The following is a 56,017-nucleotide window of genomic DNA, read 5'->3' on the forward strand; positions in this document are numbered from 1 at the left end:
CGACATCGTCGCTGGTCAGGAGGCCATCGACCATTGAGGCCCAAATGATTCCCAAGCTCAGAGCGCGGGTTCGATTCCCGTCACCCGCTCCGAATAATGAAGGCCCAGGGAGGCCTTGCTCGTTGTCCAGTCCGGTTCGAGCGAGCGTTCTTCGCTTCCAGTTGGTCGTCACGCTCTACCTGCAGGAACTGCACGGCCCGTCCTCCCTGCAGGCCGCGTTCGCCACTCGCCTGCGTGGCGCACCCGGCGGCGGGCGGCGCACGATGGAGGTGTGACTCAGTAAGGAGGCATCGCCATGTTGGAGGTCAAAACCCCCAGTCATCCGGACCAGCAGCGGGAATTCCCGCACGGCCACCTCGAAGCCGTTCACCTGTCGGGGCTGGACTTCGCGGTGGCAACTTTCGAGCCCGGCTGGCGGTGGTCGCAGGACGTCGCACCGATCGCCGGGACCGGGAGCTGTCAGTTCCACCACAACGGGATGGTGGTGCAGGGGCGGCTGCACATCCGCATGGACGACGGATCCGAGACCGAGGTCGGTCCCGGGGAGGTCTTCGTGTGTTCCCCCGGACACGATGCCTGGACCGTCGGCGACGAACCATGCGTGACGTACGACTTCGCCGGTGAGACAGCGAAGGACTACGCGAAGCCGCAGTGAAAACGTGGATGCGGACGCCCTGGCGACGCTGATCCGGGTCGCGAACTGTGTTCCACGGCTGCACCTGTCCGAACGACGGCCTGCGGTGAGTGGCCGTCGACGTGACGGAGTCGGGCCGCTTTCGGATCACTCTGCTCCGAGCCGCTGTTCCCCGACGTCAGGCACTTTCAGCAGCGTGCTGACCGGAAGCAGGATCGGCGCTGCCCCGGTGACAGCCCCGGACGCGCCGGACCCGAAGGAAACTTCGACGTGAGGAGTGGCCCGGCATCGGTCGGTGCCGGGCCACTCCTCACGGCATCAGCGACCGCCGAGGCCCAACTGCCGTGCGACGCCGAGGTAGTCGTTGTTCCACCAGCTCTCCGCGATCCGGCCGCCCTGACAGCGGAATGTGGCCTGCCCGGTTGCCGAGAACTCCCGCCCCGTGGGCTCCATGCCCCACAGCGCCCCCACATGGCGGCCCTTGAAGGAGTACCTCGCGCTCACCAGCTCGCCCTCCTCGATCAGGCTCTCGATCGTGACCACCGGTTCGAGTGCCGCATGGAGTTCCCGGTTCGCCGCCTTGGACTCCTCGAGCCCGATCTCGCCCGACGGCAGGGACGGATCGTGCTCCCGGTAGTCGGGGAGGCACAGTGCGTCCGCCGCGTCGAAGTTCCTGTTGTTGGCCACCTCCTCGAAGAAGGCGCGAACAACGATCTTGTTCAGCTGCTCGTCCCGAAGGACGTCGAGGTCCGTGATCGTGGGGGCCTCGTCGCAGGCAGCCACCAGCTCCCGGAAGATCCGGTCCGTCTCCGGCAGCCGCGCGTTCTTCACCGCCTCCTCGTGCGAGGGGAACTCAACGATCTCCACGACGTGGGCGGAGTCGGTGCGGTCCTGTCCCACGATCGAATGGGTGGCCGTGCGCTTGCCCTCGGTCGCCCGGACCCACTCGTCCATCAACCTGTTCAACTCACCGACGCTGCCGGTCCTGCAGTCGATGACCTGGACGAATGTCATGACGCCTCCTGCCGAGTCGGAACCTGGAAGACTCCTTCAGGCTAGGCCGACTTGACTGCATTGTCCCGATGGGCCGGTCCCGCGCCCCTGCCTTCCGGCCGGCCTCGTTCCGCTGTGCCGGGGCAGTGCCTCCGGGAGTCGCGGCCCCTCGCCCACCTCCGGATGCCGGCGGATCGCGGCACTCGCCGGGGACGAACGGCCTCACGTCAGACACTCGAGGGAGCGCCGGCCAGAGCTCTGCCGCCGACGAGACCGGGTTCGCCGGGGCCCACCGCCGGCAGCGAGGGAGCGATCCGGTGAGGGCCTCGGAAAGCCCGACCGGGGAAACGGTCCGATTCCGGGACCGGCACACCACATGGGGCGTGCGAGCCCGGCGGCGCCCTGCAACCGGCAGGATCCGGTTGCAGGGCGCCGCCACAAGAGGGATTGGTTCCTCAGGACCGGCCGGATGCCGGGTCGTCCGGTCCCGGCCAGTACGCCGGGAAGGCGGCGGCAGGCTGTCGACCGGACTCCCGGGAGGAACCGGCCAGGTCCGAGGCGGCACCGTTCGGCGCATGGATGACGGCCTCGGTGATGTCCGAGGAAGGCGGGAAATCGGCCGCCGGTTCGCCGTATCCGTCGCCGATGTGCCGCTCCTGCGGCGGCGTGACGGTGAACAGGTCGCGGAAGGCCACTGCTGCGCCGTTCTCGCGGATCATGCGCTGCGAGTTCTTCCGGGCGAACTGCACGCCCGCGCTCCGCATCGATGTGCCCGTCTCCTCGGCCCGGGTCATGAGGCCCCGGACGAGCGGACGGATCTCGGAGGACAGCCGGCTGCACGCACCGGCCGGGCTGACCACCTCGCCGAGGATGACCCACCAGGCACCGGCAGCGGCACCGGTGTTGGCGATGAAGTCGGGGACCACCGTGACTCCCCGGTCCAGCAGAAGCTGCTCGGCTTCGGGGGTGGTGGGCACATTCGCGGCTTCCACCACGAGCGTGCCCCGGATCCGATCGCAGTTCTCCGCGGTGATCGCATAGGAGACGGCAGCCGGCACCAGCAGGTCGACGTCCTGGCTCAGCCAGGAGTCGCCGGGGGCCTCCACGTCGTCGTCGCGCAGAACGGAGCGGTCGATGATGCCGCCCGTGCTGCGCGCGGCCAGCAGGAGGTCCACGTCGAGGCCTCGCGACGTGTTGAGGATCAGGCCCCGGGCGTCCGTGATCCCGACGATCTTCACGCCGGCACGCGCCAGGTAGAGCGCCGTGGATCCACCCATCGCACCGAACCCCTGTACGACCGCATTGGCCGTGGCGGCGGGAATGGACTGGTGGTCCAGAGCCGCCAGGGCAGCCTCCGCCACGCCGAATCCACCGACCAGTTCGGACAGCTTCAGACCCTCCGTCCGGGTGGCGAAGGCCTGCCGGATGCGTGCGCGGACATCGTCCGCGACGGGTGAACGGACCACGGCCGCATGGAAGGACGTCTCGTCGATGCCGACCCGGGCGAATGCCTGATCGAGCTGCTCCTGCTGGGTACCGAGGTCGCCCGCCGTCACCCAGAAGCGTTCCAGCAGCGGCCGGACCGCCTGGAGGAAACGCTCCCGCACCTCTTCGGCTCGCGGGTCCGTGGAGTCGAAGTCGATTCCGCCCTTGGCCCCGCCGACATGAATCCCGAAGGCGCCCATTTTCAGGGTCATCTCCCGGGCGAGTTCGGCCACTTCATCCACCGTGCAACCGGGTCGCATGCGGAGTCCTCCCGTGGCGATGCCCGTCACCAGTTGGTCGATGACGACGAATCCACGAGCGGGAGTCAGGGTGTCGCGCCATGTGACCTGCAGATAAGGTTCATGCTCAAGCACCTGCGATGGCATCTCGACAGCAATGTGCGTCATTCGGCACTCACCCTTTCCCGTTACTGATAGGCACGTTTTCCCGCGCACGGACCCGCACCGACCCGACCTCATGGCCAGGAGCCGACGCCGATTCCATGAATGGCAGGGAGTTCTTCCGCTGACTCGGTCGGATGTGCGCGTCGTCGCGCGCGACCGGGGCGGCCTTTTCAGGGCAGAGGAATCACGTCCCTACGGCACACTTGTGGTGAGCCCTGACGAGGGACGCAATGAAAAGTTCTTCGGAAATACGCAGAGAACGCGGCCCGTTGCGTTGTGCGTACGGCCTACTGTGAGGTCGGGCTTCACCCCTTGTCAAGGATTCTTGTGACGTGGACCTCACAGCCGATTTCCCGCTTCCGGACGGCTATGACGAACGGCGAGAAAGCGCAGGTCAGCGAGGTCGGCTGAGTGCTACGCGCGTCGCCTCGCCGAGGCGCGGACCGGCAGCCGGCACTTCTCCGAACTCCTGCTGCAGGATCGAGCGCCTTCCAACGCCTCGGGGTGGCAGGCCGTCGGACGGAACGGGTGCCGGAGCGTGCTGAATTGAGTCAGGCTTGCGGCGTGGATGAGATGGTGCTGACCGAGGACGGGGTCCGGCTGTGGGCGACCCGGCTGGGCGCGGGCGATCCGGTGGTGTTCTGCCACGGTGGCCCAGGGTCGTGGGACACCTTGGAGGACGCTGCCGAACTGCTGGGGGATCAGACGGCGGTGTACCGCTGGGACCAACGCGGGTGTGGCCGCTCGGAGCGACACGGGCCGTACTCCGTCGCTCGTTCCATGGCCGATCTGGACGCCGTGCGGCGGCATTTCGGGTTGAGCCGGACAGCACTCCTCGGCCACTCGTGGGGCGCCCAGCTGGCGCTGCTGTACACGCTGAACCACCCGGAGTGCGTGAGCAGGCTGGTGTACGTCTCCGGCACGGGAATCGATCACGGAGCCACCTGGCGCAAGGCGTATCAGCACAACCTGCGGGCTGCGCTCGGGGCCCGCGTGAAGCGCTGGGGCATGCTGAAGGATCGCGAGCGCACGGAAACAGAGGACCGGGAGTTCTGCGTACTGCAGTGGTCGGCGGATTTCGCCGAGCGGGAGCGGGCGCTGAAGCATGCCGAACGGATGGCCACGCCGTGGCTCGGGTTGAACTTCGACTGCAACGCGGCCATCAACGCCGAGAACAGCCGGACCGAGGGAACTCCCGCACTGAGGGCGGCATGCGAGGCCATGGACGTCCCAGTGCTGATCGTGGACGGGGCCGAGGACATCAGGCCGCGTCGGGCTGTCGATTCGCTCGAAAAGGCCTTGCCGAGAGCGTCGCGAGCGGTTCTGAGTGGCGCAGGACACATGCCATGGGTGGAAGACCCGGACGGGTTCGCCACGGCGGTGGCCGGCTTCCTCCATAGGTGACCGCCCGGCCGGCGGTTCAGCCGGCCCCCCTCACCTGGCCACCCGCCGGGCGACGGGCCGGAGCCCGCGCGGACGCCGACCCGCCGTGTTGTACTGGCCGGGTGGAGCGCAAGCACGCATGGGTGTCGTTCCCGCACGCCAAACGTTCCGGCCGGACGGGAAGCGGTGCCGAGCGCACCCGGGCGGCCGAGGAGGAGCGCCGCAGAGTGCGCCTCATGATCGAAATCACGGCTCGGGCAGGGGCTTACCGCAAGGGACTGGAGGCGGCTGTGCGCCGCCTCGGCCCGGAGGAAGCGGCGATTCTCGCCGACCTGGAGCGCAACGGGCTGCAGGTGCCGCAGTTGCACGACGTCCTGTGCGGCGGCCACGTCCTCGTGGACGACCCGGAGCTGTACGAGGCCTGGCGGTTCGACAAGGTCAGCCGTCGGCGCCTGTCCAGCCACCATCGCGACATGGACAAGGACCGCTACCCCGACATCGGGATGCAGGGGCACGTCGTGCGGGAGAAGCTGCACGGCCGTACGGCTCAGGGCACGTGGGTGCAACTGGAGAAGACCCCGGCCGCGTTCGGAAAGCGCAAGCTGCCCGGTCCGAACGACCTCCGGCACCTCGTCGACTACGTGGTGTACCTGATCACCCGCAGCAACGTCGGCCCGTGGGGGCTGTCCCGGATGACCGAACGGCGCCCGATGTACCTGTCACCCGTGCTGGCAGTGCCGACGTCCCTCACACCACCCGTCGCCCGGTCGCTGACCCAGGCCCTGCACCGCATCGAGGCGGACGACGACGTCACCGCCGTCTCCCAGGACCTGGCGGCCCGGTTCCCGCCCCCGGACCGGGCCGAACCGGCCGGTGAACTGGGCCGGGCGCTGTCCGGCAGGGGCGGCCGGGGGCTGTTCGGCAACTCCGACGTGTGGGTCACCGAGACACCGGCGCACAGCGCTGTCGCAGTGCTCGACGAGACCTCCGAGCCGCCCGCGGGCGCCCTCCTGCCGGAACGAGGGACACCGTGAACGACGACCACCGCACCCCCTCCTCGCCGCCGCACGACACCGGCGACGTGTCCGTTCCCGAGGGGCTGGTCCCGGCCGTGCTGAACCTCGTGGACACCGGACCGGTCCTGCTCGGCGCGTACACCGTCGCCGAACTCACCGTGGTCGACGCGATCGTGGACTTCCTCGAGGCCCGCCCGTCGGACGAGGTGCTCGCCGAGGCCGTCCGGTCGCTCGCGGCACGGCACCTGCTCCTGTCGGGCTCATCGAAGGAGCAGGTCCAGGTACGGGGAGACCTGGGCATCGCCGTCGTGTTCCAGCGCAGAGCCCGGAAGGTGCTCGATGCCCGCACGACCGGCACGGAGCCCGGGGAGCCCTGGCGGATCCTGCTGCTCCCCCAGCCCGAGGGGATCTGCCTGATGGTCCGCATCGACGCGCTCGGGGTCCACGAGATGGGCCTGTACAGGCTCGAGGAAGCCCTCCGCGTCCTGACCGACTGGCTGCCCCGGGGCCGCTCGGCGGACTCCGCCCCGGCGACGGACGTCGACGCCCTGCTGGCCTCCTCGGAGCGTTCCGCGCTGCTCACCGTCACCCGCTACAGCGCGCAGGGGTCGGCCGAGATCGCGGGCGCCAGCACGGATCTGGTCCTCGCCCGCAGCGGCGGGCGGCTGCACGTCCTCGCCCGGCATGCGCATGACGGAAAGAATCTGGTGCCGGTCCCGCAGGAGGACGAGGACGACGTCCGCGACCGCCTCGCCGGGCTGCTGGCGTAGCGCGCCCCGGAGGAACAGCGGGCCGTGCCCGGTTGCCCGGCCGCACCCGCACCCGCATCCCGATCGGCTCCGGCAGCGGCACACATCCCGCGTTGCCGGCGGTCGTTCCCCGGCGGAGAGTCACCGAATTCCCTGCCGGGGGCGGGGCCGGGGCCGTACCCGTTCCGCTCCCCACCGGGGCGGCAGGGCCCTCCCCCGGATCAGTGCCTCCGCGTGCTCGCGGAGGGCGGTTCCGCCGTTCGGGCATCGCGGAAGAGGAGGGTGCGTTCGCTCAGAATGTCCCGGTCGGCCTCGCTCCGGTAGATCTCGTCCACGCTGCCGAACCGGGCCTCGGCGTAGTCGAGACCGAGCAGTTCGGCCGCCCGGCGGACGGCTGCCTCGTCGTGTCCTTCGATCTCGAGGAAGGTGGGCAGGCCGGGCCAGGTGTCGAAATCGAAGGCGATCCCGCCGAGTCGCCACTCCTCGCGGTAGTTCTCCTGGTACCGGGTCTCGCGCAGGCCGAGGCGGCTCAGGATTCCGGCCATGGCGTGGAGATCGCCGATCTCGGTCTCGATCTCGGTGGTGCCGTCGATCGTCGTACTGTCGGTGACCTGTTTGAGGGTGAGGGTCGAGCGGGTGCCTTCGTCGCGCAGACGGACCCACTGACCGTTGTCCAGCGCGTCGTTCTCGAAGATCTTTCGGGTGAAGAGGGTCCGCGGGAATGCCTGGGTGGCGCCCAGGGCGGTCAGTGCGGCCCGCAGGGCGGCCACGTCGACGGACAGGAACGTGGCCTCGTACTCGTGCTTCATGCTTCTCATCTCCGCTTGCGGACTGCCGGCTGCGCGAACTCCGGGTGAGGGGCACGGACAGCCGGAAAACGGTCCGGCCCGGCGCCCGGCCCGTGCGTCAACTCGCCTGTGTGCAACGCGGACAGAGCGCCCCGGTCACTCCCTGTCCGGGCAACAGCCTTGCCACGCCGGCCAGGACGGAACTCGGTACGGCCGGGCTCCACGGCTATCACGCGGCGTTCCTGATCGCGCTGAATTCACGCTGATCGCGCTTCTCGCCGGCGCCGTTCCTTTGCGGAACCCGTTGTCCTCCCCAACCGGGTGACGGACCCGGAGAGGGGAGCACGCACGGGCGCACAGGGGCGCATTTCGCGGCCGTGGGGGGCGAACTCCGAACTCCGCAACTCCCCGAAGCCAACTGCATTACAGTCGGATCAGCGGCTGTGGTGGGACGCGTGACCGGGGGGCCGAGTGGACAGCAGGGGAACCGAGCGGGTCCGGGTGAATGTGTTCGCTCCCGGCGATCCGGAGTCGCATGCGGCCGCACGAGCGGCGTTCGCAGCGGCCGAAAGCGCCGGGAAGGACGTCGACGCCCGCGGATCCGTTCCCCTGGGCGACATCCTGATGATCGGCTCCGTGGCCACCCATGCCCTCGCCTATCTGATCAACACGCTGCGCAAGTCCTGGAACAAGGGCGTGGTGGTCGACGCGATCGGACGGCAGCTGAGCATCCGCCAGGACCCGGCGCTTCCCCGCGGTGTGGTGATCGTCCGCTCGAAGTCGGGGGAAGTGACCGTACGCGACGGGGCGGGGCTGGCGGACATCATCGGGGGTGTGCTCCCCCCACGCGGCAACGAGAACGCAGGGACCGGAGGTCCGGGGAATGCCTGACGCCGGACGCAGCATCCTCTTCCAGCGGCACCAGAATCCCGCGCTCGCGCGGGAGGCGCGCGAGATGAGCATGGCGTTCGCCGACTTCTCCTACCTGGGGTGGATCACCGGCGAGGACGATCCGGACCGGGCGTGGGAGATGTACTTCGCCCGCACCCAACCGCAGGTGCGGGCGGTCCTGGACGGGTTGCTCGCCACGTTCCCCCCGGAGGAGCGTGATCAGGCCGTCGAACTGGCAGGGTCCGTCGAGGCGTTCTGCCTGCCGTCGAACGCGGTGGAGTCACGCGTCTTCGAGAACCCCGGCGACGCCACCGGGTATCTCATCGGCGTCTCACCGCTCGTGATCCAGTTGAGCGCCGAGATCGCCTGGGGGGTGCACATGGCGCATCCCTACCTCCCGGAGGCGCTTCCCCCGGGATGGGAAGCCGCAACCCTGCACGCGCAGGAGTCGCTCGCCCTCAACATCAGCGGCTACATCCGTGCGCTGGAGGGGATCGGGGAAGCGCCCGTGCCCACCGGCATGATCAGCACCGCGATGGAGGCGACCGCGAGGGCCCGGAGTGAGTCCCGGGGCCGGGGACCACACGACTTCTACGATGCGGCGCTGACCTTCGCCCTCACCCACGAGTTGGCTCACATCCGGCACGGGGACCTGCTGCCGGCCGGGCAGGGGAGAACGGTTGCGCCGTACTCCGAAGGCATGGCCCGTCTGCTGCGGATCTCCGACGAGGAGAACGAGGAGATCGCCGCGGATGCCTCGACCTTCACCGCGTGCTTCAACTACTTCATCGGTACCTGGTTCTGGGGGAACGAGCGTCCCACCGGAATCCTCAACGTCCTCAAGCGACTGGAGTGGGAGCGCCGCTTCCGGCTCGCCGCCTGGCACGGCGCGCAGCGCGCGAGCGAGGCGTGCGAGGCCTACTACTCCGCCATCGCGATCCTGGCGGATCTCACGTTCCGGCGCGGCGACGACGGGACGGCAAGCCGCTTGATCACCACGGCGGCGCGGCTTCCCCATGTCCAGTTCCACGTCCAGCGGACGCGCGAGGAGGTGCTGGCCCCGGCGTACGGGCCGTTCATGTGGAGCGACCGGGACGTCTCGTACCGCAAAGCCCACCACAGCTGGCGCATCCACTTCGTGGAAGCCCTTCTGCCCGCGATGAGCCGGCATCAGCGCTCGGACTCCCCGGACTGGCTCACCACCTGGAAGAGCCCCGCCGAGCTGGCGGAGGATTCGGAATTCCGCTCCGATGCCGTGGCCGAATGGGAGGAACAGGCCGCCGACAGGGCACGCGAGCTGGGGCCCGACCACCCCGACACCCTTGCCACCCGGGCCAATCTCGCCCACCTGCGGGGAGAGGCGGGGGATGTCGTCGGAGCGGTGGCCGCCCTGGAGCAGGTGGTCACCGACATGGAACGCGTGCTGGGGCCCGACGACCCCCACACCTTCGCCGTCCGGCACAACCTCGCCTGGCTGCGGGGAAAGGACGGGGACGCCGCCGGGTCCGCCGCCGCGTATGCCGGACTGCTCGCCGACCAGGAGCGCGTGTTCGGACCCGATCACCCCGAAGTCCTGGACACGCGGTACGAACTCGCATGGGCGCGGGGGAATTCGGGGGACGCGGAGGGGGCAGCCGCCGCATTCGCCGACCTGTGCAAGGACCATGAGCGCGTGCTGGGCTCCGGCCACGCCACCACACACGCTGCCCGGCAGAGCCTCGCTCACTGGCGGGAGATGGCGGGCGACACGGCCGGCGCCGCCGAGGCGGCCACCGCAGCACGTGCCGGCAAGGAACCCGTGCTCAGCCCCGGCCACCCCGGCACCCTCGGCGCCTACGAGGCGCGGCTCGCCGAACAGGAACGCGAGCTGGGCCCGGGCCACCCCGGCACCCTGACCACCCGGTGGTTCCTCGCCCTGCTTCGGGGCACGTCGGGCGACGCGGAAGGGGCGGCCGCCGCGTACGCAGAACTGCTGAACCACGATCTGGGACCGCTGGGTTTCGACGCCGACCGCATCCGGGAGAACCTCGGCTTCTGGCAGGGCAGGGCGGCCGGCGTGGACGTCACCGCCGGGTGACGTTCGCAAGGGCCGCCCGGTCGGCGACGAGCCCGGGGCCGCCGGACCGTCAGCGGCCGTGCCGGGCCGCGTGCTGGGCGGCCAGCCGGACGGGGGCGTTCGGGGCACCGTAGCCGCGGTAGCCGCCGTCTCGCTGGACGAGTTCGAAGAACACCCGCCCGATCGTCTCCGTCCAGCAGTGGCGGAACTCCCCGTCGGTGTCCCGGTCGTACAGGATGCCGAGCTCCCGGTAGGTGTCGATGTCGCCCGGCGGGAGGTCGAACCGGGCCGCGAGGTCGTCGTAGTAGTTGTCCGGTACAGGAAGCAGCCGGCCGCCCGCGGCAAGGAATCGGCGGGCGGCGGTGACGATGTCGTCGGTGGCGAGCGCGAGGTGCTGGGAGCGCACGCTGTCGTCGGCGGAGGCCGGCCCCACCGCCAGGGCGATGCGCACGCTGCCGTCTGCGGTGCGGAAGGCACGGCTTCGCCACAGCCCGTACGGGTCGGCGACGTCGATGCTCTCCTGTGGATCGAGCCCGAGCACGCTGCGGTGGAACAGCGCGGCCTCGTCGAACTGGTGCCAGGGCTGGGTCAGGGCGACGTGGTCGATGCCGCGCACGCCACCGGCGGCCGGGTGCGGATCCTGCAACGACGGCGGCGACTGCGGTTGCGGCTCGGGGCGCGGCTGCGGGGTGAAGTCGTCCGTCCAACTCGGCTGCTCCGGCCGGTCGGTGGCGCAGAAGAACACCTCGGTTCCGTCGGGAGCGGCCACGGCGTCCAGGGGCGCGTCCTCCGGGGCGCGGCGGCGGGGAAGCACGGGCGCGAGCAGGGCCTCCGCGCGCTGGGCCGCCTCGGCCGGGGAGGGTGACTCCAGTCCGACGGCCGTCAGCGACAGGGCCTGTTCCCGCCGGGCGGAGCCGGCCGTGTTGACCAGCAGGCGGGCATCGGCCTGCTGCCACAGGGAGACGGGCTTCGTGCGGTGCGCGGCCCGGCGGTCGAACCCCAGCGCGCGCAGGACGGCGGCGACCGGTTCGGCGTCCGGGGTGGCGAGTTCGGCGAAGGCCACCCCGGTCGGTGCCACGGGAGCGGGGAGCGAGGCGGCTCCGGCGCTCTCCTGGAGCATGCGCAGCGAGCGCTGCGCGTCGATCGCGGTCTCGGCTGCCTCCGCCTCCCGGAACACGTCGTTGAAGACCTCGAGCGAGAGCGGACCCGGGTAACCGGCGCGGAGGACATGCCCGAGGAACGTGGTGAGGTCGAAGCCGCCCTGGCCGGGGAAGCAGCGGTGGTGGCGGCTCCACTGGAGGACGTCCATCGCCATCAGGGGGGCGTCGGCCAGTTGCAGGAAGAAGATCTTGTCGCCGGGGATGGCCTCGATGCCCCGGGGGTCGGAGCCGCGGGCGAGGATGTGGAAGCTGTCCAGGCAGGTGCCCAGCGCCGGGTGGCCGGCCGCCTCCACGATGCGCCAGGCGTGGTGGTAGGTGTGGACATGACGGCCCCAGGCGAGCGCTTCGTAGGCGATGCGGATGCCGTACTGCTCGGCGACGGCGGCGAGTCGGTGGAGCTGCTCGGCAGCGAGCGCGTCGTCGTCCACGGCGAGCGGGGAGACGCTGGAGCACACCAGCACGGTGTCGGCGCCGAGTTGTCGCATCAGCCGGAACTTGTGCTCGGCACGGCGCAGGTTCCGCCCGAACTGCTCGGCGGGCACCGCCTCGATGTCGCGCAGGGGCTGGTAGAGGTCGATGCCGAGGCCCAGGTCCTCGGCGCGGGACCGGATGTCCTCCGGGGCGAGCGGGCTGGCGAGCAGGTCGTTCTCGAAGATCTCCACCCCGTCGAAACCGGCTCCGGCGGCGGCGGTCAGCTTCTCCGTCAGGGTTCCACTGAGCGAGACGGTGGCGATGGACGTCCGCATGACGGCGCTCCTTCACGGTCGGTGCGGTTCCGGGCGGATGGTGTCCGGCGGGCGTGTGGTGTCCGGCGGGCGTTCGGGGTCGCGACGGCGGGGACGGAATTCGCGGCAGGCGCGTCAGCGGGGGGCACCGGCCTGCGCTGCCAGCTCCCGGACGTCCGCGAGCATGCGGGGCAGGTCCGGCTCGCGGCCGGTGAAGATGCGGAAGGCGTCGGCGGCCTGCAGGGCGGCCATGCCGCCGCCGTCCAGCGTGGTGCAGCCCAATTCCTGTGCGGACCGGAGGAGTTCGGTCCGCAGGGGCCGGTAGACCACTTCCGCGACCCACAGCTCCGGGCGGAGAAGTTCCGCGGGCAGCGGCAGGCCGGGGTGGGCGGCCATGCCGGTGGGGGTGGCGTGCACCAGACCGTCCGCGCGGCCGAGGAACGCCGGCAGGTGCTCAGGGGTTCCGGCCGTCACCCGGTCGGGGCCGAACCGCGCGCCGAGGGACGCGGCGAGCCGCGCCGCCCGGTCCCCGATCGCGTCGACGACGGCGAGCCGTCCGGCGCCGAGGGTGAGCAGCGCTTGCGCCACGGCGGCTCCCGCGCCGCCGGCCCCGAGCTGCACGACGCACTCCAGTGAGGCGTCCGGGAGTCCTCGCGCGAAGGATGCGGTGAATCCGGTGACGTCGGTGTTGTGCCCGACCGCGCGGCCGTCCTCGAAGACGACCGTGTTCACCGCGCCGAGTTCCCCGGCCTGCGGGGAGAGGTGGTCGAGGTGGGGGATGACCAGCTGCTTGCAGGGGTGGGTGATGTTCAGGCCGTCGAAGCCCAGGTCACGGGCGGCTCGTACGAGGTCGCCCACGTCCTCGGGCGCCCGGCCCAGGGCGTCCAGGTCGATGAACCGGTACTGGTAGCGCAGTCCTTGGCGGTCCGCCTCGCGCTCGTGGAGTCCGGCGCTCAGGGAGGGGCCGATGCCGGAGCCGATCAGGCCGACGAGGTAGGGGCGTGAGGTCACGCTCGCTCCTTCAGCAGCTGTGCGGGACGGGGCGGGGCCGGCGTCTTGCCGTGCAGGCCTGCACCGCAGTTGACGGTGCCGGGGGGGCCGGGAGCCGTGGACCTCCGGTCCGGGCAGGTTGCTGCCGAGCCGGGAGGAGGGGGACGGGGACGGCCGGCGCGTGTTCCGCTCCAGGGGTCGCGGGAGGCGGGCCCGGCTCGTCCTGCGGATCACGCCTGCCGTGGGCCGGCGTGCTCACCGTGCCGATCACCTCCCGCCAATGTACGTACTGGTTCGTTAGTTGTACGCCCACCGGGGCCTCCGGGGGAAGACCCGAACGGAAATCGGCTCCCCCCGGAGGTGCTTGGGGGCCCCGACCTAGACTGACCGCACCGTCGCGATCTTCCGAGGAGTCCGATGACCCCCTCCGTCCCGCCGTCCACGTCCGGCAGCCCGCTCGAGGGCCGCACCCGTGACGCGGCACGCACGAAGGCGGAGATCATCGACGCGGCCACGGAGGAATTCGCGCGGCTCGGTTACACGGGAGCCCGGGTGGACGAGATCGCCGCCCGCACCCGGACGACCAAGCGGATGATCTACTACTACTTCGGCGGCAAGGAGCGGCTGTTCACGGCCGTGCTGGAGCGCGCCTACACCGTGATCCGGCAGGCGGAGAAGGACCTCGACGTCGCCGGCCTCGACCCCGTCGCGGCCATCCGGCGCCTCACCGAACTGACCTTCGACCACCACGAGGCGCACCCGGACTTCATCCGCCTGGTCAGCATCGAGAACATCCACGAGGCCGAGCACATCGCCGGATCGGAGGAGCTGAGCCGGATCGGCTCCCCGGCGATCGAGGTGCTGCGCGAGATCCTGGACGCCGGCCGGTCCTCGGGTGCGTTCACGGCGGACGTGGACGCGGTGGACCTGCATGCGATGATCAGTTCGTTCTGCTTCTTCCGTGTGTCCAACCGGCACACGTTCAGCGCGCTCTTCGGGCGCGATCTCGTGGCGGCCGGCCGGCGAGAGCACTACCGGACCATGCTCGGCGACATGGTCGTCGCCTATCTGACCACCGGACGCGCGCCGGCCTGAGAAGCGCCGCCGCCCACCCCTCTTCCGCCGCCTCGGCAGCAGCGGCTTTCCCGTGATTGTCCGCCGCGACCCTTGACACTCGATGGTCGCGAGCGCAGCATCACAGACCATTGCGCTATGAACTACCCAGTTGGTTAATTAGCCGCTTCCTGCGGCGCCGGCCGGCCCCGAGCCCCTGGGCTCACACCCCCCGTTCCCGCACGTCCCTCCGCTCGGTCGACGAAGGAGCACGCCGTGACCGTCCCCACCCCCGCCGGTCCTGTACCGCTCGAGGGCCAGCCCCGAAAAGCCGCTCTCGCCGCCTGGATCGGCAGCGCTCTGGAGTACTACGACTTCTTCATCTACGGCAGCGCTGCGGCTCTGATCTTTCCGGAGATCTTCTTCGACCGGTCCGATCCCGCCGACGCGACCATGCTGTCCCTGGCCACCTTCGGCGTCGCCTACGCCGCCCGTCCGGTCGGCGCGGTCTTCCTCGGTCACTTCGGCGACCGGCTCGGCCGAAAGAAGATCATGGTCTTCACCCTGGTCCTGATGGGCCTGTCGACCTTCCTCATCGGCTGTCTGCCGACCCGCGGCCAGGTCGGCACGCTCGCCCCGCTCCTGCTCGTCCTCTGCCGCATCCTGCAGGGCATATCCGCGGCGGGCGAACAGGCCGGCGCCAACTCCATGACGCTGGAACACGCACCCGCCCACCGCCGCGGCTGGTTCACCAGCTTCACCCTCAACGGCACCCAGGCCGGGCAGTTGCTCGCCACCCTGGTGTTCATCCCGGTCGCCGCACTGCCCGAGGACCAACTGCTGTCCTGGGGCTGGCGCATCCCCTTCTGGCTGAGCATCACCGTCGCCGTCGCCGGCTACGTCATCCGCCGTACCCTCCACGAGACGCCGGCCTTCGCCCGGCAGGCGGCCACCGACGGAGTCCCGAAACTCCCGCTGGTGACCCTGCTGCGCGAGCACGGGGCGGGTGTGCTGAGGGTGATCGCGGGCGCGCTCGTCGCCTCCGTCAGCACCGTCTTCACCGTCTGGGCACTGGCGTACGCGACCGGAGAGTCCGTGGGCTTCGACCGGTCCGGAATGCTCTGGGTGGCTGCGCTCGCCAACCTCGTCGCCCTCGGGGCGATCCCGCTGTGGGCACTGCTGTCCGACCGCATCGGCCGCCGTCCCGTCTTCCTCACCGGGGCCGCGGGCAGCGCGGTGTGCATGTTCCTGTACCTCTGGGCCGTGTCCACCGGCTCGTATCCGCTCACCCTGGCCGTCGGCATCCTCACCTTCGGCATCGTCTACAGCGCCGCCAACGCGGTCTGGCCCGCCTTCTACGGCGAGATGTTCTCCACCCGTGTCCGGCTCTCCGGCGTGGCCGTCGGCACCCAGCTCGGCTTCGCCGTCGCCGGCTTCGCCGTGACCTTCGCGGCTCGGATCGCCGGGCCGCAGGGCGACGACTGGTTCGCGGTGGCCCTGTTCACCGCCGCACTCTGCCTGCCGCCGGTGATCGCCGCGGTGACGGCGCGGGAAACCCACCGGGTCCCCACCGAGTTGCTGGGCACGAACCGGAACGGGGCGTCGCACTCGTCCGTGCCGACCGGGGCCTGACCGGACGCCGCGGAGTTCCGGCCCCTGGGCTCCGGCTCGGGGCCGGTTCAGGAGCCGATTTCAGGAGCCGGTTCAGGAGCCGGCGACCCGGCCCAGCGGCAGGGAGGTTGCCGCAGCGGACCTGCCGTTCCCGCTCACCGGCCCCCGGTCAGCCGGGGCGGTCCGCACGACGTGCCGGAGCCCGCGGGGCGTCGCCCTCGCCGACGGGTGGAGCTCGTCGAGGCCCACCCCTTCGGGGAGGTCGTCGACCCGCGAGCGGGGAGGAGAAGTGCACGAAGCCGCCGCGCCCGTGGACGCCGACGCCGACGCCGGGAACGGTGCCGGTTCCGCAGGGGACGCCGACGGCTCGCATCCCGGTGCCACCGGGTGAGGCACGGCGTCCCCCCGGCACGGCGGCCCACGACTCGGCCTGCGGGCCCATAGGCTCCGGGAACGGTCGGGGACGGGGCCTCCGCCCGGCATCGTCGCCGGACCGAGGACCATCCCGACGACGCGCACCCGGAGTCCCGATGACCGAGTCCCCTCCGGCAGACACCGCCCCGCCGCAGCGCTGGGTCTCACTGGCAGCGACCTGCACGGCGGCCGGGATGGTCTGGCTCGCCTTCGCCGACCTGGGTGTGGCGCTCCCGTCGATCGCCGACGAGTTCGACAGCAGCCTTTCCGCACTCCAGTGGGCCAACAATGCCTTCAGCCTGGTCACCGGTGCGCTCGTCATCGCCGCCGGGAGGTTCGGGGATCTCTTCGGGCGTCGCCTGATGCTGCAACTGGGCAGCCTGCTGCTGGTGCTGTTCTCCGTGATGGCCGCGCTGGCGCCCGACGTCGGCTGGCTGGTCGTCAGCCGTGGGCTGATGGGCATCGGAGCGGCCCTGATCCTTCCGGCCTCATTGGCGCTCATCCCCCCCGAGTTCTCGGGGCGCGAAGAGGTCACGGCGTTCGGCATCTGGCAGGCGGTGGCCTGGGGAGGGCTGTCGGTCGGGCCGGCGATCAGCGGCCTCGTCACGGAAGGGCTCGGCTGGCGGTGGCTGTTCTGGATCAATCTGCCACTGGCGGCCGTCACCCTGACGGTGGTCCGCCTCACGACTCCGGAGTCACGCGAACAGGGAGCTTCGCGCAGGATCGACTGGCCCGGCATGGCCTGCATCGGTTTCGCCGTCTTCGCCCTGCTGTACGCGCTCACCGAAGGACCGAGCACGGGCTGGGGCAGCCCGCTGATCGCCGGACTGCTGGTCGCGACGGTCGTGCTCGCCTTCGTCTGGTACCGGATCGAGCGCCGGGTGGACGAACCGCTGGTCGACCTGCGGCTGTTCCGGATCCGCACGTACAACGGGGCTCTCGCGGCCAACCTGACGATGAACCTCACCTTCGCCGGCCTCAGCTTCCTTCTCGTCCTCTGGCTGGAGAACGCACGCGGCTACAACCCGGTCGAGGCCGGGCTGCTCATGCTTCCCGCGACCGTCGGCGTCTTCCTGTTCATCCCCCTCGGCGGGAAACTCGGGACCCGGTGGGGCGGTCGGCTGCCCGCGGTGACCGGGCTCGTCCTGGCGAGCGCCGGCCTGTTGGCCCTCGGGTTCCTCGGCACCGACACCTCGCTGTGGCTCCTCGTCGGGGCTCTGGTCGTCATCGGGCTCGGCCTGGGGCTCGTCAGCACCCCGGTCGCCGACACGGCCGTCGGCGGTGTCCCCATCGAGCTGGCCGGGACCGCCGCAGGTGTCTTCAAGATGTCCAGCATGCTCGGCGGGGCCCTGGGGGTCGCCGTCCTCACCGCCTTCGCCCGCGGGCTGACGTCCAATGAGGCAGCCGGTGTCGTGAAGGCGTCGGGACTCTCCTCGTCCGAGATCTCCCGCGCACGGAAGGCGCTGGTGAACTCGTCGTCGTTCCGGGACGCCGTCGACTCACTGCCTGCGGACATCCGCGACACCGTGGTCCGCACCGTCGTCCAGGCCTTCACGTCCGGCATCGCCGACACCATGGTCGCCGCTGCGATTCTCACCCTCGTCGCCTCCCTCGCCGTCTTCCTGCTGTGGCCACGGAAGCTGCGGGACGACGGTTCGGGCGAGGACCGGAGTCCCGGCCCGGCCGGCGGGGGAGCCGACCGTCCATGACACGCCGAGGTGACCGCGCCCACGGCGCCCGTTGCCGCAGCGGCCGTTGCGCGGGGGCGGCACGAGGCCCATGCCGGGGGCGCAGGGCCGTTCTCCGGCGGCGCGGCGGGCTGCGGCCGTTACGGGCCCGTTGCGGTCGCGGGGCTGGCGGCCCGGGCCCCGGGGCTGATCGGATCGTCGCGTGACGTTGCTGACCCCGCGGGTGCTGCGCACCCTCCACGCCCTCAACTCCGCCTATCCGTGGGACCACAACGCCCGTTACCACCGCTGGATCCTGCGCCGGCTGCCGCAGCGTCCCGACCGCGCGCTCGACGTCGGATCGGGGAGGGGAGAGCTGGCCAGACTCCTGGCCCGGCGCTCGAGGACCGTCATCGGCCTGGACGCCGATCCGGCGATCGTCGCCGCGGCACGGGCGCTCACCCCCGGGAGCGCCCCCGTCTCCTTCGTCACCGGCCGGGCTCCGGACGAGGTGCCACCCGGCCCGTACGACGTCATCACCTGCGTCGCGACCCTGCACCACCTGCCGTTCGAGGCCTCCCTGACCTGCTTCCGGGAACACCTCGCGCCGGGCGGAACCTTGGTGGTCGTCGGTGTCCACCGGCCTTCCTCTCCCGGCGACCGTCTGCTCGACGCCGTGGCGATCCCGCTCAACCCCGTCATCGGCTTGATCAGGAGCCGGGGACGCAAGGCCCCGGCCCCCGTCGTACCGGCGCCCCGCACCAGTCCGGCCACCATGACCTGCCCCGAGATCCTCTGCGCGGCCCGTCGGGTGCTGCCCGGGGCCCGCCTGCGCCGTCGGCTGTTCTGGCGACACACGCTCGTGTGGCGGCGTCCTGCGGAGAGCTGAACCCGCTTCACGTCCCGCCGCGTTGCAGGTCGCTGCCCGGCCAGTCGAGCAGCCGGGCCCCGATGACCGCGGTCTGCAGGGTGTACCGGTGGATCGGATCCGTCGGGTCGGATCCGGTGAGACGGTGGATGCGAGCGAGCCGGTACGTCAGCGCCCGGACGCTCAGACCGAGCTGCCGGGCCGCCTCCGCGGCCACGCAACCGGCGTCGAAGTAGGCACTGAGGGTGTCCAGCAGGGGGCCGGGACCGCTGCGTGCCGCCTGGAGCGGGCTGAGGACGGTGTGCACGAGGTCCGTCATCGCGGCCCGGTCCCGGGTCAGGACGGGAAAGACGAGCAGATCGCGGGCGCGGAGCACCGGGGTGTGCAGGTGTATGCGCTCCGCCAGGTCGAGGGCGTTGAGGGCTTCCTCGTACGAGTGGACGACACCTCCCGGACCGGCGTGCGAGCGTCCCACGGCGACCTGGCTCCCCTTCGTGGCGGCGTGGGCGCGCGCCGCGAAGAAGGAAAGGATCTCGTCCTGGTTGCCGGGGGCGATGCAGACCAGCCGGCCGTCCTTGGTGGTGATCAGGATGTGACGGTCGCCGAATCGGGCGAACACATCCTGCTCGACCCGGCGCAGGACGAACCCCGTCTCGTCGTACGCCGCCGGGTCGCCGGCCACGGCCACGGCGTGCGATCCGGACAGCCGCAGCCCGAAGCGCTCGGACCGCGCGGCGAGCCGCCCAAGGTCGCTGCGGCCGGAGAGCAGGTCGTCGATGAACTCGCGCCGCGCCGCCTCCTCCTGACGCACAGCGAGCCGCTGGGCCCGCTCGTACCCCTCGGCGAACGCGTCGATCGCCTGCTCGACCGCGTGCAGAAGGCTGCCGTCGGCCGTAGGGGGCCACGCCTCCCGGGTGGCCGCCAGATGCCGGACGACGAGAGCCCGCAGACTGTGGCCGGCTTCCGCCGCCTGCTCCCCGAGCTCCCGCCGCGACCGCAACTCGTCCCGGGTGAGACGCCGTCCGGACGCCGCTGCTCCGGCCAGAATCCGGGTGTACCCGTCCATGTACGCGTCAAGACCTTGTCGTTCCTCCACGCGTCCCCCGTCCTCGGTGCTCCGTGCCCGTTCCCGTCACTCCCCCGGCCGCAGAGGCGGCGGATGACGGCATGTATGCCGCAGGAAGATTGCCGGATTCCGGCAGTGAACGGCAGGGCCCGAGCGTGAGAACATCCCGATGTCGCAGACATTCATGTACGGGGGGTGCGCCGGGGATGGGATGGTTTCTCGGTCTGGGTGCGGCCGGTCTGCTGCTGCTCGTGCTCTCGCTGGTCTTCGACGGGGTGCTGGAAGGGATCTTCGACGGCCTGGGCGCCGGTCCGGACGGGCTGCTGTCTCTGCCGGTGATCGCCGGCTTCATGTCGATGCTCGGCTTCGCCGGAGCGATCACACTCGGAACCACCGGCCTCGGGGCGGTGGCCGCCGCGGCCACGGGCGTCCTGGCGGGCACGGGTGCGGGGTGGCTGACCTGGAGGCTCAGCCGGGCACTCATGCGCGACGACGACGCGTCGGCCGCGCCGCGCCGTGACGACCTGCTGGGCACTTCGGGGCCTGTGGTCACGGGGATCCCGGCGGACGGCTACGGCGAGGTCCTGCTGTATCCGGGCGGGCAGCCGCGGAAGTTCGCAGCGAAGAGTTCGTCGCCGGTGACGCGCGGTACGGAGGTCTGGGTGGAGTCGGTGCTCTCGGCGACGTCCGTCACGGTCCGTCCCGTCGAGCGCTGACGACCGCGGTCCGCGCGCCGGCTGCTGTTCTCCGCTCCTCCTCTGCTCCTGTCCGTTCTGTTGCTCTGCTCGGTTCTTCCGTTCTGCCGATCTCTTGGGGGGATCCTTGTGAATCCGGTACTCGTCGCGGTGACGGGCGCGGTCGTTCTCGTCGTCCTGCTCGCCCTCGCCGTCATCACCCGCTACAAGGTCGCGGGGCCCAGTGAGGCCTTCATCATCACCGGCCGGCGCGGCAAGAAGACCACCGATCCGGCGACCGGCCGGGTCTTCACGGACAACAGCGGCCAGAAGGTCGTGGTCGGCGGGGGCGTCTTCGTCGTTCCGTTCGTCCAGCAGCGGTTCACGCTCGACCTGTCCAGCCGGCACATCCCGGTCGCCGTGCGCGGCGCGGTCACCCTGCGCGGGGTGAAGTCCAATCTGGAAGGCGTCGCCATCGTCAAGGTCGGCGGCTCCGAGGATTCCATCCGTGCCGCGGCCCAGCGCTTCCTGATGCAGCAGGACGGCATCGTCGGCTTCACCCAGGAAGTGCTGTCCGGAGCGCTGCGCTCGATCGTCGGCCGGATGTCGGTGGAGGACATCATCCGCGACCGTGCGGCGTTCGCGGGCCAGGTCGCGGAGGAGGCCGAGGCCAGCCTGTCCGGGCAGGGCCTGGTCCTGGATGCCTTCCAGATCCAGGACATCGCCACCGAGGGCTCCTACCTGCAGGACCTCGGGCGTCCCGAGGCTGCCCGGGCCCGGCAGGAGGCGGACATCGCGGAGGCCGTGGCGCGGCGGGCGTCCGAGCAGGCCCGGCTGAAGGCCGAGGAGGAGATCGCCGTGGCCCAGCGGACCCTCTACCTGAAGCAGGCCGAGATCAAGGCGCAGACCGACGAGGCCGCCGCCCGGGCGAACGCCGCGGGTCCGCTCGCCGAGGCCGCCCGCCAGCAGGAGGTCCTCACCGAGCAGGAGAAGGTCGCCACCCGGCAGGCCGCACTGACGGACCGTCAGCTCGACACTCAGGTCCGCAAGCCGGCCGACGCCGCCCGCTACCAGGCCGAGCAGGAGGCGGAGGCCCGGCGCATCGGCCTGGTCAAGCAGGCCGAGGCGGACGCGCAGCGTGCGCGTCTGACCGGTGAGGGCGAGAAGGCCCACCGGGCCGCCGTCGCCGACGCCACCCGCATCGAGGGCGAGGCGCAGGCCGCGGCCATCGCCGCCAAGGGCACGGCGGAAGCCGCGGCCATGCAGAAGAAGGCCGACGCCTTCGCGCAGTACGGGGAGGCCGCCGTGCTGCAGATGCTGGTCGAGGTGCTGCCCCAGGTCGTCGCCAAGGCCGCCGAACCGCTGTCGGCGATCGACAAGCTGACCGTCATCTCGACCGACGGCGCGGGGAAGCTTCCGCGGACCGTCACGGACAACGTCGCCCAGGGCATGGAGCTGCTCAGCTCCACCACGGGAATCGATCTGGCGCAGCTGCTCCAGGGCATCGCGCAGAAGACGGGAACGAACCCGTCCGCCGGCGACGGGGTGGTCAAGGCCGCCGTGTAGAGGCGTCGGGGGACGCGGATGAACGGGCCCGTACGACACCGGTGTCGTGCGGGCCCGTTCGGCGTCCGTGGGCTCGGAGCTGCGCGGGACGCCCCGGCCATGACGCGACCGCCCCGCTACGGGGGCAGCATCGGGTCAAGCACCGCTGCGGCGGTGCGCCGCGCCCAGTCCCGGTCGGTGGAGCGCCCTGCGAGACGGTCGGCCCAGAAGGTTCCGAGCAGGGCCGACGCCAGGAGGTCCGGGTCGGCCCCGCCGACGAGGGCGCCCCGGGCGCGGGCCCGCTCCAGCAGCCGCCGCATCGCCTCGCGACGTGGTCGCACCGCGTGTTCGCGGAAGAGTTCCAGCAGCTCGGGGGTGTGTGCCTGCTCGGCCAGGCAGGCGCCGATCAGGGTCGTCCCCCGCGCCTGGGTGAGGGTCGCGGCGAAGTCGGCGAGCCGCGCGACGACATCGGCACTCACGTCCCCCGTATCCGGAGGCGCGGCATCGTGCCGCAGGGTCCTCAGGGCTGCGGCGGCCAGTGCGGACTTGCTCCTGAACCGCAGGTGGAGGGTGGCCTTGCTGACGCCTGCGGCCCGGGCCACACCCTCCAGGGTCATGCGGGCGAAGCCCTGCTCGGCCAGGAGGGTCAGGGTCGCGGCCAGGATCGCGGCCCCCTTGTCCGGGCAGCGCCGGCGCCCCCTGCCGCGACAGCCGTCCGCGTCCGTCGTCTCCATGCCCTCAGCATAACGGCTTGCAATACCGAACCACTCGGTTTAGTTTTACGGAGCAGGCGCCGGACGAACCCGCCCGACGTCCACCGCACCGGAAGGGCACCCGTATGCGTTACGCAGTCCTCGGCACCGGCATCGTCGGCCGGACCATCGCCGCCAAGCTGGCCTCCCTCGGCCACGACGTCGCCATCGGCACCCGCGACCCCGAGGCCACCCTCGCCCGCGCCGAGCCCGACGCGTACGGCAATCCGCCGTTCTCCCACTGGCAGGCTGCGCACGAGCAGATCCGCCTGGAGACCTTCGCCGACGCCGCGGCCCGGGGCGGGACGATCGTCAACACCACCGCCGGCGCGGGCAGCCTCGCGGCTCTGGAAGCCGCCGGCGCGGCGAACCTGGCGGGAAAGGTGCTCATCGACATCGCCAACCCGCTCGACTTCTCCCAGGGCATGCCGCCGTCCCTGAACCCGGTCAACACCGACAGCCTCGGTGAGCAGATCCAGCGCGCCTTCCCCGACACCAAGGTCGTCAAGAGCCTCAACACCATGAACTGCCGGGTCATGGTCGACCCGTCCCGGGTGGCGGGCGAGCACACCGTCTTCGTCTGCGGTGACGACACGGGCGCCAAGAAGGCCGTCACCGAGCTGCTGACCTCGTTCGGCTGGCCCGAGGACTCGGTCATCGACCTGGGCGGTATCAGCACCGCACGCGGCACCGAGATGCTCCTGCCGATCTGGCTCCGCCTGTGGGGCGCGCTCGGCCACGCCGACTTCAACTTCCACATCGCCGGCGCGCGTTCCGGCGCCTGACCCGGCGTCGCCTGCCATGACCCACCCCGCGCGACCCCCTCCCAGGAGAGCCGAAGGCATGTCCGCAACCCGCACTCTGGTCGTCGTCGCCCACCCCGACCTGGCGACCTCCCGCATCACCGCCCGCCTGGCCGACGCCGTGGGCGACCTCGAGCACGTCACCGTCCACGACATCGCCGCCGCCGGCCCCGGCGGCCGCGTGGACGTGGCCCGCGAACAGCAACTGCTGCGCGACCACGACCGGATCGTCTGGCTGTTCCCCTGGCACTGGTACTCCGTGCCAGGAGTGCTCAAGTCCTGGATCGACCAGGTGCTGACGTACGGCTTCGCGTACGGGGCCGACGGCACCGCGCTGCACGGCAAGACTCTGCAGCTGGTCACCTCCACCGGCGGCCCCGCCGACTCGTACGCCGCCGACGGCTTCAACCGCTTCACCCTCGCCCAGCTGCTCACGCCCCTCGACGCCACCGCCCACCTCACCGGGATGCGCCTGGCCGAGCCATTCGCACTGTTCGGTGCCCGCACCGTCTCCGACGAGGACCTGTCCGTCCACGCCAAGACCTTCCGCGCGCTCCTCGAAGACTGACGGCGCCGGCGGTATCACGAGGCCTGCTTCCGTAGGGGAAATCCGCACCGAACCACTCGGTGCGGATTCCCCTATCCTGGGGGAATGGGTGACACCGAGACCAGGAGCGCCGGCCGGCCCCGATCGACCGAGAAGGACGCCGCGATCCTGCGGGCAGCGCTGGAACTGCTCGCCTCCCACGGCTACACCCGGATGAGCCTGAGCCAGGTCGCAGCCGCCGCCCAGGTCAGCAAGTCCACGATCCACCTGCGCTGGAAGACCAAGGCCGACCTCCTCACGGCCGCGCTGGCGGCCGTTCGCATGGCCGACGCCCCACCGCCGAGCGGGGACACCCGGGCCGACCTGACCGCCATCCTCGAGGACTTCGCCGCGACCGTGGAGCGCGTCAACGGCATGGCGCTCATCGGCACCTGCCTGGCGGAGGAGGCCCACACCCCCGAACTCCTCGCGCTGCTGCGCGAACGGACCGTGCTGCCACGTCGCGCCCTGCTCCGCCAGGTCCTCGAACAGGCCCGCGACCGCGGTGAGATCCGCCCCGACGCCGATCCGGAAGCCGCGGTCTCCGCGCTCCTCGGCCCGTTCTACGCCGACTACATGGCCGGCCGCTCGGGCCGTACGGGCTGGGCCGGGGACGCCGTCGACCTCGTGCTCGCCGGGCTGGACGCGGCCGGCCGCTGACGCCCGGGACGCGGACCGGGATCCCGCAGCAGGACGCCCGGTCACGGACGCGGGAAGGCGCGTCAGGGCCTCGGTCCGACCCGGCAGGGGCCGGACGGCGGACTCCGCGCCGGGCTCGGGGCCGGGCTTCACCCCGTCGGCGCCAGCAGCACCCACACCTGCCCACGGGCGAAACGCAGCCGCCGGCCGTCCGCGTCCGTGAACGTGGTCCCGCCGGCTGCGTCCGGGCGGCTCCAGCGCGCGTCGTACTCCCGGCCGCCGCGCAGCACCAGCGCCCGGCCGGACCCGACGGTCTCGGTGAACGGGGTGTTGTTGCCCGACCGGTCGCCGAACGCGGACGACCGGATCCGGACGGACTGCACCACGACCGTGGGTGCGCCGAGCCGGTCGCCGCCGGACGTCGTCGCGGGCTCACCGTCCATGGAGACCAGCCAGCGCTCCTCGTCCGCCGACCAGGTGAAGCCGTAACGCGCCGACGGGTAGCGCACCGTGTGCTCCGCCGTCCTCCGTCCGCCGCTCGGCGCGGAGCCGAAGCGGAAGCCGATGTCGCGCGGCGCCGAGGCGTCGGACGCGGCCCGCAGCGCGACCTCCGGCCGCAGGTGGAGATTGTGCGGGGCGGGACGGCCCGACCGGCGCACGTAGCCGTCGGGGAGCCGGCCGGGCGGCAGCGCGACCAGGTGCGCGGACTCCACGCGGTCGCGCAGCCGGGACTGCACCCCCGAGTAGCAGAACGCGGGACGGTCGAACTGGCGCAGCAGCTCGAGGTCCGACTCCCGGGCGCTGCGCACCGGCCCGGTCTCGCCGGGGATACGGGACGCGAAGACGGCCAGGATGCGCGTCAGCCCGGCCTCGACCTGTTCGGCATAGACGATGTCGGCCCGGTCGAGCCCCGTCTGCGGACGGGCGGGCCGCACGTTGTCGATCTTGACCGTCAGAACCCGGTCACCGATGCGCTGCTCGCCCGTGAAGGGGGAGCGCGGCTCCTCGGCGGTGCGGTCGCCCTTCACCTGGCAGCTCGCCGACAGCAGCCCCAGTCCCGCCGCTGTCAGCACCGTCCTCCGCGTGCCCGTCCACACCATGCCGACCGCCTCTCTCCGCTTCCGGGAAGCCTTCCCCGTGAGCGGGCGGAAGTCGGCACCCGGGCCCGGAATCCATCCGTATCCGGACACGCCGCACCGACCCGCAGACGCTGCGCCGGCAACGGCGAACGGCCCGGGGCGATGGGCAGCAGGCAGCAGAAAACCCCGGAACCGGGAAACCGGTGCGGCGGCCCGTCGGAGAGCACGCCCCCGCAACTCCCCCGCAGCTGTGGCGGCAAGGTCCCCGACGGGCCGACCGTCCCCCCTGCACGGAAAGGTAGACAATATGCACGGGCTGTGCGAGCTCCTGTTCGCACAGTGCACAGCCACTGTGGTTTCTTTCGGCACACCGTTGCGCGGCGAGGGCCCTCCTGGGGATCGTTCACAGCATGCCCAGGGCCTGCGCCGCCAACCACAACTCGTACTTGGCACTCGGCGCGTGCAGCAGCGAACGCTCCAGCTTCTCTTCGGCCCTGGTCAGGCGCTTGCGGGTGCCGGGCAGGGAGATGCCGAGTGCGGCGGCCGTCGCCGGGAGCCGGGCGTCGGCCCGCAGCCAGGCGCAGACGGTGTCGGTGGCGGCTTCGAGCGGAGCGATCTGCGCCTGCGCCCAGGTCCGGACGGCGGGGGCGTCGAGCAGGACGTCCAGGTTCTCGGCGGACCCCGTGACCGCCGGATGCCGGGCGTGCAGCCGCAGCGCCAGCCAGACCGCGGACTGGTCGGCGAGGCTGCGGGTGATCTCCAGGCCCAGCAGGCCCTCGATCAGCCGGAGTCGCGCGCCGAGCGTGTTGCGATGGATCTTCAGGTGCACGCACGACAGGGTCCCGAACGCCAGCCAGGACCCGAGAGTGGCGAGCAGTTCCTCCGGCCCCGGGCCGGTTCGCCGCGCCGGCTCGTACGTCAGAGCGGGCGCCAGCAACCGGGCGGCCCACCCGGCGCCTTCGGCCCCCAGCAGAGGGGAGAGCCCGATGTGCCGGCCGAAGCGTGCCCGGCGGGTGGGCGCGCTGCGGGCGACCGCCAGGGCGTGGAACGCCTGCTCGTATCCGTGTGCCGCCTCCTGCAGCACGACTTCGTCGCCCACTCCGACACAGCACTCGGGAACCTCGTCGACGATCTCGTGTTCCCACAGCTCTCCTCCGGCGGGCACGAGCGCGACGAGGTGGTTGTCCCGGACCGGGCAGGGAACGATCCACGCCCGGTCGTCCGCCAGCCGCGCCAGCCGCTCGGCGATCACGGGCCGGCGGGTTTCCGGCACCTCGATGAGGTAGATGCGCACCGGGTTGGGCAGCCCCGAGCCGAGGGCTCCGGCGACGCGGTGCGCCGCGGCCACGCTGCCGATCATCACCAGGTGCAGCACGGCCTCACGGCTGTGGGCGTCGACCGATGCCATGCGACGCCGTTCCCGTTCCGACTCCTCTAGCCGCCAGCAGAGGCGGAGTACGTGCGCGGTGTCGGCGACCAGCGTGCCGTACCGGTGGCTGCCGGTGTGGTCGAGTGCGAGGTACGGCCCCCCGTCGCCGAGGGCCACGGTGTGCACCGTGTGCCCGCCGGACCCGCCGGTCACACCGGAGGGCATCCGGCGGCGGTGCAACTCGGCCACGGCGTCGCGTACTTCGGCACCGGGGGCGTGCGGTGAGGCGGCGAGGACGGTGGCGTCGCCGACGACGACGGCCGCAACACCGCCGGTGCGGCTCGCGAGCCAGTCCAGGATGCACGCGACGCCTCTGTTCCGGCCCGCCAGGCGCACGAGGGACAGTGCGTCTTCGGCGCGGTTCGCGCCGTCGGCCGGGTGCCGACGGCGCGCCGGGGGTGACGTCCGCAGGTCGCTGCTCATGCGCGAAACCGTAACGCGCGGCTCCGACAGCTGGAACGGGTGTGCAGGCCGGAACGCAAGGATCGTTTCGGGGTCCGGCGAGGGCCCCCGGGACACACCGCAGGCCCAGGTCGACGACCTGGGCCTGCAGGTGATGTCCCGTCACGCTCGCGCGTGGCGGCGGGTGTCGGCTACCGGGTTGCGCATCCGGCCGTCCGGTCACCCGTCCGTTCGTGCGCGGGCGGCTCAGTACGCGGAGTCGACGTTGTCGATCGAGCCGTATCGGTCGGCGGCGTAGTTGGCCGCGGCGGTGATGTTCGCGACCGGGTCACGCTGGTCGTACTTGGTGCCCTTGACCTGGTACTGGTCGAAGGTCGGCTTGATCACCTGGAGCAGACCGATGGACGGCACGCCGTTCTGGGCGTTGACGTCCCAGTTGTTGATGGCGTTCGGGTCGCCGGCCGACTCACGCATGATGTTGCGGTGCAGGCCCTCGTACGTGCCGGGGATGCCCTCGGCCTTCATGATGTCGAGGGACTCCTTGATCCAGCCGTCGAGGTTGTCGGCGTAGCCCTTCTTGGCCGCCTTCTCAGCCGCCGTGAGGTCGGTCGCCGCCGCCTTGCCGGCCGAGGCGCTCGCCGAGGCGGGCTCGGCGGCGTTGGCGGGCGAGGGGGCCAGCGTCAGGGCCGTTGCCGCGACACCCGCGGTGACAATGCCGGTCACGGAGAACTTGCGCAGGCGGGCAGTACGGCTCGTGCCGGTGGTGGCGGTCATGCTGGTTGCACCTCTCCATTCGGAGTTGTCGTGGGGAGGCCGACCGGGGGGTCGGGTCGGCGAGCGGAGACGTCTCCGCGTTGCGGGCCGCAGCGGTCGGTTCGGGCGGGTTCCGCCCGGTCCGGCACTCGGCTCCCCGGAACGTCAAACATGTTGGGAGGCGGCCCGGACGGGACGCAAAGTTGTGACGTACTACCCGACTACGCAGAAAGGTCCGGAATGACCGCGTCCGGGCGACAGCGGCACCTCAACGGGCCTCCGGAGCATCTACTACGGCGCTTAGGACGTGACGTGGCTCCTATGGGTGGGGTCACATGCGAGGCGCATTCCGACCCCTTCCGAGAGGCCGGATGTGACCCGGGGTCCATGCCTCGTCACGGCTGACGGCCCGCTCGCGGCCCGTGCCCGCCACGGCAGTCTCAGCCGGCGCGACCCCGGCTGTGAGCTGCGAGGACACCGGTTCACGGGCGGCGGCGGCCGGTTGTGCGGCTCCGGCTCCGCACAACCATCCGGTCCCGGGCCGTGTCTCCCGTTGCGAACGGCCGCGTCGCGACGGGCGCGGCCCCTACGGAGGACCCCATGCGCATCCGCCCGCTCCACACCGCGGCCGTCGGCCTGGCCGCCGCTCTCGTCTCCGGCGCCGCGTCCACTGCCGCAGCATCGCCCGGTGCGGCCCCCGGCTCCGCACAGGGCGCCGCGGCGTCCGTCCACGACGACGTCGACGGAGACGGCTACCAGGACCTCGTCACGGCGGCCCCGGGCGGCACGGTCGACGGACAGACCCGGGCGGGTTACGTGGTGATCACGTACGGCTCCGTGTCGGGCCTCGCCCCGGCGTCGCGCACCACCGTCATCAGCCAGAACACGCCGGGAGTCCCCGGGACCGCGGAGGAGGACGACCGCTTCGGCGACAAGCTCGCCGCCCGCGACCTGGACGGGGACGGCATCACCGACCTCGTGGTGAGCGGCCTGGACCAGAGCGGCCCGGACACCTACCAGCACGGCACGGTGACGGTGCTCTGGGGGCGCCCCGGCGGCCTGACCGGCGAGGGGGCGGCCGGCTTCCGGTCGCCCGAGGGCTCCGTGGGCTGGACGGTTGGCCGGGATCTCACCGCCGGCGACTTCAACGGCGACGGCCACGCCGACCTGGTGATGCAGTACGGCGACGACTGGGAGACGCGTTCCGTGCTGTTCGGGCCGTTCAACCGCTCCGGCACCCCCGCGAGCGAGCAGCGGATCGACATGTTCAGCACGGACAACGACATCTGGACGCTCGCCGCCGGCGACATGACCGGCGACGGCATCGACGACCTCGCGACGTTCTACGCGTACGAGAACCACGCGGAGGGCGGCAAGTTCTGGCGCGGCACCGCTTCGGGACTGTCCACCACGTCGACCGCGCTCCCCTCCGCGGCGGCCACCGCCATCGGCGACTTCGATCGGGACGGCAGGGGCGATCTGGCGATCCGCACGGTCCCGAACGGGATCGTCGAGGACCTGCCGGGCGACCACGGCACCGTCAAGGTCCTCTACGGGACGGCCGACGGGCCCGGCAGCACCAGGACCACGACGATCACCCAGAACACCTCAGGCGTCCCCGGCGCGAACGAGCGGGGCGACCAGTTCGGCGCGCGGCTCGACGCCGGTGACGCCAACGGCGACGGCTTCGCCGACCTCGCCGTCGGGGTGCCGTTCGAGGCGATCGGCAGCAAGGCCGCAGCAGGGGCGGTGGTCCTGCTCAAGGGCGGCCTGGGCGGCATCGGCGGAACCGGCGCGCAGGCGTTCCACCAGGACACGGCGGGCGTCGCCGGGGTCGCTGAGGCCGGCGACCGGTTCGGCGGCGCCGTGCGGCTGCTCGACACCGACCGGAACGGCCGGGCGGATCTCGCCGCGGGCGCGCCGGTGGAGAACGGCACCGGCGCGGTGTGGTCGCTGCCCGGCACCTCGTCCGGGGCCACCGCCACCGGATCGATCGCCTTCAACCCGGTCGACCTGGGAACGCCCGCGCAGGGGGCCCGCTTCGGCGCGAACTTCGCCGGTGAAAACAGTGTGTTCCTGTACGAGCCGTGGTCCTGACCGTTCCGGATCGCGCACGGCGGAGTTCACGAGTGCGGGGGGGGTTTCGGCCGCACACGGACGGCCGGAACGCCGGGATCAAGCCCCGGCGGCGCGCCCCCGGCGGCGCGGCGGCCGGGTCGGTCCTCCAGGTCGAAGAGGCCGCGCCGGCAGGCCCGGGTCAGGTGCCCGGGCACGAGATGCGACACCCCGTCCACGGTGATCGGCACCAGGCCGGGGGCTTGCGCCTTCCACTGCGCGCGACGGTGACGGGTGCTGCTGCGGGACGTCTTCCGCTTGGGCACGGCCACGGCGCTCCTTCAGGGTCCAGGCGGCGGGGGCGGGACACTCGCCCGTTATATAAAAATGGATTCCATTTCGAAAAACCCTCGAGCCGCCCGGAGACGCCGCCGGAGGCTTTGCGATGATCGGGCGGTGACCCCTGCACCCGACGATCACGTGCACGTCCACGCACACAGCCACGGGCCCGTACCGCCCGTCTCAAGGCATCTGCGACGGGTGATCGCCGCGGTGCTGATCCCGTTCGCCGCCGCGGTGGCGGTGGGCATGGTGGTGCTGTGGCCGGGCGGCGTCCCGGAACACGAGCGCAGCGGAGTCGGCTTCGACCGGCAGACGCAGAGCGCGCGGGTCGTCGCCCTCGAGGAGATCCCCTGCACGGGCGCCAACGCCCGCCGGGAGGAACAGCCCGGCGGCAACGGCATGCCCGGACCGGCCTCCGGCGCCGGGGAGCAGAAGCGCGCCGCGTGCAAGGAGGCGACCGTGAAGGTGACGTCGGGCCCGGACACCGGCCGGACGTTCAAGGAGGTCGTCCAGCCCGACGCGCCACGGCAACTGCGGGACGGCCAGGGCGTCGTGGTCTCCTACGAGCCCCGCGCCCCGCGGGACCTCCAGTACTCGGTCACCGACATCGAGCGCACCGTCCCGATGGCGCTGCTCGCCGGCATCTTCGCCGTGATGGTGGTCGCCGTCGGGCGGATGCGCGGCGTGGCAGCGCTTGTCGCGCTGGCAGTGAGTTTCGCCGTGCTGTCGTTCTTCATCCTCCCGGCGATCCTGCACGGCTCCGATCCGCTGCTGGTGGCGGTGATCGGCGGCAGCGCCATCATGCTCGCCGCCCTGTACATGTGCCACGGCATCAACGCCCGCACCTCGGTTGCCGTCCTGGGAACGCTGATCTCGCTGGCCCTGATCGGCATGCTGGGATCGGTGTTCATCGGATGGGCCGAGCTGACCGGCAACACCTCGGACGAGACCGGCCTGATCCACGCGCTCTACCCGGGCATCGACATGAGCGGCCTGCTGCTGGCCGGTGTCGTGATCGGATCCCTCGGCGTCCTGGACGACGTGACGGTCACCCAGACCTCGGCGGTCTGGGAACTCAAGCAGGCCGACGCCACCATGACCACCCGGCAGCTCTACCGTTCCGCCATACGGATCGGCCGGGACCACATCGCCTCGGTGGTCAACACCCTCGTGCTCGCCTATGCGGGCGCCGCACTGCCGCTCCTGCTGCTCTTCTCGATCGCGCAGAGCAGCGTCGGCTCGGTCGCGACCAGCGAGATCGTCGCCGAGGAGATCGTGCGCACCCTGGTCGGGAGCATCGGTCTGGTCGCGTCGGTCCCGGTGACGACGGCCCTGGCTGCACTGGTGGTCTCCGCGGACCGGCCGGCCGCGGACGCCGGTGCCGCGCCCTCCCGTCGTTCCGGGGGACGCGGCCGGCGCCGCAAGGCCTGACGTGTCCCCGACGCGACGCGTGGGGACGGCCGGCCGTCTCCGACCGGGAAAAGGTCCGCCGTCGCCGGGTCACCGGAGTGACCGCGCGGCAGCAGCGCCGGGTCGCCCGCGCGATCGCGAACGTCCGGGAGATGGCTCTGTTGCCGTACCCCTCGCGATGACCTGCGACGACGGCCGGTTCCGGCAGCGCGGGCCCGGGGTCACCGGTCGCGCAGCCGTGCGGCCTCGTCCCTGATGGCGGGCAGCTGCGCGTACAGGGCGTCGCCCGGGCAGCGGGTCTCCTGGCTGTCGCGGTGCCCCGACACCGCATGGAACCGGGCCGCCCGGCCCTTGGGGTACCGGCTGTCGTCGTTCGTCGAGACGAGCCGAACCGTTCCGTGCGGGTCGATGTCCGCCCGCAGTTTCCAGGCGGCGACCTTCGCGATCCCGCGGAGCATCGCCGGGGGCACGGTGGTGCCCGGACCGAAGTCCCCCAGCGCGGCGACGCCGACGCTGTCGTCGTTGAACCCCTCGGTGTGCGCCCCGTGCACCGGGCGCCCGCTGCCGCCGCCCCGGCCCTCGTAGATCGTGCCGCAGCGGTCGACGACGAAGTTGTAGCCGATGTCGTCCCAGCCCTGGCCGCGGACGTGGTCGACCTCCATCGCCCGCAGCATCGCGGGGACGTCCTTGCAGTCGTAGCCGTTGGGGTGCCCGGTGTGGTGGACGAACACCACACGTGCCGCACCGGTGTACGTCGCGTGTTCGCGGACCAGGCCCTCGTCCGCACCCCAGTCCCGCCGGCTCACGATCTGCGGCCGTGGGGCGGTCTTCCCGGGGTCGGGACGGGCCGCGACCGGCCCGGGCGGCTCCGGCCACACCGGCTCGCCCCACGCGACCAGCACGGCGAACGGCAGGGCCAGGGCGCCGAGGGCAAGTCGACGGGACCGCATGGGACCACTGTGCGCCCGAATGCCTCACTCGCACAGGTGAGCGGTCCATTCGGGTGATGTCGTGATGATTACCTGTTCAGCAGTAAGCTGACTCATAAGGCCCTAGCACTCTCACGTGCGACGGCCCGGAAGGGCGGTCCCCGTGCGCAAGCACCGGGGCCGCTTGTGTCGCCAGGACTCAGGCCTGTTCTCGGTGTTCCCGGCCGGCTTTCCGCTCCGCTGCGGAACCCGTACCCGTGGAGCGGATGCTGGTGTCGACGAGGATCTGCTCGGCCTGTGCGACGTTCCCGACGTCAACAGCCCTGGACATCGCCTCGCGTGCCGCCGGCGGGCTTGCGTCCGGGGGGACCACGAGCAGCACGAACAGGTCACGGTCACCGCAGGTGATGAGCAGCGTGTCGTCGCCGACCGGATGCGAGTCGACATGCACGACCCGGTCGTCGACCACGAGGCGCACCGGGACCTCGTCCCAGGCGCGCGCGTCCAGCCCGACACGGTCGATGGAGCCCAGGTACTCGGTCAGTGCGCTGATCAGGCCCGGCAGTTGAGCGCCGGCGTCACGGGAGCGCGGCCACCACGCGCCGTCGAGGATTCCTTCGCGGTTCCGGGTCGTCGCCAGCCGGAGCAGCAGCGCACCGGCCCGGACTTGCTCGTGCACCGAGTCCGGCAGTCCGGGCCGACGGAGGTTCCTGGAGTCGGTCATGCTGAGCCACCTGTCCCTGGGCCCTGTCCGGGACACCGCCGGCCCGGGCTGCCGGCACGCAGCGTCCTCGGCACTCCTCCACGGTACGCCGGGCGGGACCGTTCGGCCGTGAACCGCATGCCCGAACCCACGGGCCGCTCAGGGCGGACCCGGCCGGAGTAGGGTTGAGGTACCGCGAACGCCGTTCCGCCGGCTGCACGTCGGCGCCGTTCGCGGCGGACGATTTTCACCGGGCAGCAGGCCCGGAGGCGGGTTCTCGCCATGTCCGTGACCACCGGCCGAGCACCGATGCCAGTTGTGCTGACGTCCGACCCGCAGCTTCGGCTGTGCCCGACCCCGGCGGATACCGGGCCGGGTCTTCCGGACGGCGCCCGGTGGCCTCGCTCCCGTGACCTCGCACGTGAACTTCCCTCCCTGGTCGAGGCGCCGGCCCGCCGGTGGGGATGCATCACACGGGTCACGGTGAACCCCCGGTTCCGGCGGGCGATCCCACGGAAAGTGGCCGTCCGCGGGCATGTCGTGCACGTGGGCTGGTTCGGCGAGCAGGACCCGCGCCGGCTGCTGCTGCTCTCCTGCACGGTGGGCCGCTGGGACCTGCTGGTGATCCCACCGCGGAGCAGCGAGGTCGCCGCCGCCCACCTGATGACTGCCGCGACGGGCTCGGAGGGCCACCGCCGCACAGCCGCCGCCCTGGTGGCGGAGGAGGCACCCGGAACCGTGGAGACCGACCGCGACCGGGAAACCGCAGGGGAGTCGGAGGCGGCGCCGTCGTCCGGCCCCGGGGATGCGTCCGGGCCCGCGCGTCCGGCCCATAGGACGGAGAAGAACCGATGACCACAGCCATCACCCTGGTCGCCATCCTGACGCTGATCGGTGCGGCAGTATTCCTGATTCGCGCGCTCAACAGCAGGGACGATCAGCGGGTCGCGGCCTCCGGGGAGGGTGATGGCCTGGTGTTCCGCCGACGCACAACCGAGCGCGTCGCGGAGAGGGGCGGCGCCCCGCCCACGGGAAGCGGCGGTGGGGATCAAAGGAGCGGAACCCGTCGGCGGGCGAGGTCGGCGGGCTCGACGGCGGTATCCGGAGTGCGCTCACGCGGATTGCTCGCCTCCCCGGACCGGGTCACGTCGTCGGACAGCGGTCCCTCCGCCCCGCGCTCCGGCACACCGGCATCGTCCCCACCGGGACTGGCCGAGGTGCGCGTCGTCGCCGCGTCGCCCGAGGCCGCCCGCAGGGTCGCCGAGGCACTCCGCCACATGTTCGCGGGCGCCGAACAGCGCAGTTATCCGGCCGGCCCCGACGGCAGCACGCGTCTCCACCTCACCGTGGACACGACGCAGGGCCCTCAGCCGTTGCAGTCGTTCCAGGCCGGGGCGGCCGGTCGGCACACGTCCGGCACCGAACGGCGGCACGCCGACGAGCCCTGAGGCGGTTCGGGCACCGCGGTCACGGAAGGCCCCTCCGCCCGGAACGCGCCAGCCGGGCGGAGGCTTGCGTGCCCGCCACCAGCCGCGGAAGGCGTCAGCCCTGCCGGGCCGGCCGGATGTTCTGGTTGGCGTGGAACAGGTTGTCGGGGTCGTACCTGCCCTTGACCTGGGCGAGCCGGTCGTAGTGGTCGCGGTAGGTGGCCCGGACCCGCTCCTGGCCCTCGTCCATCATGAAGTTCACGTAGGCGCCGCCCATGGAGTACGGGTGCAGGGCCTCCCAGTAGTCGGCGGCCCAGTCACGGATGATCCCGGCGTTGGCCGGGTCCGGGTCGATGCCACCGAAAATGCCCGACCACACCGCGTCCCGGTAGCCCCAGGCCGTGTCGTCCTTGCCCATGTTGTGGGCCGCTCCGTCCACGGGGTAGAGGTGCATGGTCGACAGCTGAGTGGGCATCCCCGCGCCGTACTCGGCGTGCGCCTCGACCGCCTCGTCCGGGATGCGGTCGAAGAAGTCCCCGCGCCAGTACCACTGGAGCCCCTTGGGGATCAGGTCGTCGAACATCCCCTGCAACTGCGGGTACGGCACGGGTGCGGTGAAGTGGAAGGCAGGCGGGGCCGGTTCGCGGACCGAGGCGACGGCCTCCGCCGTGCGTTCGGGATCACCGGTGTGGCACCACACGACCGCGCACATCTTCCGCCCGTGGATCTCGTCCGGGAACGGTGGCGCGGGCGGCACCGACAGCAGGGCGAAGAAGCCGTACACGTCCTCGGGCGCGTTCGGCAGGAACTCCCGGTACCAGCGCAGCACTTCGGGTGTTCGTTCGACCGGCCACAGGGTGACCCCCATGCCCACGGTGTCGACGGGGTGCAGCCGGAAGGTGAAGGAGGTGACGATCCCGAAGTTGCCGCCTCCGCCCCGCAGGGCCCAGAAGAGGTCCGCGTTCCGGTTCTCGTGGGCCGTCACGAAGCTGCCGTCGGCGAGCACCACGTCGGCCGCCAGCAGGCTGTCGACGGTCAGGCCGTACTTGCGGGTCAGATACCCGTGTCCGCCGCCGAGCGTGAGTCCGCCGACGCCGGTGGTCGACATGATCCCGGCGGGGACCCCCAGACCGAAGGCGTGCGTGGCGTGGTCGAGGCCGGCGAGCAGCGCGCCGCCTTCCACCTGCGCGATCCTGGCCTCCGGATCGACCCGCACCCCGTGCATCGGCGCGAGGTCGATGGTCATCCCGCCGTCGACGAGGCAGAGCCCCGCGCCGCTGTGTCCGCCTCCCCGTACGCCGATCTCCAGCCCCTGCTCCCGGCCGGAGTTTACCGCCGCCATGACGTCGGCGGTGTCCCTGCACTCGACGATGGCCGCCGGATGCTTGTCGATCATGGCGTTGTAGATCTGCCGGGCCTCGTCGTAACCGGGGTCGCCCGGTCCCTCGACGTGGCCGAGCAGTTCCGTCTCCAGCGCGTCGTACGTTGCCGTGCCCATCACGATCTCCTTGCCGCGGGCCTTCCGGCGTCGTGCGGACCGCGCCCTGCGAAGGATCGGTGGCCGGCGGTTCCGTCCGGCGGTCGCACACGCCGGAGGTCGCGTCGGGAGTCAGGGCATCCCACGAGCCGCCCCGCTTCTCCAGGATGCGCCCGTGCCGCGGGATGTGCGACGGGAGAGGACGGCGGCGGGGAGAGGCGGTGCCGCGCTCGGGAGGACAGCCGGACCCCCCGGCGTTCCGCCCGGCGGCGGGGAGAGGGACCGACGACGCAGCGTGGGACAACGCGGCATGGGACGGAACGCGTCGCGGCCTGTCCCGGCCGCACGGCTCACAGCCGCCGGTTGTCCAGCACGGCCACGGCCCTGCGCACCCGCTCGACCTCCTCCACGTCGACGTCGGCAACCAGCAGTTCGGGGTCCACCCCGGCCTCCTGCCGGACCCCCCCGTCTGGGCCCACCAGCACGCTGTGCCCGACACCGTTCGGTGCCTTCGCGGGCTGCTCGACGTCCGCATCCGGGCCGGGCGGCGCCTGGTCGACGGCGGCCAGCCACAGCGTGGCGTCCAGGGCTCGCGCCCGGGTCAGCAGCCTCCAGTGGTCCAGCTTGCCGGGCCCGGAGGCCCAGGACGCCGGCAGCACGGACATCACGGCGCCGGCGTCGGCATGCGCGCGGAACAGTTCGGGGAACCGCAGGTCGTAGCAGGTCGCCAGACCGACCCGCACGCCCTCGACATCGACCGTGACGACCTCGGAACCGGGGGCCACGGTGTCGGACTCCAGGAAACCGAAGGCGTCGTACAGGTGGATCTTGTCGTAGGAGGCGTCCCCGTCCGGACCGGTGACCAGCAGCGTGTTCGCCACCCGGCCGCCCGGCGCCGGGGTGAACATCCCGGCGATCACGGTCAGTCCGTGCCGCCGCGCGATCTCCCGCACGCCGTCGGCCCAGGGTCCGTCCACGGGTTCGGCCGCGGACGCGAGCGGAACGCCGAAGCGGACCATGGCCGCTTCGGGGAAGACCGCCAGCCGGGCTCCCTGCTCGGCGGCGCGGCCGGCCAGGTCGTCGATGGCCTGCAAGTTCTTCCCGGGGTCGGCGTCCGCGGTGAACTGGCACAGCGCCGTACGCAAGATCGTCACTGCGTCTCCTCCGTCTGGTCCGTCTCGTCCGTCTCGGTTCGGGTGCCGGGTGATGCGGGCGAGCGCCGGTCCGCGCGGCGCGCTCCGCGTGATCGGCGTCCCGTACCAGCATCACACCTGACGCCGCCGGACGTCAGCGGCGCCCGCGAGGCCGGACAGCGGGACGCCCGGTCGACCGGCCGTCTCCCGGCGGGGCGGCCCGGTGAACGAGGAACGAGGCCAGGGTCCGGAACAGCCCCGCAGGGACGCCGTCCTCCCCGACCGCGGACCGCAGCGGACCGCTGCGCAGCGATCGGCGGACCCGTGGGCTCCGAACCGCCCGGTCGGGGCCGTGCGATAGTCACGCACATGGCTTCCCTGGTACGGCACGTGACGATCGACTGCGCCGACGCCTACGCTCTCGGCAGCTTCTGGGCCCGGGTCCTCGACACCTCGCTGGGCGAGGACGACGAGCCCGGCGATCCGGAGGCACTGGTGAAGGCACCGGGCATCGTCCTCCTGTTCGTCACGGTCGCCGAGGCCAAGACGGTCAAGAACCGCGTCCACCTCGACCTGCAGCCCCAGGACCGCTCCCGGGACGCGGAGGTCGAGCGACTGCGGGCTCTGGGCGCCGGCCTGGTCTCCGATCACCGGCGGCCGGACGGCACCGGCTGGGTGACGTTGGCCGACATCGAGGGCAACGAGTTCTGCGTGGAGCGCAGCGCCGCCGAACGAACCGCCTGATCCGGCCTGTTGAGCGCAGCCGGATACACCGCCGGAACACGCACCGGAACCCGGCCGACCGAACACACCGGAAACCGAACGGACTTGACCGGACACGACCGCACGGAACCGGACCCGACCGGAGCAGGGGGCCAGGTGACCCAGCAGACGATGACCGAAGCCCTCCGCCGGGCGGCGGACGTCGGACCGTTCTTCTCCGTCCGCACCGGCGGCGGGAACCCGCGCGAGGACGGCTTCCGGCCGCTGGCCGAGGTGTACGGGACGCCGGCGGCCCTGGCCGAACGGGTGGAACCGGTCGCCGCGCGGCTCGGGACGACCGAGCGCCGGGTGGCCGCCTCCCTCGTCCACCAGGGGCTCGCCGGACGGATCTGGTCCCTGGCCCTCGCCCCCGCCGTCCTGACCGGGCAGGTCCCCGACCTCGCCCCCGCCGGTCTGTGGTGGCACCCCGGCCGGAGCGCGCCCGACGAACTCCGGTTCCCCGCACCGGCGCCGCTGCCCGGCAGGTGCGACGGGCCGCTCCCCGAGCGGCTGCGCACCGCGGTCCTGCACGGGCATCTCGAACCCCTGCTGCACACCACCCGCGCGGTGGCGCGGGTGGCCCCCGGGCTGCTGTGGGGCAATGCGGCCTCGGCCCTCGTCGGCGCCCTGCGCGTCCTGCACGCGTGGTGCCTGGGCGCCGGCCTTCCGGACGCGGCCCGGCGGTCCGTGGCCCTCGCCGCCTCCCTGCTCGACGACCCGCTGCTGCGCGGCGCGGGAACACTGGATCCTCGCGGACCGTCCTTCATCCGCCGGAGCTGCTGCCTGTACTACCGCGTCCCCGGCGGTGGGCTGTGCGGCGACTGCTGCCTGCGCTCCGCCGCGCCTGTGCCCGGGCGATGAGCCCGGCACGGCGTCCGGCCGTTCCGCACGAGCCACGAGCAGGCTGCGGTGTGCTGCCTCCCCTGCCCGCAGAAAGCCCCGGTACCGGCCCGGTTCGAGCCCGGCCGGGCGAGCCCGCCTCTGCGGTCGGGGGTGCGGCACCGCCCGGCAGGAGCGGCGCCCGCGGGCCCGAAGTGCCCATCGCCGCACGTCCGTCCGGTTCCCGACGGGGCCGAACTCCGTGCACAGGTCTTGTCTTCGGGGCCCGGCGGGATCAGGATGCAAACGAACTGACCCATCGGTAACCTCCGCCCGCCCGGGCCGGAACGGGAAGAAGGTCCCCCATGCCCACGTTTCGCCGCTCCGTCGCCACGGGCCTGGCCACGCTGATGCTGACGGCCCTCGGCACCGCGTCCGCCGCTGCCTCCGAACCGGGCGCCGGCGAGTACACCGACCCGGAGTTCGGGGCGGACTGCACCTTCCACCGCTTCGGCGAGGGCGAGACCCCGCCACTCGACCTCATCGGGACCGAACCGCTGTGCGTGGAGTACGCCAAGCGGGACATCACCGTCAGCAACGGCGGTGCGGCCCGGTTCGTCCTGGCCGAACCCGCCCGCTTCGCCGTCGCCCTGCCGGCCTGCCAGTACTGGCAGAAGGACCACTGGAGCGTGCAGACCCGGCCCGGCGACCCCGCCGTCGTGGGCTGGGACGGCAGCTACTGGTTCGACAAGTCGTCCGGAACCGCCGCGCTGCGGGCCACCCGCATCACGATCGCGGGGCAGCCGGCGGACGCATCCGATGCCGCCGAGGTCCTGCGCCCCCACGACCCGCAGCTCGCGGACGCCCTGGAACGCGCGGCCGGCGGCGTCACGGCCCAACTGCCCGTTTCCCTCCCCTGCTTCGGGATATGAGCAGCGGCATCGGCCGCCGGCGCCTGGTGGCCGCGCTGACGGCCGCGGTCGCGGCCGTGGCCACCGGCGCGCTGTCCGCACCGGCAACCGCCGGCCCCCTTCCGGACCCGGCACAGGGCCTCCTGGACGGCCTGCTCGACGACCTCGGCGGCGCCGACGTGTCCCTCGGCCCCGTCGACACCACCGCCACCCTCGAAGCGTTCGCGGACACCGTCGTGCCCGGCGAGAAGCGCCACGCCCGCGATCACGCGATCGCGGGCGCGACCGGTGGACCCGGCGCAGTCCAGGCCGGCGCCATCGACATGCTCCGGCTGCCCGAACTCGGCCTCGGCCCGCTGATGCCCGCCCTGGCCGGCCTGCTCTGCACCGAGGCGACCCGCTACGCCCTGGGCCGCGGCAAGGTCCTCCTGCCGTCCCGACCGGCCTTCGTGGCCCTGGATTTCGGCGACCGCACCCGGCTCACCGCACAACTGACCGGCCCCGACGCCGTGGACCGTCAGGTGTGGGTGCTGCTGGCCCTGTTCGCCTCCATCGCGTTCGACAACGCCGCTCATCTGCACACCGTGAAGGCACTGGAGCAGCGCCACCCCGGCCTGGCCTGGCTGCGGTTCCCCGCCCCGGACGCCGACGGGCTCTGGCGGTTCCCCACCTACTCGTACGGCAAGCGGCTCGCCCGCGAGCACCCGCACACCACCGCCGGAGGCCACCCCGCATGACCGTCACCGAACGCACCGACGTCCTGGTCATCGGCAGCGGCTTCGGCGGCTCCATACCCGCCTACCACCTCGCCGCCGGCGGCGCGGAGGTCGTCGTCCTCGAACGCGGTCCGGAGCTGGGCGCCCAGGACTTCGCCCACGACCTGCGGATCGGCAGCTACACCCGGATCGTCGACCTCGTGCAGGGCGACGGCATCACCGTCGTCGCCGGAAACTGCGTCGGCGGCTCCAGCGTCGTCTACTTCGCCGCCTCCCTGCGCGCGCCCGGCTTCGTCTTCGACCGCGAGGGCGGCCTGGGCCGGCGGCTGTGGCCCCAGTCGGTGACCCGCTCCGCGCTCGACCCCTGGTACGACCGGGTCGAGGAGACCATTCCGGTGGCTCGGCAGGAGTGGGGCCAGGTCCCGTACCCCGGGGGGCTGTTCGCCGCCGCCTGCACCCGAGCCGGCCGCACCTGCAACCCGGTGCCCGTCGCCGTCGACCTGGACCGCTGCACCAACTGCAACTGGATGCTCGGCGGCTGCCGCTTCGACGCCAAGCGTTCGATGCTGCTCAACTACCTCCCGGCGGCCACCGCGGCCGGGGCCGAGGTCCGGGCCCTGCACGAGGTGCAGACGATCGCCCCGGCCACCACCCCCGGCTACCGCTACCGGGTCGCCTACAGCGTCCTCGACGGCGACGACTACCGGGTCCCCGTGAGCGCGGGCGCCATCGAGGCCAAGATCGTGGTCGTGGCCGCAGGAGCCGTCGGCACCCCGGTGCTGCTCCAGCGCTCCGCCCCGCTGCTGGGCGGCATGCCGCGGGCCGTCGGCCGCTACTTCTCCGGAAACGGCGACCGCGTCTCCATCGCCGACGTCGACGAGGACAAGGTCAGCGATCTGCTGGGGCTCGAACGGGGGCCCGGCAGCCCGTACGACGCGTTCCCCGTCGGCAAGCCGATCGGCTCGATGTCCTACGACCGGCTCGACCCGCAGGCGCCGGAGTTCACCCGGTTCTCGCTCCAGCAGATCTACTTCCCGGGGATCACCAACATCCTCGCGCAGGCCACCGACGACCCCGCCACCAGCTGGTTCGGGGTGGAGAAGAAGGAACTGCGGGCGCGCTGGCGCTCCTGGCTGTCCGTGCTGGCCATGACCGAGGACGACAACGAGGGCCGCTTCGGCCTGCCGCCCGCGACCGGCAGCTTCACCCGGGTCGCCTCCTCGGTCGGTCTGTCCACCCTGCGCTACCGGCCCACGGCCAACACCCTCCGGGGCTGGGCCGCAGCCGACGACGAGGCACGCGCCGTGCTGGAGCGCGACGGGCTCGCCCGGGTCCGGCCGTGGAGCGAGGCAGTGGGGGGATCGCTCAGCGCGCACCCGCTGTCCTCCTGCCGCATGGGTGACGACCCGGCCACCTCGGCCCTGGACGACCGCAATGAACTGCGGGGCCACCCGGGCCTGTTCGTGACCGACGGGGCCGCCGTACCCACCTCACTGTGCGTCAACCCGTCCCTGACGATCGCGGCGCTGGCCGAACGGGCGTGCCCGCACATCGTGGACCGGGCCGCCGACGCCGGGGTGAAGGTACGGTACGGGGCTCCCGCCCCGGACGGCTCGACTTCCGGCCGCCGCGGAGTGCTGAAACTCTCGACGAAGGAACGCCGTTGAAGCAGGACCAGGATGCGACCGCCCGCCTGTACCCGCCGCTGCTGCGCGGCAGGCCCGGACGGCTGGAGGTCTGGTACGCGACCCTGACCGACCCCGGGACCGGCACCGGAGTGTGGATCCACCACGAGGTGGTGACCCCACCGGACGGCTCACCCGGCCGTGCCCACGGCTGGATATCGGTCTTCACCCCCGGAAGGCCTCCGGTGACCGAGCGGTTCGGCGCGGACACCTCCGCCCGGCCCATCGGCGGCGACGCCTACTTCGCCACCCCGTCCGTCAACGCCTCACGGGGCCTGCTCAAGGGCAGCGCCGGGCGGATCCGCTGGAAGCTGGACGTGACCGAGGGCGGCGCGCCGCTCTACACGTTCCCGCGCTGGGTGTGGGAGCGGAAGCTGCTGCCCGCCGCCCAGGTGGTGCCCGCCCCTGACGCCCTCTTCGACGGCCGGCTGGAGGTCGACGGGGAGCGGCTGGAGCTGTCGCGCGCCCGCGGCGCCGTCGCCCGCATCGCCGGGCACGGCAACGCCAAGCGCTGGGCGTGGCTGCACGCCGACCTCGGTGACGGTGACGCCCTGGAGCTGGTGGCCGCCGTGGCCCGCCGGCCCGGCATGCGCCGGCTCCCGCCCCTGCCGCTGCTCCAGCTGCGGACCGGGGGGAAGGACTGGCCGCTCGACCCGCTGCTGGCCGCGCCGTTCTTCAAGGCCGACATCGGGCTGCCGGCGTGGTCGGTGACCGGCCGCTTCGGGCTGCGCCGGCTGCGGGTGGAGGTACGCCAGAACCCCGACGACTGCGTGGAGTTGGGCTACACCGATCCGGACGGCGCCACCGCCACCTGCACCAACAGCGAGCGGGCATCCGCCGAGATCGTCCTCGAACGGCGCACCCGCACCGGCTTCGAGACCGAGCGCCACTGGACGCTGGACCACACCGCGCACGCCGAGGTCGGCACCCGGCCCTGACGCCGCCGGGGCGTGCGTTCCTGCGCGGCCTCCACCCCCGCCCCGACGTCCGATCGATCGCCGTTCCCGGCCCGTCCCCTAAGGGCGGGCCGGGGGACTTTTCCGGGCCCGGCCCCCGATGTGCCGGCCCGTCGCCCGGCCCAGCATGGGGGCCATGACGAGACGTTCCCCGCTCCGGAGACACGCGCTGCACCTCCTCGTGGTGCTCGTGGCCCTGTCCGTGACGGCCGTCACCGCCCTCGCCACCGGCGTCATCCTGCTGTACCGCGGCGCCACCGTGTCCACGGTCGGCACGACGGAGTTCCGCAACGAACTGGCGGTGCCCCCGCTGGCCGAGTCGTCCGTCGACGCCGACGGAACCAGGAACTTCGACCTCACGATGCAGCAGGGCAGCACCGAGTTCCTGCCCGGTCGGCAGACCCCCACCTGGGGCTTCAACGGCACCTACCTCGGTCCGACGCTGCGGGCCGAGCGCGGCGAGCGGGTGAAGGTCCGGGTCCGCAACACCCTGGGCGAGGCGTCGACCGTGCACTGGCACGGCATGCACCTGCCCGCCCCGATGGACGGCGGTCCGCATCAGATGGTCCCGGCGGGCGGCACCTGGGCACCGCACTGGACGGTCGACCAGCCCGCTGCCACGCTCTGGTACCACCCGCACCCGCACGGGGCCACCGAGGACCACGTCCGGCGCGGACTGGCCGGGATGTTCCTGCTGGACGACGAGCGGTCCGGCCGCCTGCCGCTGCCGAAGAGGTACGGCGTCGACGATCTGCCCGTGATCGTCCAGGACGTGGCCTTCGACGGCAAGGAGTTCGACTTCGAGCACCGAGCCCTGCGGGACGTGGGATTCCTCGGCGACCGGACCATGGTCAACGGCACCCTCGACCCCTACCGCGAGGTCCGCGACGAACGGGTGCGGCTGCGGCTGCTCAATGCCTCGACGGCCCGCGTCCACGCCTTCGGGTTCGACGACGACCGCGGCTTCTCGCTCGTCGCCACGGACGGCGGACTGCTGTCCTCGGCCGTCACGAAGAAGCGGCTGCAGCTCTCACCCGGCGAGCGGGCGGAGATCGTCGTCCGGATGGAGCCCGGCGAGCGCACGGTCCTGCGCAGCCTTCCGCTCGACGCCGGCCTCAACTTCTGGAGCAAGCGGTTCAGCGGGGGCGACGACTCCTTCGACGTCCTGCAACTGCGTGCCGCCGAAACGTTGCGGCCGTCTCCCGCTCTGCCCGACCGGCTCGGCGAACCGGAGGTGCCCGACGGGTCCGACTCCGTGCGCGAGCGCCACTTCCGCCTGCAACTGCCGCTCATCAACGGCCGGACGATGGACATGAACCGCATCGACACGACGGTCACCCGCAGTACGGCGGAGACCTGGGTCATCCGCAGCGAGGACGGCACGCCCCACAACTTCCATGTGCACGACGTGCAGTTCAGGATCCTGTCGGTGAACGGCCGCCGCCCTCCACCGGAGCTCCGCGGGCCGAAGGACACGGTGTTCGTTGCTCCGAACGCCACGGTGAGGATCGCTCTGCGCTTCGACGGGCCGGCCGACCCGGAGACGCCGTACATGTACCACTGCCATCTGCTCTACCACGAAGACCGGGGAATGATGGGCCAGTTCGTCGTCGTCGAGCCGGGGCAGCGCGCCGGACGCCCGCCGCACGGTGACGGGCACTGAGCGCGGGCGCCGGAGGCGGCGCGGCTCAGGCGGGCGAGCCGGCCAGGTCCCCGCGACGCAGGCCCGATCCGGCGGGCGCGTGCGCGGGGTCGGGACCGGTGTCGGCGATCCGGTTGTTCTCGTCGACGAACACCACGCGCGGGCGGAACGTCCGGGCCTCCGCGTCGTCCATGACCCCGTACGCGATGAGGATCACCAGGTCGCCGGGGCTGATCAGCCGGGCCGCGGCGCCGTTGATGCCGATGACGCCGGAGTCCCGCGGCCCCTCGATGACGTACGTGGTGAGCCGCGCGCCGTTGTCGACGTCGACGATGTCCACCTGCTCGCCCGGAAGGAGGTCGGCGGCCTCCATCAGGTCGGCGCTGATCGTCACGGACCCGACGTAGTGCAGGTCGGCCTGGGTCACGGTGGCGCGATGGATCTTCGACTTCATCAGGGTCCTCAGCACGCGTGCACCGTAACCCGGTTCGGGGCCCAGCGGCCGGGAGTGTGGCGTACACCGCACCGCCACCGCCGACCCCGCGGACGGATTGCGGTCAGCCCTCCTTGCCGCCCCGCTCGGTCCTGCACCACTGCTCGACCTTGGTCAGGTCCTTCCGGCGCTGCTCGAGCGTGGGAACGAGGGTGCGGCGGAACTTCAGCCTGTTCTCGAGGTAGTTCGCGACCTCGTCGTGACCCGCGGCCTTCGCCCGCTCGAGCCGCTTCTCCAGCCGGTCGACGGAGCCGCGCCGCGCCGGACCCGCGTTGAGCCGCTTCACCGCCCGGGCGATGCGCTTGTCCATCCTGGGCGCGTGCTTGCACAGGGAGCGCGATCCGTCCCGGGAGGATGCGGCGGCGGTCTTCCGGGCCTCGTCGGACGAGGTGGCGTCGTCACCGGCTGCGGTCGCGATGCCGGCCGCCGTGAGCAGCGAGGCGAGCACGGCGGCGGATACGGCGGCGGTCCTGAACCTGGACATGGCGAAGTCCTCCTGGAAGCAGCACGGTCCGGCGGGTCGGGTCCCCCGGATGCCGTTGGCCGAGACCTTAGGAGCCGTCCTTGTGGAAATCGTGTGACCCGGACTGCGGACCGGCGTACGACCGGGCCGCCGCGGCCATCCAGTCCCGCCGCAGCGGCAGCGTGGCCGTGGTCGCCGCCCCCGGTCCGGACAGCGCGGGCAGCCGGACCTCGATCCGGGTGCCTGAACCGCCGGGCCGCTCCAGCACCCGGATCCGGCCCCGGTGGAGGGCGACCTGCTGGGCGACGAGCGTCAGCCCGAGACCCGAGCCGGGGCTGTCCGGGCCGCGCCGGAACCGCTCGAAGACGCTGCCGCGCAACTGCGCCGGAATGCCCGGCCCGTGGTCGTCGACGGTCAGCACCGCCTCCGCCGCCCCCGGCCGCCCGCTCGCCCGCAGCACGACCTCCACCCGGGCGGGCTGCTCCCCGGTGCGCCCGTGCACCAGGGCGTTGCCCAGGAGGTTGTCGACGACCGTCCGCAGTCCGGGCTCCCAGCCGTGCACCCGCGGGCTCTGCTCGGTGCGTACGCCGATCCGGGCCCCGGGGTGGCGGCGCCGCAGGTCCTCGGCCGATGTGTCGATCACGTCCGCCACCTCCACCGGGCCGAAGGCGTCCGCCTCGACGAGGTCGCCGCGCCCGAGTTCGCGCAGCATCACCAGCAGGCCGAGGAGCCGCGCGTGTTCGCGCCGCAGGTCGCGGACCGCCTCCTCGCGGTCCCGTTGTCCGAGGTCGGGGTGTTCGGCCAGCACCTCCAGGTTGGTCTGCATGCTCATCAGGGGCGTGCGCAGCTCGTGCGAGGCCGCTGCCGAGAACGAGCGTGCCGTCTCCAGGGCCTCGGCGGTCCGGGCGGCCTGCTCGTCGTAGCGTGCAAGAACCGTGCGCAGGGTGGCGGCGAGGTCGTCGACCTCGGCGATCCGGGTGGGGGTGTGCTCGAGGCGCGTCGCGGTGGCCCGGGGGTCCAGTCCGCTGGTGCGCCGTTGCAGCAGCCGCAGCGGCCGGGCCGCGCGGGCGGCGACGGCCCAGGCCAGCAGCCCGGAGACCGGCGCGGCCAGCAGGGCCGTGGCGATCACCCTCCGCCGCACCAGGCTGAGTTGGGTACGGCTCGCCGTGTCCGGTGCGAGCAGCCACAGGGTGCCCCTGACGTGCTGCCGGGGCACCTTCACCGGATCCGAGAGCACCCGCCAGCTCTCGCCCGCGCCGCGCACCGTGACGGGCACGGGCGCGCGGGCGGGCAACCGCACGGCGGGGTCGGGCTGCGGGCCGCCGGACGCGGTGCCCTCGGGGCCGGTGAGACGGATGCCGATGTCCAGGCCTGAGGCGAACAGGCTGCGCTGCCGGGCCTGTTCGACGGCGGGCGGGCGTCCGGTGGCGGTCACCCGCAGCAGTCGGCGGGCGTCCTCGGCGACGGCCGCCGCCCGGTCGTGGAGCCGGGCGTCCTGCTGGGCGCGCAGGTCACCCGTGACCAGGCGGAGCAACAGCGCACCGGAGGCCATCACCATCAGCGGGACGACTGCGGCGACGGACAGGGCGATCCTGGTCGAGAGCTTCATCGCGCCTGCTCCGCCCGGCACGGGGTGTCGTCCCGCAGGACGAAGCCGACGCCCCGCACGGTGTGGACGATGCGCGGCCGTCCGCCCGCCTCGAGCTTGCGGCGCAGATAGCTGACGAAGGTGTCGACGGCGTCGGTGCGCACCTCGAGGTCGTAGCCCCAGACCCGGTCGAGGAGCTGGTCGCGGGTGAGCACGATGCCGGCGTTGCGGGCGAGGACGTGGAGGAGTTCGAACTCGCGGCGGGTGAGCGTCACCGGCGCGCCGTCGAGCAGGACCCGGCGCGCCGCCGGTTCGACGCTCAGGCCGCCCACCCGAACGGCGTCCGGGTGCGAATCCGCGCCGGGCCGGGCGTTGTCGTCCCGCGGCGGGCGGCGGCGCAGCAGGGCCTGGAGGCGCAGGACGAGTTCCTGCAGGGCGAACGGCTTGACCAGGTAGTCGTCGGCGCCGGACTGGAGGCCGGCGATCCGGTCGCCGGTGCCGTCCAGGGCGGACAGCATGAGGACCGGCAGGTCGCTGCCCTCCGCGCGCAGCCGCCGGCAGACCTCGATGCCGCCGAGGTCCGGCATGGATATGTCCAGGACGACGACGTCGGGCGGCAGTGCGGCGACGGCTTCCAGGGCGCGCAGGCCGCCGTCGGCGAGCTCCACGGTGAAGCCGCGCAGCCGCAGGCCGCGTTCCAGCGACCGGCGGATCGCCGCGTCGTCGTCCACCACCAGCACCCGGCCCTGGGCACCCCGGCCACCGGTTCCGGCCATCGGGTCCTCCGCTTTCGTCGGCTTCCTCGGCCCCCGCTCCCCGGCGCAACCCTCACCGACGCGGCCCACGGTGACAAGCTCGGCGGGTGAGGAGGCCGGCCCGGCCGCCGCGCCGGGCCGGGCCGGGCGACCGGACGGAACCGGGGTGTGCGGAGGGCCGGCGATCAGCTCGGCTGCGCGTCGGCTGCCGTCGGGGGAGCGGGCGCGGCCACGGACGTCCTGGCGTCCTGCGGGCCGGACAGTGTGCGGATCCGGCGGGTCAGCATGGGCAGGGCGGACAGGGCCATGCCCACGGTGCCCACGGCCACTCCGGTGCGGCTGTCGAAGATCCGCCCGACGAGGCCGCCGAGGACCGCGCCGAGCGGCAGCACTCCGTAGATGAACAGCCGGTAGCCGCCCTGGGTGCGGGCCAAGGAACCGCGGGGTGCGACGACTTGGCGCAGGGTGACGGAGAGGGTGTTGGCGGAGCCGAGGCCGAGGCCGCTGACGAACTGGATCAGCGCGAGGGAGGCGGCGAGGGCGGTGCCGTCCCCCGGGAGGGCGGCGATGAAGAGCGGGGTCCCGGTCGACAGGGTCAGGGAGACGGCGAACGCCCGCCCGTAGCCGAGCCGTCCGGCCAGCCGCAGTGCGGCCATGGTGCCGAGGAAGGCGCCCGCCCCGGCCGCGCTGAGGGCCAGCCCGAACAGTCCGGCGCTCAGGCCCCGGTCGGTGACGGCGAAGACGACCAGGTTGACGGTGAAGATCTGCGACGCACCGTTGTAGATCATGGCGTGGGAGGTGAGTGCCCGCAGGAACGGGTTGGCGGCCAGGAGCCGGAGCCCCTCCAGCAGCCCTGTCGGTTTCTCCTCCTGCGGCGGGGCCGGTTCGGGCCGCCGCGCCCCGGCCACGCCGAGCGCCCCGGCGACGTAGCTGAGCGCGTCGAGCAGGACGGCCGCCGCGGGGCCGACCAGTTGGGCGAGCCCGCCCGCGAGTCCGGGCCCGGCCACCATGGCGGCAGTGGTGGAGCCCTGGGTGGCGCGGTTCGCCGCCGCCAGGTCGTCCTCGTCGACGAGCGAGGGCACGTAGGCGAAGCTGCCGATCTCGAACACCACGCCGGCCGCGCCGACGACGAGTGCGACAGCGACCAGGACGGGTATCGACAGCGCGCCGGCCGCGTACGCCACCGGCACCGCGGTCAGGGCGGCGGCGCGGACCAGGTCCGCGCCGATCATCACCTTGCGCCGCCGCCGCTTCTCCAGCCAGTGCCCGGCGAGCAGGGGCAGCAGCAGGTTGGGCAGGTAGGCCGCCGTGGCGATCGCGGCGACGCCCGTGGATCCGGCGTCGAGGACCAGTGTGGCGAGCAGGGGAAGCGCGACGGCGCTGATGTGCGTCCCGGCGACGGAGATGGTGTGGCCGGCCCAGAAGCGCCGGAAGTCGCGGTTCCGGCGCAGCAGTCCGGGGTTGGTTACCTTCACTATGCCCCCATCCAGTAACGGTTACCGGCTGATGATGGCACAGCGGTAACCTTTCGTCATGCGTCAACCCGGCGACCGTTCCCCGGCACCCGAGGCCCTGGCCCTCGTGCAGGACCTCGCCAACACCGTCGACGTCGAGCTGGCGGACGACGGACTGCGCACGGTCGCGGACCTCTCGGCGTTCTGCGCCGCGCACGGCCTCGGCCGGCTGCGGTTCGGAGCGGACGACGTCGCTCCCGCCCGGCGGTTGCGGGAGGCCCTGCGGGACGTCTGCCGTGCCCACGCCGGATTCGACGTGCCCGCGGAGTCGACGGCCGCACTGGACGACCTGTTCGGCCGGGCGCCGCTCGTCCTCGCCACCGGACCGGCCGGCGAGGCCCGTCCCGTTCCCGCGCCCGGACTCGACGGGCTGCCCGCGCTCACCGCACGCCTGGCCGCCGGCGTCCTCACCGCGGTGGCCGACGGCACCTGGCAGCGCCTCAAGGCGTGCAGCGCACCCGAGTGCCGCTGGGTCTACTACGACCGCAGTCCCGCCGGCCGCAGCCGGTGGTGCACCATGAGCCTCTGCGGCAGCCGGGCCAAGATGCGCGCCTACCGCGACCGCACCCGCGCCACCGGAGACCGTCCGCGCACGGGCTCCGGCTGACCGCCGCGCGCAGACCTGCCGCGAAAGGACCCCGATGACCCCCGCCTCCGACGCCGTGCTCGTCCACCGGAACGGCCCGGTCACCACCATCGCCCTGAACCGCCCCGAGCGCCGCAACGCGGTGGACCGGGAGACCGCGGACCGACTGGCCGACGCCTTCCGGGAGTTCGACGACGACCCGGACGCCGCCGTGGCCGTCCTGCACGGTGAAGGAGGCGTCTTCTGCTCCGGCGCCGATCTCCGGGCCTACGCCGACGGCCGGGGCAACCGCACGGATCCCGACGGCGACGGGCCGATGGGCCCGACCCGGATGCGCCTGGCCAAGCCCGTGATCGCCGCCGTCAGCGGCTACGCGGTCGCCGGCGGGCTGGAGCTGGCCCTGTGGGCGGACCTGCGGGTGGCCGACGAGACGGCCGTGTTCGGGGTGTTCTGCCGGCGCTGGGGCGTGCCGCTGATCGACGGCGGCACCGTACGGCTGCCCCGCCTCATCGGGGAGAGCCGCGCCATGGACCTCGTCCTCACCGGACGCGCCGTGGACGCCGACGAGGCACTGCGGATCGGGCTGGCCAACCGGGTCGTCCCGGCCGGTACGGCGCTCGGTGCCGCGCAGGAACTCGCCGCCGCGATCGCGGGGCATCCCCGCACCTGTCTGCTCCACGACCGCGCGTCGCTGCTGGAGCAGCACGGGATGGACGAACAGGCGGCCCTGGCCAACGAGTTCCGGCACGGCGAGATCTCCCTCGCCGCCGATGCCGCAGCGGGCGCGGCCCGGTTCTCCGCCGGGGCGGGCCGGCACGGATCCCCGGACCTGCCCACGGCGTAGACGCGGCGCCCGGGCGGTGGGAGCGATTACGGCGGACGGGATCTCTCCGGGTTCAGGCGGCTTCCCTGGCCCCCTCGGTGCGGCGGGTGCCCTTACCGGCGCCGTTCCCGGTTTCGGTGCCCCCGGTGCCCCCGGTGCCCCCGGTTTCCGCGGCGACCTCCTTCTTCCCGGTCTCCCCCGCAGTGCCCTCGGCCGCGGCGGCGGGCTCCCCGGCCTCGGCGTCATCGGACTCCTCGGACGTCGCGGGCTCCGGCGATGCCGGTGTGCGGGCGGCGCGCATGGACCGGATGACCGAGAACGGCGCCCCGAACGGGTCGGTGAGGGCCGCCATCCGCCCGACGTCCTCGAGCTCCACCACCGGGATCTCGACGTCGCCGCCCTCCGCCCGCGCCCGGTCGACGACGTCGTCCACGTCCGTCACCTCGAAGTACGGCCGCCACTGCGGGACGGCGCCCGCGGCACGCCGCTCCTCGTCCAGCTGCATGATGCCTCCGACGGCGGCATCCGGCCCGCCCGTCGCGGTCGAGACCACGACGTACGGCCGGCCCTCCGGGAACGGGCTGTCCTCGGCCGTCTCCCAGGCGAAGACCGTGTGGTAGAAGCTGCGCGCGGCTTCCACGTCGTCGGTGTGCAGTTCGGTCCAGGTCAGGGTGCCGGGCAGGGTGACGGCGTCCAGACCGGGGTTGCCGATCGGCTGCCACACGGCGAACCGGGCCCCGGACGGATCGGTGAACACGCCCGTGCGGCCCAGCTGGAAGACGTCGAACGGCTCGACCCGTACGGTGCCACCCGCCTGCTCGACCGTCTTCGCGACGAGATCGGCGTCGGGGGTGTGGAAGTAGAGGGTCCACGCCGAGTCCGCCCCGTCCTCGGGGAGTGGACCGACGGCGGCCACCGTGCGGCCTTCGAGCATGAACAGACCGTAACCGCCCGCTTCCGGACCGGCCGAGACGAAGTCCCAGCCGAACAACCCGGTGTAGAAGGCTGCGGCGGTCTCCACGTCGGGAGTGCCCAGGTCGATCCAGTCGGGTGCGCCGGGAACGAAGTTCGTGCTGAGCATGGTGTGCGCTCCCCCTTGATGAGGCAGGCGAGAGTTCCCTCTCTTCAGTCTCGCACCGGGTCGCGGTGCCCGCGTCCGCTCGGGCTCGCGGTCACCGGCAGGCCCGGGGCGCTCACCGGGGGGGCGCGGACCCGCCCCTGGCGGCCGGTGCCGCCCATCGCCGCCGGTACGTGCAGCACCGTGGCGCTGTCGGTCGTCGCCGCCATGCCGGCCCGCACGCCGAGTCGCTCGAACCCGCACGCCGTGCGGGGCTCCCGCACGCCTTCCATCACCTCAGGCCCGGTCACGGCCGCTCCCGTGGCGAAAGACGTCGGCGGCTTCCGGTATCGGACGCGAGCGTTCCGCCCGCGCGCATGCCCGCCCCCTGCCCGAGGGCGGGCGTTCCCCCACGTCAGTCGCGCGAGTTGCCGAACAGCAGCCGGTAGGCCACCAGCAGGACCAGCGCGCCCACGATGGCCGCCCCCCACGTCGCGGCGTCGAAGAAGTCCTTCTCCACCGGCCGGTCCAGCACCTCGGTGGACAGCCAGCCGCCGACGAACGCACCCGCGACGCCGATCAGGGTGGTGCCCACCACACCCCCCGGGTCCCGGCCGGGCAGCAGGAACTTCGCTATCGCCCCGGCCAGCAGCCCCAGAACGATCCAGCTGACGATGCCCATGCCCCTGTCCTGCCCTTCGGTCCCGCGGTCGCCCCGCCCGTGCCGCCCCGTACGGCACGCTTCGCAGGAATCATGCTCAGGCGCACGGCATTCCATCCCTGGATCGGTCGTCCTTCCCGGGAACTCGGGGTTCCGGGGTTCGGCAGGTCCGGGGGCGCGCGTCAGGGCTCCGGCCCGCTCCCCCCGCGCGTGGCCGCCGGCTCCTCCATCGCCGCGCCCTGCAGCCGCTTCAGGTCGGCCGACCGCACCTGGATGACGAACAGGGCCACCAGTGCGGCGACCGCGGCCAGCGACGCCGCGACGACGAACGCCGTCGAGATGCCCGTCGCGAGCACCTGATCCCCCCAGGGCGGCGGCAGTTGGCCGCTCTGCGCAAACCGGGACCGCTCCGCCGGCGTCGCCTGCCGGAGGAACTCCGGCACCAGACTCGTGGCCTCGTTGCGGCCGGCGGTGCCGAACACCGTGACCAGGATGGACAGTCCGAGGGAACCGCCGACCTGCTGCGTCGCGTTCAGCATCGCGGACGCCGCCCCCGACTCGTGCGGGGCGACGTTGGAGACCGCGGTGATCGTCAGCGCCACGAACTCCATCCCCATACCCAGGCCGAACACGAGCATCGGCCCGAAGATGCTGCCCAGCCAGGTGCTGCCGGCGTCCACCCGGGTCAGCCAGGTCAGGCCCCCCGCGGCGAGCAGCGCACCCGTCACCATCACGGGCTTGGGACCCACGCGCGGCAGCAGCCGGGACGATATCCCGGCCCCGATCACGATGATCGCGCTCACCGGCAGGAACGACAGACCCGCGATCACCGGCGAGAAGCGCAGCACGTCCTGTACGAACAGGGTGAGGAAGAAGAACATGCCGAACATGGCCGCCGCGAGGCTCAGCATGATGCCGTACGTGCCCGAGCGGTTGCGGTCGGCGAACATCTTCAGCGGAGTGATGGGCTGCCGCGACCCCCGCTCGACCGCGACGAAGGCAGTGAGCAGTACGGCCGCCGCAGCGAATGCCGCGATGGTCAGGACGTCACTCCAGCCGTCCTGTGCGGCCCGGATGAACCCGTAGACGAGCGAGACCATGCCGACGGTCGACAACACCGCACCGGTCACGTCGAACCGGCCCGGCCGGCGCGCGGAGGTTCCGACGTAGCGCGGGGCGGCCAGGGCGATGGCGATGCCGATGGGCACGTTGACGAAGAACACCCAGCGCCAGTCGAGCCATTCGACGAGGATGCCGCCCGCGAGCAGGCCGATCGCGCTGCCGCCGGCCGAGACTCCGGCGAACACCCCGAAGGCGCGGTTGCGTTCCGGTCCCTCCCGGAACGTGGTGGTGATCAGCGCGAGCGCGGTCGGCGAGGCGATCGCGCCGCCGATCCCCTGCAGGGAGCGGGCCGCCAGCAGCTGTCCGGGGTGCTGCGCCAGCCCGCCGAGCAGCGACGCGAGCACGAACAGCAGGACACCGAAGACGAACACCCGCCGGCGTCCCAGGATGTCGCCGCAGCGTCCGCCGAGCAGCAGCAGCCCGCCGAAGGTCAGGGTGTAGGCGTTGATGACCCAGGACAGGTTCGTCGTCGAGAAGTCCAGCGCGCGCTGGATGTGGGGCAGCGCGATGTTCACGATGGTGATGTCGAGAACCACCATCAGCTGGCACGAGGCGATGACGACGAGCGCTGCGGCGTTGCCCCTCTGATGGGACGCACCACCGGCCGCGCCCTGGGGTGACGAGGGAGAGGTCGTCATGATCATTCCCGCGCTCGGGGTTCGGAGCGCATCGCCCCTGCCGGACCCACGACACGGGATCTCGAACACGCTCTCACGGACTCGATGACGTCACTCAATCGACCGTAGTCCCGGGGCTGAGGGCGGACCAGTTGATCTCCCGGGCGCGCGCAGGCCCCGCGCGGCCGGCGGTGCGGGCCCGCGCGGGGCAGCGACTCGGGACTGCTGCGTCTACCGGGCGGTGCCTCCTGCGGACGGCGAGACGTAGGCACGGTAGTCGCGCAGACCCCACACGTTCGGCAGCCGGACCGTCCGCCACTGCCGTACGTAGTCGGGCACCGGCCGGCTCCCGGCGACCAGGAACGCGACCGGCCGCTGCGCCGCGGCGGCCAGCAGCCCGGCCGGGGTGATGCTCTCGTCGTGCCCGGCGACCTGCCGGGACGCGCAGCCCAGTCCCCAGGCGACCTGCACGGCGTGCTCGCCCGAGACCGTGCAGGGCGGCTGGAGCCCGGCCGTTTCAAGTGCGGCGGTGACCCGCTCCTGGCCCCGGCCGGCGGCCCGCGCCCGGGCGGCCACGTCCTGGAGCACCCCGTACTGGGCCGCGACGTGCAGGGCGAGCGCCGTCATCAGCAACCCTCCGGTGACGGGCCGCCACCGCGGGCGCACCCCGGCGACGATCCGGGCGCAGCAGTACGCCACCGGCAACGACAGCAGGGCGTACGTGGGCAGCAGGAACCGCGGCGCCGCGTAGTCGAT

The 56,017-nt window shown here is 72.5% G+C and carries 53 protein-coding genes and 2 pseudogenes (1 of these 55 cut by a window edge); 30 read left to right on the top strand and 25 right to left on the bottom strand.

The features are described 5' to 3' along the window. Positions 1–122: 122 nt before the first annotated feature. The gene (locus M1E25_RS10535) at positions 123–275 is read left to right on the top strand and encodes a hypothetical protein (protein ID WP_251413122.1); all 153 of its coding nucleotides are present in this window, start codon (positions 123–125) and stop codon (positions 273–275) included. A 20-nt stretch (positions 276–295) separates the two neighbouring features. Further along, a complete protein-coding gene (locus M1E25_RS10540) occupies positions 296–655 on the top strand; it encodes a cupin domain-containing protein (RefSeq protein WP_251413125.1) in 360 nt (119 codons plus the stop codon). Positions 656–952: 297 nt separating this feature from the next. Here the strand turns inward: M1E25_RS10540 and M1E25_RS10545 are convergent, their stop codons facing one another. Together M1E25_RS10545 and M1E25_RS10550 are read right to left on the bottom strand one after the other, a co-directional pair. Continuing rightward, positions 953–1,648, bottom strand: a complete 696-nt coding sequence (locus M1E25_RS10545) for an ester cyclase (RefSeq protein ID WP_251413128.1) — start codon at positions 1,646–1,648, stop codon at positions 953–955. Between the two features lie 434 nt (positions 1,649–2,082). After that, on the bottom strand, positions 2,083–3,486 hold the full coding sequence (locus M1E25_RS10550; protein WP_251413130.1) for a Glu/Leu/Phe/Val dehydrogenase dimerization domain-containing protein: 1,404 nt from the start codon (positions 3,484–3,486) through the stop codon (positions 2,083–2,085). Positions 3,487–4,089: 603 nt separating this feature from the next. On the opposite strand from M1E25_RS10550, the gene M1E25_RS10555 reads away from it, so the two are divergent. The 3 genes from M1E25_RS10555 to M1E25_RS10565 all read left to right on the top strand — a co-directional run bounded on the left by M1E25_RS10555 (position 4,090) and on the right by M1E25_RS10565 (position 6,685). Then, positions 4,090–4,920 (top strand): alpha/beta fold hydrolase, encoded by an 831-nt coding sequence (locus tag M1E25_RS10555; protein ID WP_251413251.1) that lies wholly within the window; start codon positions 4,090–4,092, stop codon positions 4,918–4,920. Between the two features lie 101 nt (positions 4,921–5,021). Continuing rightward, entirely contained in the window at positions 5,022–5,933 is a 912-nt protein-coding gene (locus tag M1E25_RS10560) for a hypothetical protein (RefSeq protein ID WP_251413132.1), read from the top strand. Next, on the top strand, positions 5,930–6,685 hold the full coding sequence (locus M1E25_RS10565) for a hypothetical protein (RefSeq protein ID WP_251413134.1): 756 nt from the start codon (positions 5,930–5,932) through the stop codon (positions 6,683–6,685). Before M1E25_RS10560 ends, M1E25_RS10565 begins: the two co-directional genes overlap by 4 nt. Positions 6,686–6,885: 200 nt before the next feature. On the opposite strand, the gene M1E25_RS10570 is transcribed toward M1E25_RS10565, so the two are convergent. After that, positions 6,886–7,473 carry a class IV adenylate cyclase gene (locus M1E25_RS10570; protein WP_251413136.1) on the bottom strand — a complete coding sequence of 196 codons (588 nt, stop codon included), beginning with the start codon at positions 7,471–7,473 and terminating at the stop codon, positions 6,886–6,888. A gap of 450 nt (positions 7,474–7,923) precedes the next feature. Here M1E25_RS10570 and M1E25_RS10575 point away from each other — a divergent pair, with 450 nt between their 5' ends. After that, positions 7,924–8,343 carry a hypothetical protein gene (locus M1E25_RS10575; RefSeq protein ID WP_251413138.1) on the top strand — a complete coding sequence of 140 codons (420 nt, stop codon included), beginning with the start codon at positions 7,924–7,926 and terminating at the stop codon, positions 8,341–8,343. Beyond that, positions 8,336–10,420, top strand: a complete 2,085-nt coding sequence (locus M1E25_RS10580) for a tetratricopeptide repeat protein (protein ID WP_251413141.1) — start codon at positions 8,336–8,338, stop codon at positions 10,418–10,420. Before M1E25_RS10575 ends, M1E25_RS10580 begins: the two co-directional genes overlap by 8 nt. Positions 10,421–10,469: 49 nt before the next feature. On the opposite strand, the gene M1E25_RS10585 is transcribed toward M1E25_RS10580, so the two are convergent. Together M1E25_RS10585 and M1E25_RS10590 are read right to left on the bottom strand one after the other, a co-directional pair. Beyond that, on the bottom strand, positions 10,470–12,305 hold the full coding sequence (locus M1E25_RS10585; RefSeq protein WP_251413144.1) for a bifunctional sugar phosphate isomerase/epimerase/4-hydroxyphenylpyruvate dioxygenase family protein: 1,836 nt from the start codon (positions 12,303–12,305) through the stop codon (positions 10,470–10,472). A 114-nt stretch (positions 12,306–12,419) separates the two neighbouring features. Beyond that, a complete protein-coding gene (locus M1E25_RS10590) occupies positions 12,420–13,295 on the bottom strand; it encodes a shikimate dehydrogenase (RefSeq protein ID WP_251413147.1) in 876 nt (291 codons plus the stop codon). A 396-nt stretch (positions 13,296–13,691) separates the two neighbouring features. Between M1E25_RS10590 and M1E25_RS10595 the strand changes: the two genes are divergently transcribed. The 4 genes from M1E25_RS10595 (at position 13,692) to M1E25_RS10610 (ending at position 18,908) form a co-directional block, all read left to right on the top strand. Beyond that, complete coding sequence (locus M1E25_RS10595; RefSeq protein ID WP_251413150.1) at positions 13,692–14,369, top strand: TetR/AcrR family transcriptional regulator; 678 nt, start codon at positions 13,692–13,694, stop codon at positions 14,367–14,369. 234 nt (positions 14,370–14,603) lie between these two features. Beyond that, positions 14,604–15,959, top strand: coding sequence for an MFS transporter (locus M1E25_RS10600; RefSeq protein ID WP_251413153.1), 1,356 nt, complete (start codon positions 14,604–14,606; stop codon positions 15,957–15,959). Between the two features lie 509 nt (positions 15,960–16,468). Continuing rightward, positions 16,469–18,061 (top strand): MFS transporter, encoded by a 1,593-nt coding sequence (locus M1E25_RS10605; RefSeq protein ID WP_251413156.1) that lies wholly within the window; start codon positions 16,469–16,471, stop codon positions 18,059–18,061. A gap of 181 nt (positions 18,062–18,242) precedes the next feature. Continuing rightward, entirely contained in the window at positions 18,243–18,908 is a 666-nt protein-coding gene (locus M1E25_RS10610) for a class I SAM-dependent methyltransferase (RefSeq protein WP_251413159.1), read from the top strand. Positions 18,909–18,915: 7 nt separating this feature from the next. Here M1E25_RS10610 and M1E25_RS10615 read toward each other — a convergent pair whose 3' ends face one another. Then, positions 18,916–19,983, bottom strand: a complete 1,068-nt coding sequence (locus M1E25_RS10615) for a PucR family transcriptional regulator (protein ID WP_372500576.1) — start codon at positions 19,981–19,983, stop codon at positions 18,916–18,918. A gap of 176 nt (positions 19,984–20,159) precedes the next feature. On the opposite strand from M1E25_RS10615, the gene M1E25_RS10620 reads away from it, so the two are divergent. Further along, complete coding sequence (locus tag M1E25_RS10620) at positions 20,160–20,669, top strand: NfeD C-terminal domain-containing protein (RefSeq protein ID WP_251413161.1); 510 nt, start codon at positions 20,160–20,162, stop codon at positions 20,667–20,669. Between the two features lie 108 nt (positions 20,670–20,777). Next, positions 20,778–22,193 (top strand): flotillin family protein, encoded by a 1,416-nt coding sequence (locus tag M1E25_RS10625; RefSeq protein WP_251413163.1) that lies wholly within the window; start codon positions 20,778–20,780, stop codon positions 22,191–22,193. A gap of 116 nt (positions 22,194–22,309) precedes the next feature. Here M1E25_RS10625 and M1E25_RS10630 read toward each other — a convergent pair whose 3' ends face one another. Further along, complete coding sequence (locus M1E25_RS10630; RefSeq protein ID WP_251413166.1) at positions 22,310–22,906, bottom strand: TetR/AcrR family transcriptional regulator; 597 nt, start codon at positions 22,904–22,906, stop codon at positions 22,310–22,312. Positions 22,907–23,010: 104 nt separating this feature from the next. On the opposite strand from M1E25_RS10630, the gene M1E25_RS10635 reads away from it, so the two are divergent. The 3 genes from M1E25_RS10635 to M1E25_RS10645 all read left to right on the top strand — a co-directional run bounded on the left by M1E25_RS10635 (position 23,011) and on the right by M1E25_RS10645 (position 24,973). Next, a complete protein-coding gene (locus M1E25_RS10635; protein ID WP_251413169.1) occupies positions 23,011–23,709 on the top strand; it encodes an NADPH-dependent F420 reductase in 699 nt (232 codons plus the stop codon). 58 nt (positions 23,710–23,767) lie between these two features. Next, entirely contained in the window at positions 23,768–24,295 is a 528-nt protein-coding gene (locus tag M1E25_RS10640) for an NAD(P)H-dependent oxidoreductase (RefSeq protein WP_251413172.1), read from the top strand. A gap of 84 nt (positions 24,296–24,379) precedes the next feature. After that, positions 24,380–24,973, top strand: coding sequence for a TetR/AcrR family transcriptional regulator (locus M1E25_RS10645; protein ID WP_251413175.1), 594 nt, complete (start codon positions 24,380–24,382; stop codon positions 24,971–24,973). A gap of 128 nt (positions 24,974–25,101) precedes the next feature. Here the strand turns inward: M1E25_RS10645 and M1E25_RS10650 are convergent, their stop codons facing one another. From M1E25_RS10650 to M1E25_RS10660, 3 genes are all read right to left on the bottom strand, one after another. After that, positions 25,102–26,052, bottom strand: coding sequence for a DUF3048 domain-containing protein (locus tag M1E25_RS10650; protein ID WP_251413177.1), 951 nt, complete (start codon positions 26,050–26,052; stop codon positions 25,102–25,104). Between the two features lie 382 nt (positions 26,053–26,434). Then, positions 26,435–27,883, bottom strand: a complete 1,449-nt coding sequence (locus M1E25_RS10655; RefSeq protein ID WP_251413179.1) for a helix-turn-helix domain-containing protein — start codon at positions 27,881–27,883, stop codon at positions 26,435–26,437. Positions 27,884–28,108: 225 nt separating this feature from the next. Beyond that, positions 28,109–28,636, bottom strand: coding sequence for a transglycosylase SLT domain-containing protein (locus M1E25_RS10660; RefSeq protein ID WP_251413181.1), 528 nt, complete (start codon positions 28,634–28,636; stop codon positions 28,109–28,111). A 579-nt stretch (positions 28,637–29,215) separates the two neighbouring features. Here M1E25_RS10660 and M1E25_RS10665 point away from each other — a divergent pair. Then, the gene (locus M1E25_RS10665; protein WP_251413193.1) at positions 29,216–30,712 is read left to right on the top strand and encodes an FG-GAP and VCBS repeat-containing protein; all 1,497 of its coding nucleotides are present in this window, start codon (positions 29,216–29,218) and stop codon (positions 30,710–30,712) included. Between the two features lie 122 nt (positions 30,713–30,834). On the opposite strand, the pseudogene rpmF reads toward M1E25_RS10665, so the two are convergent. Continuing rightward, positions 30,835–31,002 (bottom strand): annotated as a pseudogene (gene rpmF / locus M1E25_RS10670) (50S ribosomal protein L32); the annotation flags it as partial. Positions 31,003–31,126: 124 nt separating this feature from the next. Between rpmF and M1E25_RS10675 the strand changes: the two are divergent. Both M1E25_RS10675 and rpsR read left to right on the top strand, forming a co-directional pair. Then, positions 31,127–32,443, top strand: a complete 1,317-nt coding sequence (locus tag M1E25_RS10675) for a YibE/F family protein (protein WP_251413196.1) — start codon at positions 31,127–31,129, stop codon at positions 32,441–32,443. After that, positions 32,349–32,604 (top strand): annotated as a pseudogene (rpsR, locus tag M1E25_RS25890) (30S ribosomal protein S18). The gene M1E25_RS10675 and the pseudogene rpsR overlap by 95 nt, the downstream one beginning before the upstream one ends. A gap of 39 nt (positions 32,605–32,643) precedes the next feature. Here rpsR and M1E25_RS10685 read toward each other — a convergent pair. Continuing rightward, positions 32,644–33,372 carry a peptidoglycan recognition protein family protein gene (locus M1E25_RS10685; protein ID WP_251413199.1) on the bottom strand — a complete coding sequence of 243 codons (729 nt, stop codon included), beginning with the start codon at positions 33,370–33,372 and terminating at the stop codon, positions 32,644–32,646. A gap of 178 nt (positions 33,373–33,550) precedes the next feature. After that, positions 33,551–34,075: a DUF5994 family protein gene (locus M1E25_RS10690; RefSeq protein WP_251413201.1), complete on the bottom strand. Its 525-nt coding sequence runs from the start codon at positions 34,073–34,075 to the stop codon at positions 33,551–33,553. Positions 34,076–34,363: 288 nt separating this feature from the next. On the opposite strand from M1E25_RS10690, the gene M1E25_RS10695 reads away from it, so the two are divergent. Both M1E25_RS10695 and M1E25_RS25895 read left to right on the top strand, forming a co-directional pair. Next, entirely contained in the window at positions 34,364–34,909 is a 546-nt protein-coding gene (locus M1E25_RS10695) for a DUF5994 family protein (RefSeq protein ID WP_308290408.1), read from the top strand. Then, positions 34,906–35,502 carry a hypothetical protein gene (locus M1E25_RS25895; RefSeq protein WP_372500582.1) on the top strand — a complete coding sequence of 199 codons (597 nt, stop codon included), beginning with the start codon at positions 34,906–34,908 and terminating at the stop codon, positions 35,500–35,502. The genes M1E25_RS10695 and M1E25_RS25895 overlap by 4 nt, the downstream gene beginning before the upstream one ends. Before the next feature lie 94 nt (positions 35,503–35,596). Here the strand turns inward: M1E25_RS25895 and M1E25_RS10705 are convergent, their stop codons facing one another. Both M1E25_RS10705 and M1E25_RS10710 read right to left on the bottom strand, forming a co-directional pair. Next, on the bottom strand, positions 35,597–36,979 hold the full coding sequence (locus tag M1E25_RS10705) for an FAD-binding oxidoreductase (RefSeq protein ID WP_251413203.1): 1,383 nt from the start codon (positions 36,977–36,979) through the stop codon (positions 35,597–35,599). A 329-nt stretch (positions 36,980–37,308) separates the two neighbouring features. After that, complete coding sequence (locus tag M1E25_RS10710; protein WP_251413257.1) at positions 37,309–38,103, bottom strand: carbon-nitrogen hydrolase family protein; 795 nt, start codon at positions 38,101–38,103, stop codon at positions 37,309–37,311. 357 nt (positions 38,104–38,460) lie between these two features. Between M1E25_RS10710 and M1E25_RS10715 the strand changes: the two genes are divergently transcribed. The 7 genes from M1E25_RS10715 to M1E25_RS10745 all read left to right on the top strand — a co-directional run bounded on the left by M1E25_RS10715 (position 38,461) and on the right by M1E25_RS10745 (position 45,603). After that, positions 38,461–38,835: a VOC family protein gene (locus tag M1E25_RS10715; RefSeq protein WP_251413206.1), complete on the top strand. Its 375-nt coding sequence runs from the start codon at positions 38,461–38,463 to the stop codon at positions 38,833–38,835. A 150-nt stretch (positions 38,836–38,985) separates the two neighbouring features. Continuing rightward, positions 38,986–39,714 (top strand): (2Fe-2S)-binding protein, encoded by a 729-nt coding sequence (locus M1E25_RS10720; protein WP_251413259.1) that lies wholly within the window; start codon positions 38,986–38,988, stop codon positions 39,712–39,714. A 323-nt stretch (positions 39,715–40,037) separates the two neighbouring features. Continuing rightward, positions 40,038–40,604, top strand: a complete 567-nt coding sequence (locus M1E25_RS10725) for a hypothetical protein (protein WP_251413209.1) — start codon at positions 40,038–40,040, stop codon at positions 40,602–40,604. Next, the gene (locus tag M1E25_RS10730; RefSeq protein ID WP_308290410.1) at positions 40,601–41,320 is read left to right on the top strand and encodes a DUF5987 family protein; all 720 of its coding nucleotides are present in this window, start codon (positions 40,601–40,603) and stop codon (positions 41,318–41,320) included. The genes M1E25_RS10725 and M1E25_RS10730 overlap by 4 nt, the downstream gene beginning before the upstream one ends. After that, complete coding sequence (locus tag M1E25_RS10735; protein WP_251413212.1) at positions 41,317–42,966, top strand: GMC family oxidoreductase N-terminal domain-containing protein; 1,650 nt, start codon at positions 41,317–41,319, stop codon at positions 42,964–42,966. Before M1E25_RS10730 ends, M1E25_RS10735 begins: the two co-directional genes overlap by 4 nt. Further along, on the top strand, positions 42,963–43,922 hold the full coding sequence (locus M1E25_RS10740; RefSeq protein ID WP_251413215.1) for a tocopherol cyclase family protein: 960 nt from the start codon (positions 42,963–42,965) through the stop codon (positions 43,920–43,922). Before M1E25_RS10735 ends, M1E25_RS10740 begins: the two co-directional genes overlap by 4 nt. A 154-nt stretch (positions 43,923–44,076) precedes the next feature. Then, on the top strand, positions 44,077–45,603 hold the full coding sequence (locus M1E25_RS10745) for a multicopper oxidase family protein (protein ID WP_251413218.1): 1,527 nt from the start codon (positions 44,077–44,079) through the stop codon (positions 45,601–45,603). A gap of 25 nt (positions 45,604–45,628) precedes the next feature. Here M1E25_RS10745 and panD read toward each other — a convergent pair whose 3' ends face one another. From panD to M1E25_RS10770, 5 genes are all read right to left on the bottom strand, one after another. Continuing rightward, positions 45,629–46,051: an aspartate 1-decarboxylase gene (gene panD, locus M1E25_RS10750; protein WP_251413220.1), complete on the bottom strand. Its 423-nt coding sequence runs from the start codon at positions 46,049–46,051 to the stop codon at positions 45,629–45,631. Between the two features lie 88 nt (positions 46,052–46,139). Then, positions 46,140–46,559 (bottom strand): hypothetical protein, encoded by a 420-nt coding sequence (locus tag M1E25_RS10755; RefSeq protein WP_251413222.1) that lies wholly within the window; start codon positions 46,557–46,559, stop codon positions 46,140–46,142. Between the two features lie 67 nt (positions 46,560–46,626). Continuing rightward, entirely contained in the window at positions 46,627–48,147 is a 1,521-nt protein-coding gene (locus M1E25_RS10760) for a sensor histidine kinase (protein WP_251413224.1), read from the bottom strand. Next, complete coding sequence (locus M1E25_RS10765) at positions 48,144–48,902, bottom strand: response regulator transcription factor (protein WP_251413226.1); 759 nt, start codon at positions 48,900–48,902, stop codon at positions 48,144–48,146. The genes M1E25_RS10760 and M1E25_RS10765 overlap by 4 nt, the downstream gene beginning before the upstream one ends. Before the next feature lie 164 nt (positions 48,903–49,066). Further along, a complete protein-coding gene (locus M1E25_RS10770) occupies positions 49,067–50,356 on the bottom strand; it encodes an MFS transporter (RefSeq protein WP_251413228.1) in 1,290 nt (429 codons plus the stop codon). Positions 50,357–50,414: 58 nt separating this feature from the next. On the opposite strand from M1E25_RS10770, the gene M1E25_RS10775 reads away from it, so the two are divergent. Continuing rightward, on the top strand, positions 50,415–51,002 hold the full coding sequence (locus M1E25_RS10775; protein WP_251413231.1) for a CGNR zinc finger domain-containing protein: 588 nt from the start codon (positions 50,415–50,417) through the stop codon (positions 51,000–51,002). 34 nt (positions 51,003–51,036) lie between these two features. Further along, a complete protein-coding gene (locus M1E25_RS10780; RefSeq protein WP_251413233.1) occupies positions 51,037–51,825 on the top strand; it encodes a crotonase/enoyl-CoA hydratase family protein in 789 nt (262 codons plus the stop codon). A 52-nt stretch (positions 51,826–51,877) separates the two neighbouring features. Here M1E25_RS10780 and M1E25_RS10785 read toward each other — a convergent pair whose 3' ends face one another. The 5 genes from M1E25_RS10785 to M1E25_RS10805 all read right to left on the bottom strand — a co-directional run. Beyond that, on the bottom strand, positions 51,878–52,885 hold the full coding sequence (locus M1E25_RS10785; RefSeq protein WP_308290411.1) for a VOC family protein: 1,008 nt from the start codon (positions 52,883–52,885) through the stop codon (positions 51,878–51,880). A 44-nt stretch (positions 52,886–52,929) separates the two neighbouring features. Beyond that, positions 52,930–53,172, bottom strand: a complete 243-nt coding sequence (locus tag M1E25_RS10790; RefSeq protein WP_251413236.1) for a hypothetical protein — start codon at positions 53,170–53,172, stop codon at positions 52,930–52,932. Between the two features lie 104 nt (positions 53,173–53,276). Beyond that, positions 53,277–53,543: a GlsB/YeaQ/YmgE family stress response membrane protein gene (locus M1E25_RS10795; RefSeq protein WP_251413238.1), complete on the bottom strand. Its 267-nt coding sequence runs from the start codon at positions 53,541–53,543 to the stop codon at positions 53,277–53,279. Positions 53,544–53,704: 161 nt separating this feature from the next. Further along, positions 53,705–55,282, bottom strand: coding sequence for an MFS transporter (locus M1E25_RS10800; RefSeq protein WP_251413240.1), 1,578 nt, complete (start codon positions 55,280–55,282; stop codon positions 53,705–53,707). A 210-nt stretch (positions 55,283–55,492) separates the two neighbouring features. Beyond that, positions 55,493–56,017, bottom strand: partial view of a hypothetical protein gene (locus tag M1E25_RS10805; RefSeq protein ID WP_251413242.1) — the 3' portion only. 1,002 nt of this gene lie beyond the right edge of the window; only the last 525 of its 1,527 coding nucleotides appear in the window; its start codon lies off the right edge, out of view — the gene reads right to left on this strand; the stop codon is at positions 55,493–55,495.

The organism is Streptomyces meridianus (assembly GCF_023703325.1).
Taxonomy (GTDB): Bacteria; Actinomycetota; Actinomycetes; order Streptomycetales; family Streptomycetaceae; genus Streptomyces; species Streptomyces meridianus.

Bases quoted from the DNA above. Each gene is read 5' to 3' on its own strand.
- M1E25_RS10645 (WP_251413175.1), top strand. From the start codon at position 24,380: ATGGGTGACACCGAGACCAGGAGCGCCGGCCGGCCCCGATCGACCGAG.
- M1E25_RS10620 (WP_251413161.1), top strand. From the start codon at position 20,160: ATGGGATGGTTTCTCGGTCTGGGTGCGGCCGGTCTGCTGCTGCTCGTG.
- M1E25_RS10540 (WP_251413125.1), top strand. From the start codon at position 296: ATGTTGGAGGTCAAAACCCCCAGTCATCCGGACCAGCAGCGGGAATTC.
- M1E25_RS25895 (WP_372500582.1), top strand. From the start codon at position 34,906: ATGACCACAGCCATCACCCTGGTCGCCATCCTGACGCTGATCGGTGCG.
- M1E25_RS10775 (WP_251413231.1), top strand. From the start codon at position 50,415: ATGCGTCAACCCGGCGACCGTTCCCCGGCACCCGAGGCCCTGGCCCTC.
- M1E25_RS10735 (WP_251413212.1), top strand. From the start codon at position 41,317: ATGACCGTCACCGAACGCACCGACGTCCTGGTCATCGGCAGCGGCTTC.
- M1E25_RS10640 (WP_251413172.1), top strand. From the start codon at position 23,768: ATGTCCGCAACCCGCACTCTGGTCGTCGTCGCCCACCCCGACCTGGCG.
- M1E25_RS10745 (WP_251413218.1), top strand. From the start codon at position 44,077: ATGACGAGACGTTCCCCGCTCCGGAGACACGCGCTGCACCTCCTCGTG.
- M1E25_RS10785 (WP_308290411.1), bottom strand. From the start codon at position 52,885: ATGCTCAGCACGAACTTCGTTCCCGGCGCACCCGACTGGATCGACCTG.
- M1E25_RS10795 (WP_251413238.1), bottom strand. From the start codon at position 53,543: ATGGGCATCGTCAGCTGGATCGTTCTGGGGCTGCTGGCCGGGGCGATA.
- M1E25_RS10585 (WP_251413144.1), bottom strand. From the start codon at position 12,305: ATGCGGACGTCCATCGCCACCGTCTCGCTCAGTGGAACCCTGACGGAG.
- M1E25_RS10605 (WP_251413156.1), top strand. From the start codon at position 16,469: ATGACCGAGTCCCCTCCGGCAGACACCGCCCCGCCGCAGCGCTGGGTC.
- M1E25_RS10765 (WP_251413226.1), bottom strand. From the start codon at position 48,902: ATGGCCGGAACCGGTGGCCGGGGTGCCCAGGGCCGGGTGCTGGTGGTG.
- M1E25_RS10800 (WP_251413240.1), bottom strand. From the start codon at position 55,282: ATGACGACCTCTCCCTCGTCACCCCAGGGCGCGGCCGGTGGTGCGTCC.
- M1E25_RS10715 (WP_251413206.1), top strand. From the start codon at position 38,461: ATGGCTTCCCTGGTACGGCACGTGACGATCGACTGCGCCGACGCCTAC.
- M1E25_RS10720 (WP_251413259.1), top strand. From the start codon at position 38,986: ATGACCGAAGCCCTCCGCCGGGCGGCGGACGTCGGACCGTTCTTCTCC.
- M1E25_RS10660 (WP_251413181.1), bottom strand. From the start codon at position 28,636: ATGACCGCCACCACCGGCACGAGCCGTACTGCCCGCCTGCGCAAGTTC.
- M1E25_RS10595 (WP_251413150.1), top strand. From the start codon at position 13,692: ATGACCCCCTCCGTCCCGCCGTCCACGTCCGGCAGCCCGCTCGAGGGC.
- M1E25_RS10665 (WP_251413193.1), top strand. From the start codon at position 29,216: ATGCGCATCCGCCCGCTCCACACCGCGGCCGTCGGCCTGGCCGCCGCT.
- M1E25_RS10725 (WP_251413209.1), top strand. From the start codon at position 40,038: ATGCCCACGTTTCGCCGCTCCGTCGCCACGGGCCTGGCCACGCTGATG.
- M1E25_RS10635 (WP_251413169.1), top strand. From the start codon at position 23,011: ATGCGTTACGCAGTCCTCGGCACCGGCATCGTCGGCCGGACCATCGCC.
- M1E25_RS10650 (WP_251413177.1), bottom strand. From the start codon at position 26,052: ATGGTGTGGACGGGCACGCGGAGGACGGTGCTGACAGCGGCGGGACTG.
- M1E25_RS10760 (WP_251413224.1), bottom strand. From the start codon at position 48,147: ATGAAGCTCTCGACCAGGATCGCCCTGTCCGTCGCCGCAGTCGTCCCG.
- M1E25_RS10780 (WP_251413233.1), top strand. From the start codon at position 51,037: ATGACCCCCGCCTCCGACGCCGTGCTCGTCCACCGGAACGGCCCGGTC.
- M1E25_RS10655 (WP_251413179.1), bottom strand. From the start codon at position 27,883: ATGAGCAGCGACCTGCGGACGTCACCCCCGGCGCGCCGTCGGCACCCG.
- M1E25_RS10545 (WP_251413128.1), bottom strand. From the start codon at position 1,648: ATGACATTCGTCCAGGTCATCGACTGCAGGACCGGCAGCGTCGGTGAG.
- M1E25_RS10695 (WP_308290408.1), top strand. From the start codon at position 34,364: ATGCCAGTTGTGCTGACGTCCGACCCGCAGCTTCGGCTGTGCCCGACC.
- M1E25_RS10730 (WP_308290410.1), top strand. From the start codon at position 40,601: ATGAGCAGCGGCATCGGCCGCCGGCGCCTGGTGGCCGCGCTGACGGCC.
- M1E25_RS10580 (WP_251413141.1), top strand. From the start codon at position 8,336: ATGCCTGACGCCGGACGCAGCATCCTCTTCCAGCGGCACCAGAATCCC.
- M1E25_RS10755 (WP_251413222.1), bottom strand. From the start codon at position 46,559: ATGTCCAGGTTCAGGACCGCCGCCGTATCCGCCGCCGTGCTCGCCTCG.
- M1E25_RS10630 (WP_251413166.1), bottom strand. From the start codon at position 22,906: ATGGAGACGACGGACGCGGACGGCTGTCGCGGCAGGGGGCGCCGGCGC.
- M1E25_RS10570 (WP_251413136.1), bottom strand. From the start codon at position 7,473: ATGAAGCACGAGTACGAGGCCACGTTCCTGTCCGTCGACGTGGCCGCC.
- M1E25_RS10555 (WP_251413251.1), top strand. From the start codon at position 4,090: ATGGTGCTGACCGAGGACGGGGTCCGGCTGTGGGCGACCCGGCTGGGC.
- M1E25_RS10690 (WP_251413201.1), bottom strand. From the start codon at position 34,075: ATGACCGACTCCAGGAACCTCCGTCGGCCCGGACTGCCGGACTCGGTG.
- M1E25_RS10705 (WP_251413203.1), bottom strand. From the start codon at position 36,979: ATGGGCACGGCAACGTACGACGCGCTGGAGACGGAACTGCTCGGCCAC.
- M1E25_RS10685 (WP_251413199.1), bottom strand. From the start codon at position 33,372: ATGCGGTCCCGTCGACTTGCCCTCGGCGCCCTGGCCCTGCCGTTCGCC.